The organism is Pseudarthrobacter sp. J1738 (assembly GCF_050490315.1).
In the GTDB taxonomy this organism is placed as follows: domain Bacteria; phylum Actinomycetota; class Actinomycetes; order Actinomycetales; family Micrococcaceae; genus JBNPEO01.
On the sequence record NZ_JBNPEO010000015.1, the window covers coordinates 1 to 55058 of the forward strand.

The following is a 55058-nucleotide window of genomic DNA, read 5'->3' on the forward strand; positions in this document are numbered from 1 at the left end:
ACCGGGTGTGCGGCGTGGGACCTGATCCTAGGAGGTAAGCGTATTAACAGGTGTGACGCAGGAAGGTAGCTGAGCCGGGCGATGGTTGTCCCGGTCTAAGGATGTAGGGCGAATGGTAGGCAAATCCGCCATTCATGGTGCCTGAGATCTGATGGGACTCCCGTATGGGGGGATTCAGTGATCCTATGCTGCCGAGAAAAGCATCGACGCGAGGTTTTAGCCGCCCGTACCCCAAACCGACACAGGTGATCAGGTAGAGAATACTAAGGCGATCGAGAGAATTATGGTTAAGGAACTCGGCAAAATGCCCCCGTAACTTCGGGAGAAGGGGGGCCCCAACCTTGAACACCACTTGCTGGTGGGAGGGGATCGGGGCCGCAGAGACCAGGGGGAAGCGACTGTTTACTAAAAACACAGGTCCGTGCGAAGTCGCAAGACGATGTATACGGACTGACTCCTGCCCGGTGCTGGAAGGTTAAGAGGACCGGTTAGCCTGTAAGGGCGAAGCTGAGAATTTAAGCCCCAGTAAACGGCGGTGGTAACTATAACCATCCTAAGGTAGCGAAATTCCTTGTCGGGTAAGTTCCGACCTGCACGAATGGAGTAACGACTTCCCCGCTGTCTCAACCATAAACTCGGCGAAATTGCAGTACGAGTAAAGATGCTCGTTACGCGCAGCAGGACGGAAAGACCCCGAGACCTTTACTATAGTTTGGTATTGGTGTTCGGAGTGGCTTGTGTAGGATAGGTGGGAGACTGTGAAGCAGCGACGCTAGTTGTTGTGGAGTCATCGTTGAAATACCACTCTGGTCACTTTGGACATCTAACTTCGGCCCGTAATCCGGGTCAGGGACAGTGCCTGATGGGTAGTTTAACTGGGGCGGTTGCCTCCTAAAAAGTAACGGAGGCGCCCAAAGGTTCCCTCAGCCTGGTTGGCAATCAGGTGTCGAGTGTAAGTGCACAAGGGAGCTTGACTGTGAGAGAGACATCTCAAGCAGGGACGAAAGTCGGGACTAGTGATCCGGCGGTACATTGTGGAATGGCCGTCGCTCAACGGATAAAAGGTACCTCGGGGATAACAGGCTGATCTTGCCCAAGAGTCCATATCGACGGCATGGTTTGGCACCTCGATGTCGGCTCGTCGCATCCTGGGGCTGGAGTAGGTCCCAAGGGTTGGGCTGTTCGCCCATTAAAGCGGTACGCGAGCTGGGTTTAGAACGTCGTGAGACAGTTCGGTCCCTATCCGCTGCGCGCGCAGGAAATTTGAGAAGGGCTGTCCTTAGTACGAGAGGACCGGGACGGACGAACCTCTGGTGTGTCAGTTGTACTGCCAAGTGCACCGCTGATTAGCTACGTTCGGATGGGATAACCGCTGAAAGCATCTAAGCGGGAAGCCTGCTTCAAGATGAGATTTCCATACACCTTGTGTGTGAGAGGCCCCCAGCCAGACCACTGGGTTGATAGGCCGGATGTGGAAGCGGGGACTAAAGACTCGTGAAGCTGACCGGTACTAATAGGCCGATAACTTACACCACACCAACACCCCCCACTTGTGGGTTGTGTTGGGTAAAGAGAACAAGACTGCTTGCGTCCACTATGTGGTTCCCAAACAACAACACCAAACCTGGTCACACCCAGGGGAGGCTGTTATTGAACAGGGAACAAAAAAACACAACAAAATACACAACAAAATACAGGAACCAGTAACAAACACACCACGTGTTTGCCCATGGTTTATCCACTATTGTTGTAACCAAAGACTACCCGCCCCACCACATGGTTGGGGGACAGGGTCAAAGGGTTACGGCGGTCATAGCGTGGGGGAAACGCCCGGTCCCATTCCGAACCCGGAAGCTAAGGCCCACAGCGCCGATGGTACTGCACCTGGGAGGGTGTGGGAGAGTAGGACACCGCCGGACAACCATTCATAGTAAAGCCCCGCACCCACACAGGTACGGGGCTTTACTACTTTAACAACCACACACCGGCCCACACGACGCCGGCCCTGGAACCCCAACGCTCCGCCCGGCCAGGACAAAAGCTCTGTTAGTTCATATCCCGAACGGGCAGAAAACGGCCCTTAGAGGTGATTCTAAACAGCATCACCCACCCACTCGACGGTGTGTCTGATGTGGTTAAGGACGCGTAACAAGTGGGATGGCGCGTGCCGCGATGGCCGCGAAGCGTGCGGCGGAGTGGGGCTGGGAGGCGCGTAGCGGGGTCGAACGTTGTTTAGTTTGTGCGGATTATGGGCTAATCTCACTGTTCGCTGATTGTGAAATTTGGCCTAAATGGGGGCTAAAAACCCCGAAATCGGGCAAAAACACTGAAAACACGCGGATTTCTGCTGGCCTCAGCCGTTCAAACTGGTAAGTTTTCGAACAGTGGTTTCCTCGTACACTGCGGGGAGACTCCAAGAATGATGAACGTCCAGGAGGACACAAATGGCTAAGAACCGTAGTGAACTGGTAGCTGAGGTAGCAGGCAAGGCTGGCACCAGCCAGGCAGCAGTAAACTCCGTGCTCGACGCACTGTTCGAAGTTTTCGAGACTTCCGTTGCAGCTGGCGAAAAGATCACCATCCCGGGTTGGATGGCCATTGAGCGCACCGACCGTGCAGCACGCACCGGTCGCAACCCGCAGACGGGCGAGACCATCCAGATTGCAGCCGGCCACAGCGTTAAGCTGACCGCTGGTTCCAAGCTGAAGGCAGCTGTTTCTAACAAGAAGTAGCCTTCGACTCCTCAAAGGACGGTGACCGTGTGGTCACCGTCCTTTGTCGTTTAAGTCGAGTCTCGTTAGGACCTACAGGACATCAGTGTGTCTGTGGTGGGCTGAGCTTCTCAGCGCTGGCGTTACCTTGCTTGCAGTGGCAGCGGTGCCAGCAGTGTACGGAAAAGTTGTGGGCGTGGATCGCGTTGATGGAACGAATTCCCCAGCCCAGCGTCGTGATCATCGACGGAGGTTCCGGACGAGCTTCTGCCGTGTCAGTTTCAGAAGCCGTCTGAACGGCTTCTGGTTGGGGCTCTGCGCGGGGATCTGAGTTTGCGCGCATGAGGGGACGTTACGTCCGAAGCTGCTGGCCAAGCATACCCCCTAGGGGTATGCTTGGGGTGTTGAAAGTGAAGCGGGTTATCCAGGCTCCTCGAAATTCGGCGGGCCGTCACAGCCGTTCAACCCCAGCCCCAAATACTCCGTCTCCGTTCCGCTCGCCGCCGGTGTGCTGGCCTTCGCCGGAGTTGTGCTCTCCCCTGCCTCGGGAGCGGTCCTGATGTCCATTTCCACCATTGCAGTCGCCCTGAACGCCCAGCTCCTGCGCCGGCTGAAACTCGATCCTTCTCTGGTCCGCTAAACTCGTCAGCCACTCGGGCCGGTAATCTTGAAGCCAACTAGATCGCACGGAAGGAGGAACACCATGACCGCTATCTCAGCCCGGCGTGCAACGGCATTTCTCCGAGGCGCGCTCCTTCTCACGGGATTGCTGGCGCTCGTCGCCAGCATTTTGGGCATGCACATTATGACCGGCACGCACGCCATGCCGGCGGTCACCGGTCATAACACGGGGGCACTGACCCACATGCAGGCCCTGGAGCACCGCGGCCACCTCGCGGACATCACCGCGGTCCCGGTGACCACCGCAGCGCCGGGTGTCACGCACGCAACAGCATCGTTATGCGACGATACGGGCGGGTGCACGATGATGTCCACCATGGGCGGGAATTGCGTCCCCTATCCCGGGACCACGACACTGGCAGCGCCGCCTCCGGGCACGACGCCCCTGCCTTCCAGCAGCGGGCCCATTACCGGCATTCCCAACATCGGGGACGAGTTCATTCCGCGAAGTCCTTCTCCGGGGCAACTTTCCATCAGCCGGACGTAAACGGTCAAGCTGCGCTGTGTCCTGCCCGGCGCGCCCCGCTCACCCGATACGCGCCTGCCTGCCGTTCAGCTCGGTTACGGGCGTATTCTCCGGCGTCATGCAACAACGACAATTCGATGATTGAAGGACTTGAACTCCATGAAGAAAACTCTGACAATTTCTGCCCTTACCCTTGCCTCGGTGATAGCCCTTGCGGGCTGTGCGGGGACCTCCGGGAGTGCACCTGCCAGCCACATGCCGGGCATGGGCCAACACGAAATGGGGATGGCCTCGAGCTCGGCCTCGTCCTCCTCGGACCACAATGGGGCGGACACCATGTTCACCCAAGGGATGATCCCGCACCACGCCCAGGCCGTGGAAATGAGCGACATGATGCTCAAGAAGCAGGGCATGGATGCCCGGATCACTGCTCTCGCCACCAAGATCAAGGCCGCGCAGGCGCCCGAAATTGAGCAGATGACGGGCTGGCTCACGAGCTGGAACGAACCGACGCAGATGGCGTCCGGCCATGGAATGGGCAACGGGATGATGGGCGATGATGACTTGAAGGCGCTCGATTCCGCCCAGGGTACTGACGCGGCCAAGCTCTTCCTGACCCGGATGATCGCCCATCACGAGGGGGCTGTTGCAATGGCCACGACTGAAATCAGCCAAGGCAGGAACCCTGACGCGATCCAACTGAGCAAGGCAATCGTGACCTCCCAGACAGCCGAGATCAAGGAAATGCAGGATCTGCTGGCCACCGTCTGACCGGTGTCCGCCGGTGCCGGCCCGTCACGGGCCGGCATCGGCCGGTGTCAACGAGCGCAACGTGCGCAGGCTCATCGCTGGATTGAAAGAGATTGGCATCGGTATCGAATCCGTGCCTGGCCCGCACGGCGGGTATCAGTTGAGACCGGGCCACTTTTACCAAGCGTCTTCGGGGAATGATGAAACACGTCGCCTTCTTCCGGGATGTCAACTTTGGCAAGCCAGGCAGCCCAACAAGCACCAATGGCCTTGGCGAAACACGGCACCTCGCCGATGGCTACGCCCTGAGTGCGTGCTGGGACCGGAAAACTTCTGCCGGAGACGCAATCAGCCGAGCATTGCCGTCCCATATAGATTTCCCCTGCAAAACAGTGTGAACCAAGAGCCACTGCGTTGGGCCTTGCGACATTTAGCGCTGCAAAGAATGCGACATTTACCGTTGAAAATCACTCCTCAGCACAGGGCGGTTCAAGTCTGGGCTGGATAAGCACCTACTCTTCGGTCTTCATCCACCGAAAGCGTTCTCGCACCAGGCCGCAGCTGTTACGTGGCAGCTGGGTTAGTGCCCACGGATTAGCCCCACCCCCTGCCTGTGCAAGACAATAGAAGGGTGTCATCTGTCAGGAACCAACCCCATGCCCCGCAAGAGCCCACCCATCAGCAAAAAGCGAAGTCTATGCTGGCGAACAATGGCTTGAACCGGGGCACAGCTCCGGACAATGGCGTAAGCCTTGTCTGGCAGCTCCTAGGCATCGCAGCCTTGGTTATTGGGCTGGGAGCTGGTTTGATCCTCACTGGCGGCTTGTTGGCCCGGGAGGTTTCGGATCCCGGCGCATTGGTTCGTTGGGGTTTACCGATTGCAAAGACGGTTCTCAACGTCTCTATGGCCACAGTGATTGGCGGCTTGATCTTTGCCACCACCATCCTTCCTCACAAACTAACCGGTACCCGCGCCAGCAAAGTCAGGGATGTCTCTCCAGAGCATCCGGCGTTTGCACGTGCGCTCTCGGTGGCGGGCATAGCCTCTGTTCTATGGACGTTGTCTTCCATCGCCGTGCTGGTATTCACCTACGCAGACATGTCTGGTCAGCCGCTGGCCGGTGACCGGGAGTACACCAACGCACTGGTGTACTTTATGACCGACTTCCCTAACGGCCGCGGAGCAGTGGCCGTAGTGATTGTTTCCGCTCTAGTCACCACAGCACTTTTTGGTATCCGCTCACTCACGGGCCTAGCCCTGACGCTCGCCTTGGCGATCGGCGGTCTCATTCCACCAGCCCTCAACGGCCACGCAGCCAGCTCCAGCGACCACGAAGGGGCAGTGAACTCCATTGGCCTGCACCTTTTGGGTGTCTGCGCTTGGGTAGGCGGCATTGTGATCCTCGCAGCGGTCTCCGACGTACTGGCAAAGTCCGGCGCCAAATCCGGCGCCAAGGCAGCCACCAAGTCGAGCGCGAAGGCCACCGGTAAAAACAGCAACAACACCCAAAGAGCCAACCTCAAGCTGGACCTGACCACTCAAACTTTGAAGCGGTTCTCATCACTGGCAGGGTTCGCCTTCGTTTTGGTGTTCGCCTCGGGTGTGATTAGCGCGAGCATCAGGGTGACCTCATGGCATGACCTATTCACCTCGAGCTACGGTCAGCTGATCATCATCAAAACCATTGCCGCCCTGATCCTCGGCGCTGTGGGCCTGATGCACCGCCAATGGGTGATCCCGCAGCTGGGCCGCCCGGGCTTCGCTGTCCGCCGTGTGCTGTGGCAATTGATCATCGTTGAACTTTTGGTGATGGGTGCGACGTCGGGAATTGCAGTTGCGTTGGCCAGTTCCGCGCCGCCGACTGTCACTAGTTACGCGCCGGACGCGACTCCCGCTTTTATCCTCAGTGGCTATGAACTGCCACCCGAACCCACGATGGAGCGTTGGGTTAGCGAGTGGCGCATGGATTGGCTGTGGATCACAGTGGTCTTGGCTTTGGCCGTGGCGTACATTCTGGGCATCCGCAAATTGCGTGCTCGTGGCGACTCATGGCCCGTGTTCCGCACCGTCGCATGGTTTATTGGTTTGCTCGCACTGACTTACATCACCTCCGGCCCGCCGGCTGTGTATGGCCGCGTGCTGTTTTCCGCGCACATGGTGGACCACATGGCGTTGACCATGGTTGCCCCGCTGTTCCTGGTGGTGGGCTCGCCCGTGACACTTGCGCTGCGGTCTCTGACTCCGCGTGGGGATGGCAGCCGTGGACTGCGTGAATGGCTCCTCTTGTTTGTTCATTCCAAGTTCTCGCAACTCATCACGCACCCGCTGTTCGCGGCGGCCAACTTTGCCGGCTCCATTGTGCTGTTCTACTTCTCCGATGCTTTTGGCTTTGCGATGAAGGATCACGTGGGCCACGAGTTGATGAACTTCCACTTCTTGATGACTGGCTACATTTTTGTCCAGACCATGATTGGCAGTGACCCGCTTCCACGCCGCGCTGCATACCCGCTGCGCCTCTTGCTGCTGTTGGCAACTATGGCCTTCCACGCGTTCTTCGGCGTCTCGATTATGGGCGGTACCGGTTTGCTGGCGGCTGATTACTTTGGCAACTTGGGCCGGCCGTGGGGCCTCTCGGCGTTGGCCGATCAGCAATTGGGCGGCGGCGTTGCGTGGGGGATCGGCGAAGTGCCAACCCTTTTGGTGGCGATTGGTGTGGCCGTGATGTGGTCCCGCTCGGATGAGCGCGAAACAAAACGCAAAGACCGCGCAGCCGACAGGAATAACGACGCCGATCTGACCGCTTACAACGATATGTTTGCCAAACTCGCGGCTAGGGAAAGACCAACCGGCACCAGCGCAAACGTCAACACCGAATCGAAGGAGTCCTTATGACCAGCACAGCCCCCACAGCGTCGCTCCGTACGCAGGGCCGTGTTCGCGCCTCCGAATTGGTGGGACGCGGTTGGCTGAATACCGGTGGAACGCAACTGGACCTCGAGGCATTGCGCGGCAAAATTGTGCTGCTCGATTTCTGGACTTTCTGCTGCATCAACTGCCTGCACGTATTGGACGAGCTGCGCCCACTCGAGGAGCAGTACTCGGACGTGTTGGTCACCGTTGGTGTGCACTCGCCGAAGTTTGAGCATGAAGCTGACCCGGTTGCCCTAGCGGCCGCCGTTGAGCGCTACGAGATCCACCACCCGGTGCTGGATGATCCTGAGCTGGACACGTGGAAAGCTTATGCAGCACGCGCTTGGCCCACCCTGGTGGTCATTGACCCCGAGGGTTACATTGTGGCCAACCTCTCCGGCGAAGGACACGCAGGCGGTCTTGCCGTTCTGATTCCTGAGTTGATTGCCGAGCACGAAGCCAAGGGCACGCTCCACCGCGGCGACGGCCCGTACATTGCACCTGAAGCTACTGCTGGTACGCTCCGTTTCCCCGGTAAGGCACTTTTCCTGCCGGCAGACGGGGACCAGAGTGCTGCAGGCAGTTGGCTGGTCACGGACACCGGCCACCACCGTTTGGTGCGCTTGGCAACCGATTTTGAAACGGTCCTGGACACCTACGGTTCCGGAACCAAGGGATACAACGACGGCGACAGCACCGCCGCCCAGTTCAACGAACCTCAAGGCTTGACCCTTCTACCGGCAGTCGTGGCAGAAAAGGCCGGTTACGACGTCGTTATTGCCGACTCTGTTAACCACCGTCTGCGGGGGCTGAACCTCAGCACTGGCGCGGTAACCACTTTGGCTGGCAATGGTGTGCAGCGGCTGTTGGAGGCCGGTCCGGCACGTGTTGATAACGACGGCGCCGCAACAGACGGTGCCTTGGCATCTGATCCGCTTCAGGTCGCGCTGAGCTCCCCGTGGGACGTTGTCTGGTCTCAAAAGTTGAGCGCCGTGGTAGTGGCGATGGCCGGTGTGCACCAGATTTTCAGTTTTGACCCGGCCACCGGTGCTGTGAAGATCCTTGCGGGCAACGGGCTTGAAGGCTTGTTGGACGGCCCCGCCGATCAATCGTGGTTTGCGCAGTCTTCCGGCTTGGCGGAGGACGCCGAAGGCAACATTTGGGTGGCCGATTCTGAGACCTCGGCGCTGCGCAAGCTGGTGATTGCTGATGATCAGTCCGTCACTGTGGAAACTGCTGTGGGTAAGGGCTTGTTTGATTTTGGCTTCCGTGACGGCGCTGCCGCCGAAGCCCGCTTGCAGCACCCCTTGGGTGTTACTGTCCTGCCGGACGGTTCCGTGGCCATCGCTGACACCTACAACGGTGCAGTGCGCCGCTTCGACCCCAGCACTGGCACTGTTTCAACCTTGGCTCGTGGTCTTTCTGAACCATCTGACGTGATTGTGGACCACACGCACGTCGCCGGGGAGGAGCCGCTCCTGGTGGTGGTTGAAGCGAACAAGCACCAGCTGGTGTACGTGCCAATCCCCAAGGAAGCGCAGCAGGTTGACGAAGGCGCCTCCCAGACGCAACGGCCCAAGAGCCCTGTTGCGGCTGGTCCTTTTGATCTGACAGTTCGGTTTAAGGCACCTACTGGTCAGAAGCTGGATGACCGTTGGGGGGATCCCACTCAGTTGAAGATTTCTTCCACACCGCCTGAGCTTTTGGTCTCCGGCGGCGGAACGTCGGTAGGTCTCAAGCGCACCCTAGAACTGTCCGGTGATGTTCCTGAGGGTATCTTGCACATCACCGCGCGTGCCGCGGCCTGTGACGGCCCGGAAAACGAGGACGGGGAAATTCCGGACCACGCTGCGTGCCACCTATACCAGCAGGACTGGGGCATTCCGGTTCTTTTGCAGTCCGACGGCGACACTGAACTGGTGTTGGACCTGCGCGGAATGGACTAACTCGCCGCTAAAGCATCCGGTGGGAGCGGGCTAGCGAATGAGTGCCGCAGACTCGCTAGTACGTGACCACCGGGGTGACGGTGATCTTGTCGGCGCCAACGTTCAGTTCAGTGGTGAAGCTGAAGTCGTGGACCACCTTCAGGGTGGAGATTTCACCGGTGAACAGGTCCTGTTCGCGCGCTGTGAGCTGCGCTGTGCCCTTCAACGGCGCAACTACCCAATGTCCCTCAAACGGTTCGATGCTGACCTTGGGGTAGTCCTTGATGGCCCACTTGATGGTGCCGTCCTCTACCCGGTTGGTGCTCACGTGATAGAACGGGCAATTCGGTTGTAGCTGTTGTTGCTTGGTGGCCTCGGCTGCACAATCATCCAGGTACTTTTTGAGCTGGCCGCCAACAGCATTCCTCAGGGCTGTGTTGGCTTGGGTGGCAAGGTTGAGGCCGGGCAGTTCTTCACGAGCCGAAGTGACGGTGGCTCGTTGGGGTGCTGCTGTGAAGTATTCGGACGTGAAGCTGGCCTCATATTCGCCCGGGTAAAAAACTGCGAAGCTTGCTTTCCCATTGGGCGCGTTGACGGGTTTTCCGTTGAGCTCAACTTCAACGGAGTTCACCACGGAAACGTTCACGGTGGGCAGGGTAGAGGGCACTAGGCTCCACTTGTTAAAGAACAGCCACTGTGTGCCAGTCTTTTCCAGCAAGAATTCGGTTTTCAGGTGGCTGCCGTCAATGGTGTACTCCACCGGGACCATCATCTGGCCGCCGTCGCGCGGTTCAGGGGAACCGAGTTTGACGTCATCCACCCGTGAGCTGGCCGTCTTGAGTGCAGCACCATCCAGCATCGCCGCATTAGCTGCTGGCACGTTGGCGCGCAGCAGGCCTAGAGCTTTGGCACCGTCCCCATTGTGCAGGGCAGCCAAATATTCACGCACCGGCTCTTGCGGGCCGGCGGCACCGTTGTTCACCAGGGTGATTGTCACAATGGCCGCAGCGATCGCCAACAGTAGACCAGTCAGCCAACCGGCTGCGATCTTTATGAGGGCCTGACTCATCTGCATTGTCCCTACGTTACCGGCAGAGGGCCCCTGAGGGCCGTATAGCCCTAACGACGGCGACGCGAAGACGTCCCAAATACGCCTCGCAACAACTCACGGCCCAGCTGGGTGCCGAAGGAACGAACCATCGACTTCAGCCCACCACCGAGGGCGCCGCCCAAGGCGCCGACAACCTCGCCAACTGCTCCGCCGCCGTCGTTCCTTTGCTGGCGAGGCTCCGAAGGCAACGAAGGAGACGGCAGTGGTGGTGCTGGCAGCGGCGGGGCAGCGTCACCGGTGGGCGCAGCTGCCTGACCGGCGAGCTTTTCGAAAGCTGAAACGTTGTCAACAGCCGTGCCGTACTTGCTCAGCAGCGACGAACCAGCCACAGTGCTCTTGACCAGTTCATCCGTGCTGGGGCCCATCACAGATTCCGGCGCGCGCAAACGTGTCAAAGCCACCGGGGTAGGTGCGCCCTTCTCATTCATCACGGTAATTACTGCCTCACCAATGCCGGCCGAGGTCAGTACCTCCTCAAGGTCGTAGTCACTGACCGGGAAGGTGGAAACTGTGGCTTTGAGTGCCTTGGCGTCCTCCGGGGTGAAAGCGCGCAGCGCGTGCTGAATGCGGTTAGCCAATTGACCCAAAACCTCGGACGGAACGTCCTTGGGGGTCTGGGTGACAAAGAAAATACCTACACCCTTAGAACGGATCAGGCGCACCGTGGTGGTGATGGCATCCAAGAACGCTTTGGAGGCGCCGTTGAACAGCAAGTGGGCCTCGTCAAGGAAGAACACCAATTTGGGTTTGTCCAGGTCGCCAGCCTCGGGAAGATCCTCAAAGAGGTCCGCGAGCAGCCACATCAAAAAGGTGGAGAACAACATGGGCTTGGTCTGCAGGGTGGGCAGTTCCAAACAGGTGACCACCCCGCGGCCGTCAGGTGCTGTACGCAGCAGCTCGGCGGTGTCGAACTCGGGCTCACCGAAGAACGGCCCCATCCCCTGGGCTTCAAGGTTGACCAGTTCACGCAGGATCACACCGGCCGTGGCCTTGGAAAGTCCGCCGAGCTGGGCGAGTTCGTCCTTGCCCTCATCCGAGGTCAGGTACTGAATGACGGCGCGCAGATCCTTGAGGTCAATAAGCTCAAGGTTCTTCTGGTCAGCGAAGTGGAAGATGAGCTGCAGGCTGGATTCTTGAGTGGCGTTCAGTTCCATCACACGCGACAGCAAGATGGGGCCAAATGAAGTAATGGTGGCGCGGACCGGGATGCCATTACCGTCCCCGCCGAGGGCCAAAAATTCCACCGGGAAGGTTTTGCCGGACCAGTCCTGGCCTAGGCTGTCCGTGCGGGCTTTGAGCTTCTCGCTACCGGTGGCGGCAGTGGCCAAGCCGGAGAGGTCACCCTTGATGTCCGCGAGGAATACCGGAACGCCAGCTGTGGAAAGCTGCTCTGCCATCATGTGCAACGTGACTGTCTTGCCGGTACCCGTGGCTCCGGCGACGAGCCCGTGCCGGTTCATCATGGAAAGCGGCAAACGGACTGGGGCATCCTTGTGAAGTTCACCGTCAATGAGCGCAACACCGAGCTCAATGGTGGGTCCTTCAAGGGTGTAACCCTGCTGGATGGTGGCAAGCTTTTCTGCGGTGGTTTTCTCAGCCATGAGGTTAGCTTAGCGGTTAGCGCCAAGCACTTTAGTGAACGCCAAGTGTCCGACTGTTTCCGGGTCCGCATCCAGATCAAACTGAGCTGTGTAGCCGGTGGCAAGATAGAGGTTTTTGGCTTCAGGCTGCCGCGGTCCGGTGGTCAAATAAATATTGCTGTAACCGCTCTCTACAGCCAGTCTTTCCAGTTCGGCCAACACCAAGCGCCCCAAACCACGACGCCGGTGAGCTGAGGATGTCCAGATCCGTTTCAGTTCCGCCGTGGTTTCGTCATAACGGCGGAATGCGCCTCCGGCGATTGACTCGCCGGCCTCTTGGATGATCACCAGCGCCCCGTGCGGGGCGGCAAATTCTTCTGCCGGGTAGCGGTTGAGTTCCTCGAGCGCACCTTGGGGGCCGAACTTGTCTCCATAGCGGTTGGTGTATTCCACGGCGAGCTCTTCAAGCAGCGGCGCCACCCGAGGATCATGCATGGGAAGCGTCAAGATTTCTAGAGTTGATTCGCTGGTCTCGGTTGTCATGGTTCAGTTCTTTCCCGCTGCGGCTGGTTCTGAAGGTGCAGTTTGTGACGTTGTGGGGGTAACGCGAATCGCTTCGAGGATGTTCCGCGCAAGGGCATCGTTCTCCCTGAACGGTGCGGCGTTGGTGTTGGGACGGGCAAAGGCGCCGGCGCCCCACCCGGACGTTCCGGGACCTATGCCAAAAAGCGCGGCTTGGGTGTTTCCACCGGCACCTACCAGCTGGTGTTGGGCAGTCACTAACAACTTGCGGGTTGAGCGGATGCCGTCCGAGGTCAGCAGCTGTTGCTCAGTGCCTAAGCCGCTGCTGTGCAAGGAGGCTAGGACGGGGTTAAGGGAGCGGGCTAAGGATGTTGCCGGTAACCGTGCCTCAATCAGAGCGGTGGTGCTGATACGCACTCCGGATTGCCGTGAGCTTGCAATGAACGTCCCGTTGGTCTGGTCAACTGAAACTTCTAGGCTTGGGCCCAGAAATTCCAGCAGCCCGGCACGGTGTAGAGCCAACATTTGGCGTAGCCGGTGTGGGGGAGGCCCAGAGTCCACAAAGCTGAAGAAGCCGTGCCACCACCCATGGATGTGCTGTTGCGATGGTGCGTTCAGCCGTTCCACCGGAACCACCCGGCCCACTTCCATGTACACGTGTAAAAACGCCAAGAAGAGGGCTAGGGTCTCCGGATGATCAGGGCTATCCCGCTGTTGCAGATCCCGTTTAATGTACTGGGCTAGGGCTGTTTGAACATCCTGATGGTCAGCAAAGTACACACCCCTAAAGGGGTCATCCAGACGCTCCAAGTCCAGATGAAGTGCAGTTTCCGGCACGGCTGCTGCGATCAGTTCGGCGCGCTCGCGGGAATACCAATCCAGCCCGTTAAATTGCGCCTCAAAGGACTCCCATGCCATGGCCGCACGTTCGGGGCTGCCGGTCAACACCTCGCGATAGTAGAAGTAGCCGGCCTCTTTGGCGATCAGCGGCCAGAGGTGTTCACGGAAGTCCAACTCTTCGTGTTTTTCTAGCAGTTGGCCCACTGCGGCGGCGGAGAAAAATCGTAAGGGCCCGGGTGCTGCACCTTTAAGCTGGGCCGAAATTTTGGAGTGATACGGCACCCCACGCCGGGAACCGGCCCACAACTTTGGTTCCTTTCCCGACGGAAGGTAGCGCAGCTCGCCGTCGGACATTGTTTCAAAACGGCCGCCACGCCCTTCCATGAGCAGGACCAGAAGGTCCACAAACGCAAGCCCCATACCGGCGACGATCACGTCCTGGCCGGGGGCGATCGCTGAATAGTCGACGTCCGTGGTGTAGCTGGGTGCCGCGTGGAACCCGCCGTGCTGGGCAGCAAAAACGGAGAACCGTGCGGAGGCGGAATCTGGGCGGGAGTCAGTGTGCCCCAAAGCGGTGACCACAACATCGGCGTGCAGGGTTTCTCCGTTGGCCAGCAGAACGCTGTAACCGCCAGCTTCTGCAGGAATGTCGGCGGTGCCCCCTGCTTCAATGAGCTCTGCGCCAGTGACATCTCCACTAGTGATGGGGTATGAGTAGTAATGGAACAGAATTGCGCGTTTAAGGCAAAACCATCGGTATAGCGGTTGGCGCTAAGCGCGTGATCGTGGTCCTTGGCTGCGGGTGAAGTTGAAGTTGCTCGCGGAGGTCGATCTCTTCGGGCATGTGTCGTTCAGAAGTCGTCTGTACTCCGCTGGGGCATCAGTGATCGCTGGCTTTTGACGGATCAGGCGTTTGGGCCGAGGTGGCGGTAGAGCGTCGCGCGACTCCACCCGACCAGGCGTGCCGCATCTTCGGCGGTGCGTCCCTTCGCGCGGGCGTCCTTCGCGATCGCGAGCTTATCCGCGATCACCAAAGGGTCCGAGAGCGGACGGCCGAACCGGGTGCCCGATTGCCGGGCCGCGGCGATCCCGGCATTGACGCGTTCAACGATCAGCTCGCGCTCGTACTCGGCCAGGGAGGCCAGCAGGTTCAACATCATCCGACCGGTGGATGTCGCCGGGTCGATCCCGTCCGAGATGGAGCGCACGTTCACACCGCGTTCGCGCAACAGGTTCACGGTGTTCAGCACATCGATGAGCGACCGGCCGAGCCGGTCGACCCGCCAGACCACCACGTTGTCCCCGGCCTCGGCGTACTCGAGCAGCTTCTTCATCCCGGGCCGCTCGATCGCGGTCCTGCTGCCGGAGGTGACGTCGGCGAACACGTCGCGTTTCTGCACCCCGGCCTTGACCAGCGCGTCGAGCTGAAGCTGCGCATCCTGGCTCGAAGTACTCACACGCGTGTATCCCAAATGTCTCACGCCACCATTTTGACTCAGAAACCTCTTCGCGGCAATCGGATGAGACGCTTTACGGCGGGATGACTTTTCGAGACACTTGGCGCCCCGCCACCCGGGGCCGGCCGATTTTCGAAGGGGGACCCGCACCAATGTCTCAAAAAGCTTTAGTTTTTCAAGACGCCGCCAAGGGCTCGCTTGGCGGCGCCCTGTCATTGGTGGGTCCATCAGAAGCCGACAGCAGGGTCGGCGCTGGCCTTTTCGGGCCGACTCCCGGATCCCATGTTGATGGGTGGTTCTGCACAGCAAATGCGGCCATTTCTGGTGCCACAAGCAATCGATGGGGAAGGTGGCGTGGCGGACGCCGGTTCCCTGCAGTATGGGAAGGTGCCCTTGGCCTCGAAATGCCACATGCAGCAGAAGAACGACACCGCCCCAGATGAACAGTTCACCAACAAACAGCGCAGCCGCTCCATACGAGCGGAATCGCCACTAATATCGATTCTAGATATCGGTTCCCGATATGACTGGTATTGAACGAGGTGCAAATGCGTGAACTCACCCGTGCCGCCGTCCGGCTGCACATCCTGCACCATGCCGCCGAGGAAGAAATTCACGGCGCATGGATGTCAGAGGAACTCTCCAACCACGGATACTCGATTTCCCCGGGGACGTTGTATCCAACCCTGCACCGGATGGAAGAGCAGGGACTGCTCACCTCCCGCCAGGATGTCGTTGGCGGGCGTCCCCGTCGAATCTACCGAGCCACACCACAGGGCCTTGAAGCGCTGGCCGAAGGCCGCAAGGCCGTTGCCGAGCTAGCCGCCGAAGTGCTCCCTAACGCCGCAAAAGGACAGTGACAATGAGTAATCATCCAACCTTGGCGCGCCGGCTGGGGACTGCCGACGCGGTGGTCATCGGGCTGGGGTCGATGATCGGCGCGGGCGTCTTTGCGGCCTTCACCCCCGCCGCCGCGGCGGCGGGGTCGGGCCTTTTGGTGGGTCTCGTGGTGGCGGCGTTTGTCGCGTTCTGCAATGCCACATCCTCCGCCCAACTCGCAGCGGCCTATCCAACCTCGGGTGGAACCTACGTCTACGGGCGTGAACGCCTTGGCCCGTGGCCGGGGTACCTGGCCGGATGGGGCTTCATCATCGGCAAGACCGCCAGCGCCGCGGCGATGGCCATGACGTTTGCCGCCTACGCGGCCCCGGTCGGATGGGAACGACCGGTCGCCATCGCCGCCGTGATCGGCCTCGCGGCCGTGAATTACCACGGAGTCACCCGCACCGCACGGCTGACGCGAATCCTGGTGGTTGCCGTACTCGTTGCCCTGGCCGTTGGCGTGGCCGCCGCCTGGGGAGGCAGCGAACCCGCTCCGCCGAACATTCTTGGCGAAGGCCTCCTGGCCCACGGGTGGTACGGGATCATGCAATCGGCGGGACTGCTGTTCTTCGCGTTCGCCGGGTACGCGAGGATCGCGACGATGGGCGAAGAAGTCCGCAACCCCCAGCGAACCATCCCGCGTGCCATCGGAATCTCCCTGCTCATCACGATCATCGTTTACGCGATCATCGCCGTGACGCTGCTGGCAGCCCTCGGGCCCGAGGGAATCGCGGCCTCCACAACCCCCTTGGCCGATGTCGTGAGCTCGGGTGCTTGGGCGTGGGCGGCGCCGATCGTACGCGTGGGCGCCGCCGTGGCAGCGCTGGGCGCACTGCTCGCCTTGGTGGCCGGGTTGGGCCGCACCAGCCTGGCCATGGCCAGGGAACACGACCTGCCGCATTGGCTTGCCGCCGTCCACCCTCGCTACCAGGTCCCGCATCGGGCCGAGGTGATCCTGGCGGTCGTGATTTGCGCCGTGATCGCCGTGGCGGATCTGCGTGGAGCCATCGGATTCTCATCCTTCGGCGTCCTGGTCTACTACCTGGTGGCAAACATCGCGGCGTTCACCCAACCTGCCGCTGATCGCCGCTACCCCAAGGCGCTGCAAGCCATCGGCGCCCTGGCCTGCGTTGCCCTGGTCGCGACGCTGCCACCGGCCTCGGTCCTGACCGGAGTGGCCGTCTTTGCTGTCGGGATCCTGCTGCGTGTGCTCCGGTTACGCCAGCACGGGTAGCTTCCGGATACAGGAGAGGAATCCCTAGCTGAAGCAGCAAGTTGGCCGCCAGTCCGCGATAACAGTCCTCGACAAAGAGCGAGGAAATCCACACGCGTCGCCGGGACCCGAGAGCGTCTCCGATCCGGTCGCTACCGGACACCTGAACCGGGGGTGATTTCGTTTGGCGGTTTAGATGCGGTTAGTGTCCGGCTCCGAGTTTGCCCGCCATGCGTTCGCGCATGTTCAGGCTGGCCGCGTTCAGGCCCTCGATTTCGACGGTCTTGCCGTACTTCTCATATTTTGCGGTGATGGCATCCAAGGAGGCGATCGTGGAGGCGTCCCACAGGTGCGAGTTGTACATGTCGATGACGACGTGGTCGGGATCCTCAACGTAGTCGAACTGGGTGTAGAGGTCGTTGGACGAAGCGAAGAAGAGCTCCCCGTTGACCTCGTACTTGGCGATCTGTTCTCCGAAGTGTTCCTCGATGCGCCGTTCCACGGTGACCAGGTGGGCGACCCGGTTGGCGAAGAGGACCATGGCGGTGAGCACACCGACGCCGACGCCGATGGCCAGATTGTGGGTGGCGACGGTGAAGATGACCGTGACGAGCATGACGGTGGTTTCGCTCTTGGGCATCATGCGCAAGGTGGAGGGCTTGATGCTGTGCCAGTCGAAGGTGGCCACGGACACGAAGATCATCACGGCCACCAGTGCGGCCATCGGGATCAGGGCCACGATGTCGCCCAGGGCGACCACCAGGATCAGCAGGAACACCCCGGCCAGGAAGGTGGAGATGCGGGTGCGGGCGCCGGAGGCCTTGACGTTGATCATGGTCTGGCCGATCATCGCGCAGCCGCCCATGCCGCCGAAGAAACCGGTGATGATGTTCGCCGCGCCCTGGCCCCATGACTCACGGGTCTTGTTGGAACGGGTGTCGGTGACGTCATCGACCAGCTTGGCGGTCATCAGGGATTCCAGCAATCCGACGAAGGCCATGGCCAGCGCGTAGGGAAAGAGGATCTGCAAGGTCTCAAAGTTCAGCGGCACGTTCGGCAGGAACAGGGCCGGAAGGCTCTCGGGCATCTCCCCCTTGTCTCCCACGGTGGGGACGGCCAGGGATGCGATGACGGCGATCAACGTGAGGACGACGATGGCCACCAGCGGGGCAGGCACGGCGGTGGTGATCTTGGGCAGGCCGAAGACGATCAGCAGGCCCAGAATGGTGAGCGGGTAGACCAGCCAGGGGACGCCGAGCAATTCGGGGACCTGGGACATGAAGATCAGGATCGCCAGGGCGTTGACGAATCCGACCATGACCTGGCGGGGAATGAACCGCATCAGCTTGGCCACACCCAGCACCGCGAGGATGACCTGGAATACGCCCGCCATGATCACGGCGGCAACGAAGTAGTCCACGCCGTGGCTTTTCACCAGGGGTGCGATGACCAGGGCGATGGCTCCGGTGGCCGCGGAAATCATGGCCGGGCGTCCGCCGAGGAAAGCGATGGACACGGCCATGGTGAAGGACGCAAAAAGTCCGATGCGCGGATCGACCCCGGCGATGATGGAGAAGGCGATGGCCTCGGGGATCAGGGCCAGGGCCACGACCAATCCGGCGAGGACCTCAACCTTGAGCAGGCGTGGGGATTTGAGGGTGCGCAGAACGGATTGCCGTTCCTCCGGAGACAGGACCGGGTGGCCCGTTGTGGTCTGAATGGCCATTGAATGGCTCCGTTCGAAAGAAGGTGTGAGCGCCAAGGCGCTCGGTTACATAGAATCAATGGGTCTGTGCGCCATCGCGTTGTGCAAAGCATGGCCGCGACTAGGAATGGCCGCGGCAGCGCACCAAGTGATTCCAACTCTAACTTAACGTAAGGGTAGAGTTGGTATTTGAGGGAGAAGGAGAACCCCCATGAACGAGACCCAGCCCCCCACCAAAACTGAACAGACCATGCATATCGGGGACCTGGCCGAGGCCACGGGCCTGTCCCAGCGCACCATCCGCCACTACGACGAGGTGGGCCTGCTGCCGGCGACCACGCGCAGCGAAGGGGGCTTTCGGATCTACACCGAATCCGACCTGCAGCGCATGCTGGTGATCCGCTCCATGAAACCGTTGGGATTCACCCTGGAGGAAATGGGCGAACTCCTGGACACCGTGGACACCCTCGCCGTTGAACCGGAGAATCAGGCCGCACGGGACCTGCTCGGGCAGTACCTGCAACGGGCGAATGAGAAGCGTGACAAGCTCGCCCTGAACCTTGAACGCGCTGACGCGTTCATTCACGACCTCCGAAGCAAATAGTCCAAGATCGCATTCGAGAGAGGGCTGCTGAGGTCATATCGGCGCCTCGCTGACATCACTGGCAGACTACCGAAAATGATGGCTTGCAAGGCGGATCGGGAGATTTGCCGCACAGATGAGTCAGCTTCCGGAGGCGGCCGGGCTTCGCAAGGGTCGTAGCCCTTGGAGCGTGGGCGCGGTGAACGCGTAGCGGCCCAGCATGTTGATGTGGGCATCGGCCAGCGGGGACAACCTCGTGATGTCCTCTTCCGGGATTTCTTGCCCGTTTTCGCGCAGTGCCGTGATGGCGGCATCGGTGTACTTGGTGTTCCAGAGCACGACGGCGTTAAGCACCAGCCCCAGCGCGCCGAGCTGGTCTTCCTGGCCCTCGCGGTAACGCTGGTAGATTTGCCCGCGCCTACCGTGGAAAATTGCCCGGGCCAGACGATGACGCGACTCCTGCACCGTGAGCTGGGAGTTGATGGCCCGCCGGTAGGTCTCATCGGTCGGGTCGATCAGGGACAACAAATGAAGGGTCTTGGCGATGCGCCCATACTCGATGAGCGCTGCCCCCAGCGGCGCCGGGGACCCGTTCTCACGGGTCAGCATGCGCAGCAGATCGTACGCGCGCACCGATCCGGTAGCCAGGGAAGCGGCCACACGGGTCATGTCCTCCCAGTGCGTGGTGATTTTTTCCAGGTTGATCCTGTGCCGCGCAACCTCATTGAGTGCCCCATAGTCGGCGGCCGCCTCGCCACGGAACGTTGCGCGCCACAGGCGCTGGTCGGTGAGGTCCGCGATGCGTGGGGAGAACCTGTAGCCGAGCAGGGTGAAGATCCCAAAGACCATGTCCGAGTAGGATGCCGTATCGGAGGCGACGATTTCGGGCTTGGGCCCGCCGTCGAGGTTGAGCATCGTGTCCAGCACATACAGCGAGTCGCGGGCCGTTCCCGGGACCACGACGGCGCCGATGCCGGCGACCTGGTCGTTGACGGCGTTGAACCATGTCAGGCCCCGTCCGTGTCCGAAGTATTTCGGGTTCGGGGCCGCGTTGATCGTGCGCACCGGGACCACGAACCGTAGCCCGTCCACAGAGGCCAGCAGTCCGCCGCCCCATGAACGGGCTACCGGAATGTTCGACTGGGCGTCGATCAGGAGCGCGTTGGCGGCGGTGTGGGTCTCGGCGCGGATGTAGTTTGCGTCCACATGCCCCAAGCGTTCACGTGTCAGCGCGGGTTGTCCGTCGGCCACGACAGGGGTCAGTCCGACATTGCAGGCCTGGGAGATGAGCACGGCAGCCACCGACAGCGGTAGGTCACGCATTCGGGGACCCGACCCGGAAAGGTGAGTGTAGGGGTCAAGGAATCCGGTCCAGGAATGCACTTCAAGCAGGATCTCGGGAAGATCCACCTTCGGAAGCATCTCTGCAATTTGTGCCCGTAGCCTGGTCAGCGATTCGGGGATTTCCAGGGCATCGAGCCGCGCTACAGATAGTTTGGCTCTCCCCTCGCCGTCATCGACCAAACGGACGCTCGAGTCCGGGCCAGCCTTTTCTACGGCTTCGACTAAGCCGCGCCACGCGGCGTCCAACACGTCGATCTTCGCCCGCAGGTGCTCGTCCACCGGGGTGTCCAGGCTCAATGACCGCAAGGCCGGTTCCCGTGCCGCATCCCACGCGGGGCCCGCGAGCAGTTGTGCGCGCGGATCACACCATCGGGTTGAAGTTGTTGCAAACACGTCGCGTCGGCGCAGGTTCGCTCGCAATTGTTCCAGGACGCACACCACCCACGCGTCGCGGTCAACTTCGGTTCCATCGCTTCGCCCGAACACGGCTGCATGCCAGGATGGCGGCACCAGCGCCGCGTCAATTTCTTCGCGGCGTACCTTGCGTCGCCCGTGCAGCCCATCGATCCCAGCCAAGGCAGTCACGACACGTTCCCCGGACGGTGTGGCGCCCCAGGGAATCGTGGTTCCCAGCAGCTTCAGGAATGGGGCAACGGTGCGGAAGCGTCGAGACATTTGCTCGCGCATCGCGCCCTCAGCGCCAGTTCCGTCAGGGACGAGCTCGCCGATTTTCGCAACGGCATCAACAATCCGGTCACGGGTAGTGATCTTCTCCAACGCAGCCCATGCGGCAGTGACGTCGAGGCTCTCACCCGCATCTTCAAGCACGCGCAGCAGCTCGGCTCCGACCCGGGCCAAGACGCTGGAAGCCTTCTCGAGCTCGGGCATCTTCGCCAATCGGTCCGCGGTCGCAGCACGACGGGAGGGGCCCATCACCTTTGTCGCCATGAGCAGGTCAAAAAGATCCAGCGCGTCATCGACTGCGGACGCTTCCAACGCCGCAAGCGTTGCCACCAATGTCGCCGTGCGGCGTGGCTCGGCAAGCCTGCTTAGCGTCTGGGCCTTGGACCCCAGACCGTAGCGGGCCAAGGAACGCACCCGTGCCGGGGGCACCATCGACAAGTCAGCCGCCCCGGTCCCGAACGAACGGACCATAGCCGTCCGCTGCAAAGACTTTTCCAGTTCGGGACCCGACACCCGCGTCGGCCCGGTACGCAACAATTCTAGGCGGCTTGCCCGATCGCCCCGATCAGCTCCCAGCAAGCTCCGTAGCACCACCGGCAACCGTGGATCGGCGCTCTGAGCCGCAGCAGCAAGCTGCGCGTGCAAACGGCCCGTCGCTTGGTCGCGGGTCGCGGCCACGATCCGTGCCAATACACTCACGCCGGGCAATAGAATCTTCTCCCGGCGCAACCAGGCAACCGCGTGTCCGAACAACATGGTGAGCCCCTCACCATGGGTCCAGGACCGAGAAAAGACGAAAGCCGTCAACGCTTCGGTTAAGGGAGCATCAAGGTCCCGGTACCCGTAGACGGCACGGATCTCGCGTGCATGCGTGTTGGCTGTCTCCACGCGTTCGGTGTATCGCTTGACCACCGAGGGATCCGCGATCCCGAGCTGCGCCGCAACGTAATCGACCACAGACCATGGCACATCGAGCGGGTCAGCAAGCAGCGCCCCCAAGAACCGGGCCGTTCCGATCTGTAAAGCAAAACCTAGCCGGCTGTGCTGACCTCTGCGTCTGCGGATCAACTCCTGATCGGTGTCGTCAAGATAAAAGAACCGCTCCAGATCGTCCTGCGAGGGCTCTCCCACGAACCGCCCGAACGCGGCAACCTGCGCATCACTCAAGAATTCAACCGGCACACCCTACAGACTACCGACAGCCACGAAGCCAAGGGCTAAACGCGCAATCCTGTTCCATTACTACTCAAACCCCATAATTCGGTCAGGCCTTCGGGGGCGTAGTCCAGCGCGGTCATGGTAATCCCTGCCCGCAGGAACGCGAGGGTGTCCCGGCCCTGGCCCGCGCCGAGTTCGAGAACATCCCTGACGCCTTCGCGTTCAAAGAGTTCCAGTGCTGCCAGTGCCGGCCCGCTGGGGGCCGGGCCGTACATGGTGGGGTTTGATTCGAAGGTGGTGCGCCAATGCCGGCGCTGGTCATCCAGCACGCGGGGGTCGGTATTTGTCATCGGGGCTCTCCTGGTTCGGTATTCGTCCGGGCGGATTTCAACATGGGCAGTTGCTCGGGGAGGATGTGCGGGTCGCTGCCTGCCGCGGCCCGCCCGTCCGGGGTGAGGAGCACCGGCAAGCTGGTGAAGCCGAGCTCGGCCAGCCGCGCGGCGGCGCCGGCGTCACGTGTTACATCGTGCATCAGCACAGAGTGGCCCAAGGTGCTCAGCCAGCGCCGGACGGCGCCGCACTTGCCGCATCCTGTCCGGCAAAAAACCTCCACAGCCGCGTTCACCGAGCGCCTCCGACGGATGCCGACAGGCGGCGAAGGGCTTCGATGGCCGGCGCGACCGAATCGGTGGCCAGACAGTAATAGATGTAGGTGCCCCGCCGCTCCCCACGGACGAGACCGCGGTCACGGAGGACACGCAGGTGGTGCGAGACAGCCGGCTGCCGAAGGCCGGTGGCGTCGACGATGGTGCCCACGGGCACGCACACCGACTCCAGTGCGGCGAGGATCCGCAGTCGGACGGGATCCCCGAGCGCCTGTGTCAGCGCCGCGAGCTGCCGGGCCTCGTCGACACCGGGCATAGGAGACAGGTCAGGCTGGTCCTGGAGTGTGTCCGCCTCCGAAACGGCGGGGTAAGTGATCATGACCTTATCAACACATCTAGATTCATAGATATTCCGGCAAGGAGCAGGTGTCCCGCGCGCATGTCTACTTACCCTCGGGTGAGGAGTTCGGATAGTGGCGTCGAGTTTCCTCGACGCTCTTGCCGGGGCCGGAGAAGAGCCATATGGCAGCCGGACTCAGCCAACCGGGTGGTGATCGGTGCCGCGCATACGTATTGCGACCAGGATCCCTGATGCTCCGGTGAGTACGGCGACGACTGCGACGGCTGTCGGGATGCCGTAGGCGTCCGCGAGGATGCCGGCGAGCAGTGCTCCGACGGCGAATCCGCCGTCGCGCCAGAGCCGGTAGATCCCCACCGAGCGTGCCCGCCAGACAGGGTGGGCGACGTCGCCGATGGCGGCCAACAGGGTGGGGTAGACCATGGCGGTGCCGGCGCCGAGCAGGACCGCGGCGGCCAGCCAGATCCCGAAGTCCTGGCCGAGGGCGACCATTCCCAATGCCACTGCCTGGATGAGCATGCCGCCGACGATCAGACGCTTACGGCCATACCTGTCAGAGAGTGCACCGGTGACGAGTTGCCCTGCACCCCAGACGGCGGGGTACACGGCCGCCAGAATGCCGATCTTCTCGATGTTCAGTCCTGCGGCGGCGAACAGCACGGGAAACAGGCCCCAAGCCAGACCGTCGTTGAGGTTGTTCACCATGCCGGCCTGGCTGACCGAGGAGAGCGACTTGTCCCGGAAGCTGGTCAGGGTGAAGATCTCCCGGTTGCTCAGTTCCCCGTGGGCGCCGGAGTGGGCGGAGACATGGTTGGCCGCCTCCAGACGGGCGTGGCCCCGGGTTTCGTTCACAGCGAAGACCGAGAGTCCGAGGCCTAGGGCGATGTAGGCGGCGCCGAGCAGGAACGGTCCGGGCCGCAGACCGTAGGTGGCGGCGATGTAGCCGGTGGCCAGGGCTGTGGCGGCCACGCCGAGGTAGCCGGCGGCCTCGTTCAGGCCCATGGCCAGGCCGCGACGCGACGGGCCGATGAGGTCCATTTTCATCACGACGGTGGTGGACCACGTCAGGCCCTGGCTGATGCCCAGGATCACGTTGGCGGCGACGATCCAGCCCCAGGAAGGTCCGAAGATCAGCAGAAGCGGCACGGGCAAGGCGATGAGCCAGCCGGTGATCAGGACGGGTTTGCGGCCGTAGCGGTCAGAGAGGGTCCCTGCGAAGTAGTTGGTGGCGGCCTTGGCCACGCCGAAGGCCAGGATGTAGGTCAGGGCGGATGTGTAGAGGTCGAGGTGGAAGACCTGCCCGGCCAGCAGGGGCAGGACGGTCCGCTCCTGGCCGAGGGTGCCCCCGACCAGGGCGTTGACGGCGACCAGGAGCATGAACTGGGCCAGGTTCTGCCGCAGGCCCAAGGTGATTGCGTCGCGGGTGGCGGGTTTGTGGGTGGCGGGGGTGTGGTTGTTCATTTGGCGGCGATGCTCAATCCGCGCCTGGAGGCTTCGCTGCGTACGTGTCGCAGATCGCGTTCCGGGTCCATGACGGGGGCTCGGCCCTCACCAAGGTCCAGGAGGTGGGTGGACTTGCCTAGTCCCTCGTCTACGGCGGGGATCAGATTCAAGGGGCCCATGACTCTCAGTCCTTCCACGCCGGAGGTGAATTCCGGCGGCAGAGTGGTATTCCAGATAAACATGGAATAGTATTTGTTCCAGTATTACATGGATCTTTGGAGGAGCAAGTGGGCGACAAGGTCAGGAAATCGGAACTCTTCGAAGAGTTCGCCAGGGTGGGCAAGGCCATGGGCAACGGCAAGCGCTTGGAGCTGCTGGACCTGCTCACCCAGGGAGAGCGCAGCGTGGAAACCCTCGCCGCGGCCGCCGGACTGGGGCTTAGCACGGCCTCGGCCCACCTGCAGGCCCTGCGCCAGGCGGGACTGGTCACCACCCGGCGGGACGGCAACCGGATCCACTACGACCTCGCCGGCCCGGACATCCTCCGGCTCTACAGCCTGCTCCGTTCCGTCGCGCAGGAGCACGTGGCGGACGTCGAAGCCAAACGCGTCGCCTACCTGGGGCTGGATGGCGCGCGGGTCGAAGAGGAGGAAGTCGCCCGTGAAGACCTGCTCGTGCGTGCGGGCGCGGGAACCGTGACCGTCCTGGACGTGCGCCCCGACGAGGAGTATCACGCCGCCCACATCCCCGGAGCCCTCTCCATCCCGCTCGAGGAGCTCCGCGACAGGCTCTCCGAGTTGCCCGGGGACCGGGAGATCGTCGCCTACTGCCGCGGCGCCTATTGCGTCCTGGCCTACGAGGCGGTAGACCTGCTGCGCTCCACCGGCCGGAGGGCCAGACGGCTGAACGAGGGAATGCTCGAATGGCGCCTCGGCGGCCTGCCCGTGGAAGCGGCCGCTTAGACACATCACTGCCCTGCCGCCACGATGAAGGCACAATCGTCGTTCACAGGGACCCGGTACCAAGAAGACTCATCACAATGATGGAGGTCTTCACATGATGTATGGATGGAACGGCGGCTGGGGAGTCTGGGGTGGGCGCTGATGGCACTGATGATGCTGATCTTCTGGGGCGGCGTTGTTACCGTTGTGATCCTGCTGCTCCGGCGCAGCCGGGGTTCGGAACCACCGTGGCCCTCGGGCCCCTACGCCCCGGCCCACGACGAGGCTGAACGAATCCTCAACGAACGATTCGCCCGGGGGAAAATCGACGAAACTGAATTCACCGCGCGCCGGACAGCCCTCAGGCGCAATGATGACACCGCGTTCCCGAAGCCAGCTGCTGATCGGGATCCTCGCCACACTGGCCCTCACGGCCCTTTCTCTCGCCGCCGTCGCGGTCCTGGCCGTCCCGCGTGCGGGCGTCGGCTCTACCAACAATGACGGCTGCGCGGTTCCCGGCCTGGCCGGAAGCGTCGTCAACGTTGCCGCGACCGACATGGGCGGTCCCATGATGGGCCGCCCCGAAACTGCCGTCTGCTTGCGGGCGTCAATGTCGCGGGGCGGAGACTTCGCGAAGGGACTAGGTGACGGTGAGTTGGGTGTACATGCCGGCTGCGTAGTGGCCGGGGAGGTTGCAAACGAGCTCATAGCGCCCTGGCGGCAACGTGACGGTGACCCAGCCTGACGCGCCGGGAAGGATTCCTTGCCCGGCGCCGTCGGCGCAGGTGTTGGAAGCTTCCCCGAGACTGCCCGCCTCATCGATTTTGGCGTCCGCGCCGATCGGGCGGGTGCCGGGTATCTGGCTCTCGGGAAGGGGAAGGATGACGAGTTCGTGGCTGATGGTGCCGGCGTTGGTGACCAGGAAGGACACCGGGCCGTGCGCCACAGTGTTTCGGTCTGCCGTCATTCGCATGGCGCCGCCCATCATGCCGTTGCGCGGGCGCAACATGGGTCCGCCCATGTTGGTCAGTGAAACGGAGACGACCGGTCCAGGAAGATTCGGTGCCACGCACCGGGTCCGGGACAGAAAACCGGCGCCCCCGGGGTTCACAACACCTCCCACGACGCCGACCGCCACGAGGGACAGTGCGGTCAGAAGAATCACGGATGTGATTGCGAGGATGATCTGCGCGCGGCGGCTCAACGAGTTCAATCCTGGCGCCTGAGCGCCGTGCGCCGGGCAGTGAACTCCTGCTCGTCGATTTCCCCGCGGGCGAAGCGCTCAGTAAGGATTCGCTCGGCGTCGTGGTGCGGCGGCCGCTGTGCGCCCGGTCCCTCACCGGGATGGGGACGCCGGAGCAGGAGCACAACGACAGTGACTACTCCGCCCCAGAAAATCAGCATCAACACGGCCATGGCTACCCACGCGCCGATACCCCAGCCATTCCCGTCCCACCCATACATCATGATCAGACCTCCTCTGACGAAACTACGTCGGTCCCGCTTCCCGGAACAGTGCCCAAAGGCCCGGCGGGTGTATACAGTCTGCTTCAGGGGGCCGGCGGCAGCCGGCCATGCTCCGAGCGCACGCGGACACAAAAGTCAGGCAGCGGGCCTGTTTCGCGTCCCGTGGGCCTCCGGCCCGGAGGGCGGCCGGGTCTCAGGCAGTTTGGAGCTCTTTCAGCGCGGCCCGGAGCCGGTCGTCGGCTTCGCCGGCGACCAGGGCGACGGCAGGGGCGTCACTGAGCTTGACCATTGTCTGCGGGTCGATCGTTTGGATGATGGTCGCGTCGGCGTCGCGGCCGCGCCGGATGACGACGTTGCAGGGAAGGAGCAGTCCCATGTCCGGTTCCGCGGTGAGAGCGCGCTGGGCCAGGGCGGGGTTGCAGACGCCCAGGATGAGGTAGTCGCCCAGGGCCTGTCCGCTTTCCTCCCCGAGCTTGGCCTCAAAGGTTGAGCGGACATCGATTTCGGAGAGGACCCCGAAGCCCTGGCCCAGGAGCGCCTCCCTGGTCCGGCGCACCGCTTCCTCGTACGGCAGGGCGACGGTGATGGTGTGTGCGTAGCTCATAGCTAGTCTCCTTCGTTGGGTTTTACTGTGAGTTAATGACGCCGTCTCGCGGTGTCAGCGGGATTCGATGAGGCCCATCATGCCGCTGTCCTCGTGGTCGAGGATATGGCAGTGGTAGACGGTCTTGCCGGTGAAATCATCGAACGCGATCCGGACGCGTACGCTGCTGCGGGCCGGGACGTTGACCACATCCTGCCACTCGGGGTCGGCCACGGGACCCCCGGCCGTTTCGATGATCTGCATGGGCCATACGTGCAGATGGAAGGGGTGGTCCATTGGGCTCGTGTTAGTCAGCAACCACTCCTCGACGGACCCGGCCGGGACGGTGGTGTCAATCCGGGCAGGGTCGAACGGTTTGCCGTTAAAGGTGAAGCTCATTCCCGACCCCATGCCCATTCCCATCGCGAAGGTCAGTTCCCGCCGTGCCGTGACCGTTGCTGACCGCAGGTCCCGGGGTGCAGGCTGGGCCGGGAGCGGCTCCGCGGACGGGGCCGGTTCGCCGCTGACGGCATAGGTGGCCAGGACGGTCCCGTTACTGTCTGCCTGGGCCCGCTGGCCTCCGGTACCGGAGCCCATCATGGATCCTGCGGTTCCCCTGTCCACCGGCAGGGTGCGCAGCACCGCCGAGCCGGGGGCTGCGGTGACGAGGAGGTCGGCCCGGTTGCCTGGAGCCAGCAACACCTCCTCAACGTCCCGGGGGTTCTGATAGCGGCCGGAGTCGAGTCCAAGCAGCTGAAGGCGCTGGCCGTCCATGCGCAGTTTCAGGTACCGGGCGGTGCAGGCGTTGATGATCCTCCACCGCTCGCGTTCTGCCGGTTTGGCTGATAGTTGCGGGTTTAGCTGGCCGTTGACCAGAACCAGGCTGCCTTCCCGGCCCATCATTTTCTCCATCGCCGACACGGCAGCGACGCTTCCGTCGCTGTTCAGCGATATGTCCGAGATGACCATGACCCGGTCCCGTGAGACCGGGACAGGGTGCGGGTCCTCGACGATGATGGCACCGTACAGTCCGCCAAAGACCTGGTCAGCGACCATGCCATGGTGGTGGGGGTGGTACCAGTACACGCCCGGAGGATGGTCCGCGGGAAGCCGGTATTCATACTCGAAGGACGTCCCGGGATCAACGGATAGGAGCACGTTATCGCTGTTGCCCTGCGGGGAGACGTGCAGGCCGTGGACGTGCACGTTGGTCGGATCCCGCAGGCCGTTCTCCAAGGTCACGTTCACCCGATCACCGGGCCGCAGGAACATCGTCGGGCCGGGCACCGACCCGTTGTAGGTCAACACGGTGGCATTCGTACCGGCGATCCTTGCTTGACCCTGTGACGCTCTCAGGCGCACCTGCAGCGTCCCGTTGCTGCTGCGGAGGACCTCGGGTTCACTGAGGTCCTGGCCGCCGGACGGCTGGTACCCGGCTCCGGGGCCCCACAACAGGCCTGCCGCGCCCGTCAGCGCGGCTGCGGTTCCGGCGCCCCCGAGCATGAGGGCAGTGCGGCGGCGGACAGACCGCATCAGCTATCGCCCTTGAGGATCCTGAGCCGCTCGTGGTATTCCTCCGCTGTCAGCTCGCCCCTGGCAAAGCGTTCATCCAGGATCTCCCGGGGCGTGTCTCCACGGTCCGCAGGCCCGGTGCCTCTGGCGTCCGGGGAGCCTGTGGGGGAGCCGCGGCGCCTGCCGGCCGAGAAGAACCATATTCCCGCGCCGGCGAGCAGCAGGAACCCGACGATCAGCAGCAGCCAGAACATCCAGGCCCAACCCATGCCCGATCCGTATCCACCCATCATTACCCGTCTCCTTTTCCCGCGAAACCGGTGCTGCCCGGCCTGCAGTGATATCTATGAGGCTACACCCAAATACCCGTGGGGGTATATGGCGGGTCGCGGCCGCGCGTTTGACGCTCGGGGCTTCAGCCGAGAATTCAGCTCTCGGCGCCCGTGACGGGGAGGACACAGCATGGTCCGGACGGCGAATCGGGCGTGTAGCGCGGCCGCCACCGCGGCACCGGGGTGGCATGTCACCGCGGCCGCGCGTCCGGCGGCGTTATGGTGGGACCATGGGAGTCGAACCGGCGGTAATGAAGCGAATGTCGAGAATGCGTCCTCAGGCTCCGGTCAGCGTGCCCCGGGAGGTGGAGGGCGAACCGGATCTGGTAGCGGTGGACACCACTTGGGGTGAGCTGCAGCCACTGCAGTGCGCACCCGGGGTGGTCACCCTCGGCGAGCTCGAACTCCTCGAGCAGATCAGCGTCGGCGCCGTCTTGATCGACTGCCGCGTACCTGACTCCAGGGCTGGGGTTACGATTCCAGGCGCGGTGAACATCCCGCACGACCGGATCATTGGATTCAGCGATCAACTCGAGCCTTCGAGGCTGAGCATTTTCTTCTGTAACGGCCCGCAATGCCCGCAGTCACCGACGGCCATCCGGGCGCTGCTGGAAACCGGGTATCCGGCATCCGGACTGGCCTACTACCGGGGAGGACTGCACGACTGGGTCACCCTGGCCATGCCCACGGAACAGATCGCCTGACCCCCGCGCTCTTCCATGCCCCGGGGTCTGGGGCGAAGCCCCCCCGGATCAGAAGCTGCCGCTTCCGCTGCCGCTTCCGCTGCCGCCGGAGTCGCCGTCCCGGACTGCGTCGCCGCCGTGCAGGATCGAATCGATCAGAATCCCGCCCAGCACGGCCCCGCCGAGGCCCCCGCCGCACCCTCGGCTCCCGAACATGCCCCCGCCGTAGCCGCGGTTGTCCAGACCGCCGAAACCTTGCACATCAGAGTGGGCGAGCTCTGCCGCCCGGGATGCCAGAGCTCCGGCCTGCTGCGCGTGGGTCAGGGAAGATCCAGGATTCATCTGCTGGAGGGAGAGCGCGGTATCCAGGGTGCGTTGCGCTTCGGCCAGGCGCATCCTGGCTCCGGTTCCCACGCCGCCGCGCCGTGCGGCAATGTAGTCCGAGGCGACCGAGATCCGGGCCTGTGCGTGCATGATGGCCTGCTGGAGAGCCTCCCCGGCCCGCCGCGCCTGATCCTGCTGGTTCCGCACCCCGGAGAGGGCCTGATCCAGTCCCTGGCGCGCCGCTTCCATGCGCTGCAACGCGGCGATCGGGTCGATCCTGCCTGACTGCAGCTGCTGTTGCACCTGGTTCAGGACCGCCTCGACGCCCGCGACGGGGCCCGCGAGGTCGGTGTGCTGCCCGGCCGCCATGGTGGCCTTGGCCTGGGCGAGGTCCTGGGCGGCGTCCTCTACCGCGCGGTCGAGATTAGTCCGGGCGGAGTCAAGGTCCTGCCGGACCTTGCCGATGGCGTCAACCAGCACGTTGGTCTGATGCAGGCTTTCTTCGCCCGCACGGACAGCGACGGCGGCGGCGCCCGGATCGGCCTCGGAGAGCTTCTGCTGTGCAGTCTGCGTTGCGGTGTCCAGAAATTTCAGCCGCTCCCGGGCCTGGGCGATGTTGTCCGAGACCGGACCCACCGCCGCATCGGAGTACCGTAGGCACAGCTCGGCCATGTGGCGCTCCGCATCCGCTATCTTGGCCGCCGCCTTGGCTTGTCCGGACCGGAGCAGCTCGAGTGCCTGCGGTGCGTTCTTTTCGAGTTCGCGCAGGGAGTCGAAGGAGACTTTCTGTTCGGCCAGAACCTGGCGGGCCGCCTCGCAACGATTGATGATCTCAATATACGATGCCCGCTGTTGCTCCTCGGTGCCCGGGATCGGATCTTCCAGCTTCTGCTGTAGTTTGAAGGACTCACTCAGATCCGATCTGGCATCGGCGAGGGCCCTCACAAAGGGCGCAACGGAATCGTCCCCGAACTGGGCTTGTACGAATCCTGCTTCCTGCTCGTTGGAGCGCACTGCGTCATCGGCTGCTATCAGCAGCGATGCAGCCCGTTTCTTCAGCTCCGGAAGGCTCAATGCCACTGGCTGATTGTTCCGGCGGTCGTCGCGTGTATTTACCCCCGGTTCTTCCGGCTGGGTCGCCTGGCCGGTAAGCACCGACAACCGGTCCCGGTATTCCTGCGTGCCCAGCTCGCCGCCGGCGTATCGCTGATCAAGGATGCGGCGTGCGTTGCTCCTGCCCGCGGCGGCGTTACGGTGCTGCCCCGGGTGTAGTCCCCTTCCTCGTCGGCGGGCGCTACCGGACAATGCCCGGGCCGCGAGAGCCGACAGTAGAACGACGACCGCGACCGGAAGTAACCAGAACAACCAGGACACGTCTATACCGGACCCGTACCCACCACCCATCATGGGGTGACTCCTTCCACCGGCCCTGCTCCGCAACCGTCTGCATCAAGACTACGCCAACATACCCCCGGGGGTGTATCGCCGGACCCTCGCCCCGGGCGGCGCCCTCATCGGGTCCGCGCGCATACATGACTGCTGCGCCCGGCCATGCCGCCGCTCCCAGAGCGGGTTCCCCCCGGCGCTCTATCCAGGCCCGGGGCGAGAGCAATACTCTGGGTATCCCCGCATCCAGAGCGCGCCCAAGACATTAGTGGTCCCGCAGCAGCCGCGGGCCGGGACGCGGAGCCGCCTGACCTGGCCCGGCCCGTCCCGTCAGACGCACCAGCAACGGCTTGGGCCATCCTGGCACGGTCCGGGACATCCCTCGGGTTCCCGAGGTGAGGGTCAGTGGCTCGGAGGCTGATCCGGAGGTAGAACGTCACAGTTCGCCGCCACGGCCGGGGGTTAGCGGCCACGGCCGGTGGATCCCGCGGCGTTTGGCGGTGCTCTCGGCCGGGAAGGGACGACTGCGGCGGTGGTTTCGGTCTGCGTCAGCGGTCGGTTTCGCGTGTTCCATGACTGTCCATCGAGCGGGTCAGATGCGCCTAGCCGTCGGTTCCCCCGGTGCAGGGCGCGCCGGGTTCCGGGGCTTTCGGTGATTGGGCGTAGGCGCCGATGAAGGCGGGGATGCGCGGGTCTCCGGCATCCTGGACTGCCAGCTGGGCGCCCCAGGCGGTGGCGGTGATGGGGCTGGTTTGGTTCTTGTCCGGGCTGAGCAGGAGGTAGGGCTTGTCTTTGGCCAGAGTGGTGAGTCTGGTGATCTCGGATGCCGGCAGGCCGGGGTTGTAGGTGATCCATACGGCGCCGTGTTCCAGGGAATGGACGGCGCGTTCTTCGTTGACCGGTTCGGTGTAGATGCCGCAGTTCGTCCAGACGGGGGAGTGGTCTCCTCCGACGCCGGGTTCCTGGGGGTAGGCGACGGCGTTCTGGACGTGGTTGCGGGACAGGCCGGCGAAGGTCTGGATCCCGTCGATGGGTTTTTTGGCCGCTTCGGCGGCGGCGTTTCGTTGCTGGATGGAACCGGCAACAACGAAGGCGACGGCGGTGATGATGGCGGCCAGGACCAGGCCGAAGCCGCCGTAGACGAGGATGTTGAACCGGCGCCTTTTGGCCTGTTGCCGGCCGCGGAGTGCAGCGACGATGGCTTGATGTTCGGAGGGGCGTTTGCTGGTGTTGTTCATGCGGGGATTCCTTTGCCGGGCACTTCAGTGTCCTGCTTCTGGACGGGTGCGGGTGGGACGGCGGAGCGGGGACGGGTCCTGAGCCGCTGGAAGAGGGCCATTCCGGCGAGGAAGAGCAGGCCGGAGACCCAGGTGTTGACCCGCAGGCCCAGGATCAGGTTGGCGGGGTCCGAGCGCATCAGTTCGAAGACGAAGCGCCCGGCGGTGTAGAGCACGATGTAGAGGGCGAACACTGACCCAGCGCCGAGTGTGTACTTGCGGTCCAGGAACATCAGCAGCGATGCTGCGGCCAGGCACCAGAGCGATTCGTAGAGGAAGGTGGGCTGGAAGTAGCCGAGGACCACCGGGGTTCCGTCGGGGCCGGTCAGGGCCTGGCCGGTGGCCTGGTTCATGGCGTGGATCTGGAGTTTCCAGGGCAGGTCCGTGGGTTCGCCGTAGAGTTCGTTGTTGAACCAGTTGCCCCAGCGGCCCAGGGCCTGGGCCAGGAGCAGCCCGGGGGCGGCCGCGTCGGCGAACGCGGCGAAGGGGACCCCGGCGCGGTGGGCGCCGATGCCGGCGCCGATAAGTCCGAGGGCGACGGCTCCCCAGATCCCGAGGCCGCCCTCCCAGATCCGCAGCGCCCCCCAAGGGTCTTTGCCGGGTGAGAAATAGAGCTGGTTGTCGGTGATGACGTGGTAGAGCCTGCCGCCGACGATGCCGAAGGGCACCGCCCAGGCCACGATGTCCAGGGTCTGGGCGGTTGTGCCGCCCCGGGACCGGAGGCGGCGGGCGGTGAGCCAGACGCCGAGGACGATGCCGGCCAGGATGGCGAGGGCGTAGAAGCGTATGGTGAGCGGCCCGAGCTGGAAGGCGCTGACGGCCGGGGAGGGGAAGAACAGTTCTGCCGCGACAGGGGTGTTCATGGTCGGTGTCCCTTATTTGATGTAGGAGAAGACGCCCATCATGCCGCGTTCGGCATGGTAGGCGTTGTGGCAGTGGGTGAGCCACTGGCCCGGGTTGTCGGCGTCGAAGATCACTGTGACGGTTTGTTTGGCGCGGACGATGACGGTGTCTTTGCGGGCGCCCCCGGCGCCTATCTGGAATGTGTGTCCGTGCAGGTGCATGGGGTGCCACATGTCGGTGTCGTTGATGAATTTCACTTCGACGCGTTCGCCGGCCTTGATGTCGAAGGTGTTCTCGAACGGCTTGGTCATGTCGAAGCGGTGGCCGTTGATGCCCCAGTCGTATTTGGCCATCCCGCCGGTGAGGTGCACTTCGTGGGTACGGTCCGGGGTCTTGTCCTTGAGGTTGACGGCGGGGTCGGCTTTGAGCTGGCCGCCGTCCACGACGATCCCGTCCAGGGTGTCGGGCAGGGTCGCGGGGAGGGGTTGTTTGCCGGTGCCGGTGCTGATGAAGCCCAGTGCCTGCCCGGTTTTACCTTCGGGCAGCGCCATGACGGGGGTGAAGCCGTCTTTGACGGTGAGGAGGGCGTCGATGCGTTCGCCCATTCCGAGTACGACGGCGTCCACGTCCTGGTGTTGGACGGGGAATCCGTCGGTGTGGGTGATGGTGAGTTTCTGGCCGGGGATGCCGACGCGGTAGGCGGTGTCTCCGGCGGCGTTGATGATCCGCAGCCGGATGACCTGACCCGTCTTGGCGGCCAGGATCTCGGCCTGGTCCGGGGCTTTTGAGTTGAACAGGTGGTACGGGTAACTGACGTCGCCGGCGTCGCCGCCGAGGAAGTCGCTGCGGGAACCCATCAGCATATGCTTCATTCCCGTGCCCATCGAGCCGCCTGAGGGGGAGGGGGAGGAACCCATGTCCATGCCGGACATGGACATCCCGGCAGAGAGTTCTTTCAGGACGTCGTCCGGGGTCCCGGTGATGCCGTCCATCCAGTCATCCAGGACGATGACCCAGTCCCGGTCGTAGATGAGTTTCTCCGCCGGGTCCTCAATGATCAGCGCCCCGTAGAGGGCGCGTTCGCGCTGCATTTCAACGTGGGAGTGGTACCAATAGGTGCCGGGATGGGCGAGGCGGAAATCATACGTGAATTTGGCACCGGCGGCGATTGGGTCCTGGGTGACGTCCGGAACGCCGTCCTGATCGTTCCGCAGGGCCAGGCCGTGCCAGTGGATGCTAGTTACGTCCTTCAGATTATTGGCCAGTGATACCTGGAGCCGGTCCCCGGCCTTGGCCCGGAGCGTCGGCGCGGTCAGAGCGCCGTTGTAGCCCCATGTGGTGACTGGCTTCCCTGCGACAGTTGCCTGGACGGATGCGGCGGTCAGGTTCTGGGCAACGGTTTTTCCGCTGAATACCCGGCGGGCTTCGTAGTCGGCGACGAGCGCGTCGGTTGGCAGGATCCTCTCCGGGAGGCCTGTGGCGCCCTGCGTGTTGGTGCACGCGGCGAGGGCCGCCGCTGCGGCCGTTGCTACTGACAGGCCCAGAAAGCGGCGCCGGCCGAGGTGGTGATCGGTGTGGTTGTTCATGTGAAGTCCTTCGCGGTGGGGCCTGTGACGGGCCGAGGTGTTAGATGGGTGTGAGAAAGGTCCCGGAGAGGTTCTGGAGCTGATAGATCCACTGCACCCAGAGTCCGCTGACCATGAGCACGCCCAGGATGATCAGCATGGAGGCTCCGGCGATGTTGATGACCCGGATGTGCCGGCGGACGAAGGCCAGCGCGGTGCTGACCCAGTTCAGACCCAAGGCGGTCAGGGCGAACGGGATGCCCAGGCCCAGGCAGTAGGCGAAGGCCAGCAGCGCTCCGCGGCCGGCGCTGGCGGTGGTGACGCTCAGGGACAGGACAGCGCTCAGCGTCGGACCCATACAGGGGGTCCAGCCGAGTCCGAAGACGATGCCCAGCAGGGGCGCCCCCGCCAGGCCTGTCCTGCGGCCGAGGGTGAGCTTGCGGGTCTGCTGAAGCCAGGGGATGAGGCCGAGCAGGGACGCGCCCATCAGGATCACGACAACGCCCAGGCCGCGCATCAGGACATCCTGGAAGCGCAGCAGCCAGGACCCGATCGCGCCGAAGGCGGCCCCGTAGAGGGTGAACACGGCGGCGAAGCCGAGCACGAAGAGTCCGACCCCGGCCAGAACGCGGCGGCGGTTATGCGGCTGGGTCGGGTCGGTCAGCCCGGACACGTACCCGAGGTAGCCCGGTACCAGGGGCAGGATGCAGGGTGAAAGGAACGACACCAGGCCTGCCGCCATGGCCAGGGGGATGGCGATGATCAGGGCCCCGGAGGTCACCGTGGATGCGAAGAAGCCGCCGATGTCCATCGGTTCAGTCCGCGTCTGAGGGCCGGAACGTGGCCCCGCCGTCGGTGGACACCACCAGCCCGGTGGAGGTGGCGGCCCAGAGCCAGGGGTTCCGGTCCGTGCCTTCCGTGGCGGCGACGGCCTGGACCTCGCCGGGGATTTTACCGGTCTGTTTCCAGGTGGAGCCGGCGTCCGAGGAGTAGTACACGGTCCCGTCGGGTGCGGCGCCGACGGCTTCCCTGGCGCTGGCAAAGGCGGCGTACTGGATCACCGGGGCGGCCTTGTCCAGCGCCCAGGTCGCGCCGCCGTCGGTCGAACGCTGCACACCGTCCCGGGTGGTGGCAAGGACGGTGTCGCTGTAGGGATTCCCCGCAAGGGCTGCCGGGGTAAAGCCTGCGGCGACGGATTTCCAAGTGGCGCCGTCGGTGCTGGTGCGCAGGGTCCCGTCGAAAGCCACAATCCCGGACTTGGTGGCGGCGAGGGCATGGAAGTCGGATTCGTTCTGCCGGGAGAGCTGTTCCCAGGTTTTGCCGCCGTCGCTGGTCCTGATCAAACCCAGCGGGCTTGGCAACGACGAGTCCTTGCCCGGGTGTCCCGAGGCGTAGAACACGCCTTGGTCCCTGGCGGCGGTGAAGCCCATCAGGTCGTTGGCGGGGCCAATTTTGACGGCCGGTTTCTTGGACACGTCAAAGAGGCCCTCGTGGGTGGCCAGAAGCACCTGACCGGTTGCGCCGTTAACGCTGAGGCCATGGATGTGGGCGCCCGGCAGGCCGGCCGCCGCGTCGTTTGTCGACGGGGAGGCCGGGGCAGAGGCCGGGGTAGAGGAGGCCGGTGTGCAGGCCGAGAGGGCCAGGAGCAGACCGGCCGCGGCGGTGGCCGTGGTCGTGGTGGGGAAGGGCATGGGTGACTCCAGGTTGAGGGAGGGGAATGGTTCCGCGGCACCGGTCCCCGCCCGGGGGCCGGTGCCGCGGGAATGCCGGCTAGAGGGCAGCCAGCAGGTTCTTCATTTCCTGGATTTCCGCTGCCTGGGATGTGGCGATGCTTTTACTCAGGGCGACCGCATCGGCGCTTTTACCGGTCGCTTCCTCGGTCTTGGCCATCGTCACTGCCCCCTGATGGTGGGCGATCATCTGGCTCAGGTAGAGCTTGGCCGCTTCGGTGCCCTGCGCAGCATCCAGTTTCGCCATGTCGTCGCTGCTCATCGTTCCGGATGTCATCCCGGACATGTCGCCGCCGGCCATCTGGGCCGGTTCGTTCCAGGTCTTGAGCCAGCCCGTCATCTGCTCGATTTCGGGTGCCTGCGCGGCTTTGATCCTGGTCGCGAGAGCGGTGATCCGGGCGTCCATGCCCTGTTTCTTGAGCATCATGTCGCTCATCTCCACGGCCTGGGCGTGGTGCGGGATCATCCCTTGGGTGAACATGGTGTCCGCCGCGTTGTGGTCCGAGGCGGCCGGGGCTGAGCTCGAGGACATCCCCATCCCGTTCTGGCCCGTCCCCGGCATGGAGCTGGCAGGTGTATTCCCGGAGGTCCCCGCGCAGCCCGCGAGGGCTATGACGGAGGCAAGGCCAAGGGCAGAAATGGTCAGAGGTTTCTTCATGGAGTTCAAGTCCTTTAAATCATCAAATCGGCGTTGTTGCACGACTGCGGATATAGCGCCATAACCGGGCTGGATAGCCGGCAGATGCGTATCTGGTAAGCGGGGCGCGCCGGGCAGGACACGGCGCATCGTGGCCGTTTACGTCCGGCTGATGGAAAGTTGGCCCGGAGAAGGACTTTGCGGAATGAACCCGTACCCGATGGCGGGGACGCCGGTGATGGGCCCGCCGCCGGAAGTCAGGGGCGTGATGCCCGGCGGCGGAGCTGCCAGTGTCGTGGTCCCGGGAGAAGGGACGCAGTCCCCGCCCATGGAGGACATCATCGTGCACCCGCCGCTATCGCCGCACGAAGGTCCTGGTGCGTGCGTGCTACCCGCAGCTGCGGAGGTCCCCTGGATCGCGGTGTTGTCCGCGACGTGGCCGGGGTGCTCAGACGCCTGCATGGCATGAAGCGCCCCGGTGTCATGACCGGTGGCCGCCGCCGTCATGGCGTGCGAGCCGGTCATGATGTGCATGCCCAAAATGCCGGCCACGATCGCCAGCAATCCCGCGAGAAGCGCACCCCGGAGGAGAAACGCCGTGGCGCGCCGGGCTGAGATGGCGGTCATGGTGTTCCTCCTTCCATGCGGTCTGGTTGCCTTCAAGATTACCGGCCCGGGACAGGCCCGGGCCGCCGCCGGGTTCAGCGGACCTGGGCGGGATTGAGTTGCAGCCGTCGCAGCAGCTGCGCGTTCAGGGCGACGACAATGGTGGAGACGGACATCAGGACCGCTCCCGCGGCAGGGGAGAGTACGACTCCCGCGAAGGCCAGCACGCCGGCGGCCAGCGGGACGGAGATGATGTTGTAGCCGGTGGCCCAGATGAGGTTCTGCCACATTTTCCGGTAGCTGGCCCGGGAAAGGTCCAGCATCGACAGGACGGCCCGGGGGTCGTTGCTGGCAAGGACGGCGCCGGCGGATTCCATCGCGACGTCGGTGCCGGCGCCGATCGCGATGCCGACTTCGGCCCGGGCCAGCGCAGGGGAGTCGTTGACGCCGTCCCCGACCATGGCGACCTTGAGCCCGCGGGCCTGGAGTTCGGCGACTTTCTTGTCCTTATCGGCCGGGAGGACTTCGGCGAACACCTCATCGATGTTGAGTTCTTCGGCGACAGCGCGGGCGACCTGTTGGGCGTCGCCGGTGATCATGGCAACCTTGATGCCGCGGCCCTGCAGGGCCTTGACGGCTTGCCGGGATTCGGCGCGGACGGCGTCCTCGAGGATCACGGCCCCGAGAATCCTTTGCCCGTCAATGATGTGCAGCACGGCCGCGCCGCGGTCGATCCACGCCTTGGTGGTGGCGGCCAGTGCGGGCGGTTCTTCCGTTTCGAGGTCCCGGAGCAGGGCCGGGCCGCCGACCTGGATGGTTCTGCCGTCGACCGTGGCGCGGACGCCGCGGCCGGTCATGGACGAAAATCCGGAAGCCGCTGGAATCTTCAGGTCCTGTTCTTGTGCGGCCCGGACGATGGCCCGTGCCACCGGGTGCTCGCTGTCTGCTTCAACGGCTGCGGCCAGCGCCAGGAGAGTGTTCCGCTCCACGCCCTCGGCGGTCGCGACGTCCCTGAGGGCGGGTTCGCCCTTGGTGAGCGTCCCGGTCTTGTCGAAGAGGACGACGTCAACGGTCCGCATCCGTTCCAGTGCCATCCGGTTCTTGATCAGGACCCCGGCCCGGGCGGCCTGCTCGGTGGAAATCGCAATGACCAGCGGGATGGCCAGGCCCAGGGCATGCGGGCAGGCGATCACGAGCACGGTGACGGTGCGCGTGACGGCGTCGGGAACGCTGCCCAGCAGGGACCAGACGATGAACGTGATGACGCCGGCGCCGGCGGCGAAATAAAACAGGAACGCTGCCGCGCGGTCGGCCAAGGCCTGGGCCTTGGACGACGAGGCTTGCGCCTCGGCCACCAGCCGCTGGATCCCGGCCAGGGCGGTGTCATCCCCGACGGCGGTGACCCGGACGCGGACCGTGTTGTCCGTGGCCACGGTCCCGGCGACGACCTTGTGCCCGGGTGAGCGGAGGACGGTCCTGGATTCGCCGGTGATCATCGACTCGTCGAACTCGGCCTGGCCGTCGACCACCACGCCGTCGGCGGGCATCCTGGCTCCGGAGCGGACCAGGACGGTGTCACCTGCCACGAGTTCGCTGACTTTGACGGTTTCCGTGCCCGCGGCGGTGATCCGGTCCGCTTCGTCCGGCAGCAGGGCGGCGAGGGCGTCGAGAGCGCCCCGCGCTGAGCCGAGGGCACGCATCTCGATCCAGTGCCCCAGCAGCATGATCGCCACCAACAGGGCCAGCTCCCACCAGAAGTCGAGGTCAAAACCGCCGATCCCAAGGCTCGTGACCCAGGAGGCGATGAAGGCGACGCTGATGGCCATGGCGATCAGCAGCATCATCGCCGGTTTCCTGCTCTTCAGTTCATCCAGGCCGCCCTTGAGGAAAGGCTGCCCGCCATAGAAGAAGATCACGGTTCCCAGCACCGGCGGGATCCAGACCGAGCCGGGGAAAACCGGGGGCATGTAGCCGAGCAGATCCGCGAACATCGGGCTGAAGTAAACCACCGGCACAGACAGGGCCAGCGTGACCCAGAACCTCTTCTTGAACATTGCAACGCTATGTCCGGCATGCTGGCCATGGTTATGCACCATGTGCTCGTCGTCCATGCCATGGCCATGGCCGGCGTGGGCGTCAGGTGCATGCGCGACCGCGGACCCGCCGTGCGGAGCGCCTGGCGCGTCCTGCCGGGCGGAAGGTCCGTTGTGGTGGTCTTGGTCCATTGCTGTGCTCCTTAGGAATTTTGCCGGTTCCGGCGGCCCCGGGGCCTGCCCGCGACGGGTGCGCCGCCGGGGTTACGGGCTGGGCGTGAAGCTGTATCCGGCGCCGGTCACGGCGTCCCTAACCGCGTCTGCGCTGGCGGTCCCGGCTACCGCCAGGCGGGATGTTCCCCCGGCGACGGACTCGACGGCCGCCGGTTCCACCCCATCCACGGAGGCGACCGCCCTTTCGACGGTCTGGACGCAGTGCCCGCAGGTGAGTCCCTCAAGCGAGTAAACGGAGACGTCTGCCGCTGGCGGCGTCGTTGTCCGGGCCCCGGTCGAGCAGCAGCCGCAGCCGGACTCCTCCGGCGCTTCGAGAGGAAGTCCGGTCCTGGTGTCTGTTCCGCACATGTCAGCCTGGTCCTTTTTCGAGAAGGAGTAATGGGGTGCTGGGGTTGGAGGGCCGTGACGGCCCGGCGAATGCCGCGAAGCCTGGACAAAACGACTTTACTGACAACACGCCAAACATACCCCTAGGGGGTATGTTTGACAAGCAGGGTCGGGTGTGATGTTCCCCTTATGCGATGCGCCGACACAGGGCGGCGGGTGAAATCACAGCGACGGTTTCGGTACCGGTCCGCGTTCCGCATGGCGTCTCACCGATGAATGCCCGCTAGTTTCCGCCGCCCATGCCCGGCATTGAGTGGTCCATGGTCTGCGCGTCGAACCACGCATGCAGGGCGGTGACGAGGGCGGCATCGCTGGAAGCGAAGGTGATCTTTGCACCGGTGGGTAGCTGCTCGTAGTGGCTCTGCATCCGGGACGCGCCGGCTTGCAGTTCCCGCAGGCCGGGCATGGCGGTGCCGTGGATGTTCGCTGGATCGCTGTAGTTTCCCTGCGCGAACTGGTCGGCTTCCTTGCTTAGATGCTGCTGGATCAGGGTGATGTTGTGCTGGTCGCCGGAGCTGTTGGCGACGATCTGTTCGACCCCTCCGGTCGTGGTTTTCGTGAAGGTGTGCGTGGTGGCGTTCAAGTCGAACGGCATGACCTGGGCGGCGTGGGCAACCATCGTCTGCGCCTCTCCGTTGGCGGCCTGATGCCCGGTGGCCATGGCGTAGCCGATGCCACCGGCCGCCAGGATCAACGCGGCGGCGCCCGCGAGCCACCAGCGGCGCCGCTGCTTGCGAGGTGGGCGACTGGCGTCAGTGCTGGTCAAGTTGTTCATCTGCGGCTTTCACGAGGAGGGTCAGGGCGTCTACTACGGTTTGGCGGCGGCCGGCCGGGATGGCCTCCAGCAGGCTGGAGAAGCGTGCAGCGCGGGCGGTGGACAGCTCACCAGCGGCGTGGCGTCCAGCGTCGGTCAATTCCAGCCACACCAGGCGTCCGTCACCATCGCGCTTGCGGCGCTGCACCCAGCCGCGGGCTGTTAACTGGTCGACCAGGCGGCTGACCGTACTCTTGGTCAGCCGTAGCCGCCCCGCGAGCTCGACCTGAGTGAGTGGACCGTCACGGTCCAACTCGGTCACCGCATGGGCCTCGGAAACAGATAGGGGTTGGCCGCAGGGGGTTTGGTCCGGTTGATACAACCCGAACGCGCGCACGAAAGCAATGATCCGCGCCTGCAGCACGACCGCGTCCGACTCGCTATCTTCTTGCATGGTTGCACCATACAACCAACTCGTTCGATGATACAACCATCTACCCGGCGTAGCTATCGAATCAATCAGCCACCATCAATTGACGGGCCGGGTGGCGACGGACGGTGTATCTGATCCGGTGGCCTTTCTCGGCCGCAGCGGTGCCGAAGCCAATGAGCAGGTGGGATTTTGCCGGTTCCGGAGTCGCCGATGGGAGCGCAGCGCTGCATCAACCTGGACGGGCCGGGTGTGAGGGGGCGGCGATGGAGTAACGTCGTATGGCCGGGAGTTGTCCGGCAGTTCAGGACTAACCCCGGACGGAGGCGGCGTGATCGATCATCAGGACCCCGAGGCGGCGTCCCGTCGGGAGGCCTTAGCGCGTGCCAAGGGCGGCCCTCTGTGGAAAAGCGTTAGTTCCGAGCTCCTTGAAGACGTCCTCGCCGGGAAGTTCGCGACGCAATTTCCCGGGGAACTGGAACTGGCGCGACGGTATGGCGTCAGCCGGGGCACGATCCGGGCGGCCCTGAAGCCGCTGCGCGATGCCGGGCACATCACTGCCCATCCTGGGAAGAAGCCGACGGTGGTCGCCGGCAGGAGCACGGCCTTCGGCCCGATTTACAGCGTGTTGGCGTCGATCCGGGAGTCGGGGATGGAGCACAGCAGCGTGGTGTTGGAACAGCACTTGGTCACCGCCCCGGCTGTGGCGGCCAAACTCTCCCTGCCGCCGGACGCGGAGCTTTTCCACCTCTCCCGCGTCCGCCTCGCCGACGGCGAACCGATCGGCCTGGACGAGGTCTGGCTACCGGGGTCGACGGCGGAGAAGCTCCTCGACGCCGACTTCCAAAATGCCTCGTTGTACGGCGAGCTCGACCGGCGCTGCGGCGTCGTGCTGGACGGAGGCACCGAGCAATTAACCGCGGTGCCGGCCAGCCCGGCGCAGGCTGTCCTGCTCGGTTGTGCGGTGGGCGCCCCGCTGCTGCTGATCGAGCGTATCGGCTGCCATCGGGCCCGCGACGTCGAAATCCGGCACAGCTACGTTCTTGGCGACCGGGTGTCGATCGCGACCGCGTTTGGCTGTAAGGCCGCCCCGCCAAGGTAGGGCGGGACGGTCAGTGTCCGCTGCGGGATGTTGAACCTGCGGCCGCGGACCGCATCCGGGGGACCGGGCAGCGGTCCTCGGAGGTGGCACGCTTGAGGAAGGCCCACAGCAGCAGTGCGATGGACAGGGTCGCGAGCAGGGGCTGAACGGGTTCGAAGTACTGCATGGCGCCGGAGGTGCCCAGGGCCAGCAGGACCAGTTTGTTGCACACGGGGCAGCCCACGGCGAAGAAGGAGACGATGGTTCCGGCCGCGCCGAAGCGGCCCTTGGTGTCCGGTTCCTCACTGTCGGCCTGCGCTGCGGGTTCGCGGGAGATGTAGGTGGCCAGCAGGAGCCCGGTGAGGACGGCTGTGAGCCCGAGGGCGGGGTAGGACCACCAGGTGGGCGGGACTTCCCGGCTGAAGAAGGGCGTGTTGATCAGGTCTGTGGGTATGGCCACTACGAGGTAGGTGAGGACGGCGGCGGCGGATGCCGCCGCCCAGCGCCGCCCGGGCCACTGGGCCAGTGCGGATATCAGGGTGTTACTGCGCGTCATCGGGCGTCCTGTCTTTTGCGGGCTCGGCGTGCCGGTTTTTGAAATAGAATCCCACACCGACGGCGAGGGCAACGGTCGCGGCTCCGGCGACCATGAGGTTCGGAATGCCGGCGGCAGCACCAGCCATGAGGGATTCCGTTGTGAATTGTTCCTGGACGGTGAGTACACCGCCCAGTCCCGCGGTGCCGTCACTGACCAGCAGGAGCACCCCGATGGCGATGGAAATGGTGCCGGCGATGATCATCAGCCAGGAGTTGGACCAGGTTCCGAGCCTGAGGGGACGCGGCCGCAGCCAGCGCCGGCCGGAGATGCCCAGTTTGTCCCACACGAGAGCCAGAATAAACAGGGGCGCGGCCATGCCGAGGGCGTAGACCGAGAGCAGCATGCCGCCATAGACGGCGTTGCTGCCTACGGCGGCGACCGTCAGGATGGAACCCAGAATGGGCCCGGTGCATACTCCCGCGACACCGTAGACCGTCCCCAGGGCAAAGACGGACACCCTCGTGGTCCCGGCCCGGACCGTGGGGGCGAGGGCGGACGGGAGCCCGATGCCGCTGATCTGGACCACGCCCAGGATGATCACTATGGCCGCGGAGACGCCGACCAGCACGGTCCTGTGCTCGGTGACCAGGGATCCAAGGACCCCGGCAAAGACGCCCAGCGGCACGAGCGTGGACAGGAGGCCGAGGTAGAACAGGCCTGTGCGTGCGACAAGCCGTGTCGTTGTTGCGAAGGCGTAGGCGAAGAATGCCGGCAGCAGCAGGGCAGAGCATGGGCTGAGCAGGGTGAGGACGCCGCCGAGGAAGGCACCGGCATATCCGATGTCCATCAGCGGTTCCGGGCCGATTTCAGGGCGTCGTCGATGGCCTTCTCAAAGGTGGCCAGCGGCTGCGCCCCCATGATCGGGGTGTCATTGACGAGGAAGGTCGGTGTGCCGGTTGCGCCCAGGCCGGCTGCTTCCTGCGCATCCTTGGCCACCGCGTTTTTCAGCTCGGCCGAATCAAGGTCCGCTTCGAACTTTTTCAGGTCAGGGACGCCGGCGGTACCGGCGAGCTGGATCAGGCGCTCCCGCGGCAGCGCGGCGTGACCGCGTTCCGGAGCAATGGCATAGACGGCCTCGTTGAACTGCCAGAACCTGCCCTGTTCCGCGGCAGCACGCCCGGCGACCGCGGCGGCGGACGATTCAGCACCGAATACCGGCAGGTCACGCCATTCCACCCTCAGCTGCCCGCTGTCTACATACTTTTTGACGAGCGAAGGAAGGGTGTCGCGGGAAAAGAGACCGCAGAACGGACAGCGGTAGTCGGCGTACTCCACCAGGACAACCGGCGCTGTTGGACTTCCCTTGGCCGTCGGATCCCCGGCCTTCCGGCGGGACATATCCAGTTTCCCGCCGCCCGGGCCCTGAGTGTCCGGGGACCGTTGTGCGGCGGGTGCGGTCTTTTCAGCCGCCTTCTGTGCCGTTGCGCCCTGGTAGGAGAACAACCCCACGAACAACAGCGCCACGGCAATGCCCACCGCGGAGACAATAACCAAGGCGGTGCGGCGGCGCGGTTTGGGGCGGACTGGTTGGGGTTTGGTCACGGTAGGCATGCAGGATCCTCACGGAAGCCGAAACGCTCGATACGAAGCCGGAACGGCGAAATGTTTATACATTTAATGTCCTGACCGAGGCTACAAGAGATCCGGCGCCGGGCAAACCCCGCGCGGCCGCTTTCGTTCCCTGGTCTATTCGGAATGTTTGTACATTTCCTCCGCGGGTTGGCTAGCATGCACGGTAGGTCCGGACCTGCGGGCGGACCTACCGAGCTGAAGGAGAAGTGCATGTCCGAGACAGCAGCCTATTCGCCCCGGAGCCCCGACCAGGGGAGCGTCGGGCACGCCGGCCCGGCTTCTGAGCTGCCGGCGGGGGAGCGCCGGTACGGACTCGTGGTTCACGGGGCCGGGCCGATGCAGAGCGGGTCGCTGGAAGGCGTGCTGCGGAGCAGCCGGAATGCCGTCGAAGCCCTTGGTGCGGAAGTCCCGGTTGAGGCCGTTATTCAGGGACCGGGAGTTGCCCTGCTTGGGGCCGGCTCAGAGTCGGGCGGGGCGGTCACCGAGGCCATAGCAGCCGGGATCCGGGTCCTGGCTTGCGGCAACAGCCTGAGGTCCGCGGGCATCGAAGCGGAAGAGCTTCTTCCCGGCGTCAGTGTCGTCCCTGCCGCCATCGCCCACCTTGCACGTCGCCAATGGCAGGGGTGGGCCTACGTCCGGCTCTGAGCGGCGTCGGCCCCGGCGGTTGCAGTTCAGCGGCGGCTAGGGTTTGGCCGGAAACAGCGGGCGGCAATCTGTGCAGACCTCGAGTTCGGCATTCTCTGCGCCCTGGGCCAGCGTGGCCCGGTGCTCGAGTTGAAGGCGTGCATGCAGGGCCCAGGCCATCACGGCCAGGGCCAGGATGCCGACGGCGATCTGGACCGGGGGCTGGGCTTCCCGGGGTGAATTCGCCCAGATCGTGCCGAAGAGGCCCGCGACGGGCCACCGCAGATCGCAGAATGTGGCGGCCGCGCCGATGGGTGCGTCCACGTAGCTGCCGGCCAGCAGGCCGGCGAGGATCGCCGCGGCGGCCACCGATACGTAGCCTGTCCAGCCCGCTGCCGGGTCGGCCGCGATGCCGGTTGCGGCCAGGAGGAAGGCGGCGGAGGCTGCCGCAACGACGACGGCTGTGACCACCCGTTTCCGGGACCATTTGAGGAGTATGGCGGGCAACGGGAGCCAGCCTGCCCTGGCCGCCGGCGCCCCGGGGCTGTCTGCGCGTAATCCTTCGGCGTTCCGGTTGTTGACTGTCATGGCTGCTCCGATTCCCGGGTGGTGTGGCGTGGTTGCAAAGCGGTCCAGATAATGACGACGGCGACGAGGGCCAGGGAGGCGAACCCCAGCCCCGAATACCCGGTGGCGGCCAGTACCGGGCCGGCCAATGCGCCGCCGATGGCGCCGGAGGCATTCATGCTCAGGTCCGACACGCCCTGAAGGGCAGGCCGGTCCTGGGGCTGTGCGGACTCAGCGACCAGGGCGGAGCCTGCGACCACCGAGGCCGACCAGCCAAGGCCCAGGAGGATCAGGCTTGCCGTCACGGCCGCACGGGTATCCGCGGCTACTCCCGCCAGTACCAGTGAGGCCACCAGCATGGCCTGGCCGGTAAGGATGGTGGGCAGCCGTCCCGCCTTGTCCGACATCCACCCGAAGACGGGGGAGAGGGCGTACATGCCGGCAATGTGCAGGCTTATCGTCAGCCCAACGACAGTCAGGCTGGCTCCGTGGTCACGCAGGTGGACGGGGGTCATGGACATCAGCGCCACCATCGTGGCGTGGCTGAGGGCGACCGCCGCCACGGCATACCGGGCGCGGGGGTTGCTGCGCAGGATTCTCAGACCACCCTGCGGGCGGGGCGCGGCAGCGTCATGCACCCGGGAGGCTGTTGCGGTCAGGAGCGGGTCCGGTTGCAGTCCGGCAGCGTAGACGGCGGCTGCCGCGAGCTGGGCGGCGACGGAAAAGGCGAAAGCACCTGTCAGCGGCGGCAGACCGAGGGCGGCGCCGACGGATTCCCCGGGACCGAACAGGTTCGGGCCCAGGACGGCGCCGATCGTCGTGGACCACACCACGATCGAGAGGTCGCGGCCGCGGGACCCGGGCCGGGAAAGGTCGGTCGCGGCGAAGCGGGCCTGCAGGTTCACGGCCGAACCCGCTCCCAGCAGCATCAGGCCCGACAAAAGCAGCGGAAAAATGCCAAGGGCAGCGGAGGCGATGGCTGTTACGGCGCCGGCTCCGGCTATCAGCGCACCGGTGGACAGCGAGATGCGGCGGCCGCGGCGTTGTGCCAGCCTGGCCAGGGGGACCGCGGCCAGGGCCGCACCGAGGGTGCTCATTGTCGCGGCCATACCGGACCAGGCATTGGATCCCGAGAGCTGGGCGGCCAAAAGCGAGCCCAGGGACAGGGTTGCCCCCATCCCGATTCCGCCGAGAATCTGGCCGCCGACAAGGATCCGGACGACGCGGCGCTGCAGGCGCGCGTGCGGATTCCCCCTGCGGCCAAGGGCGTCCGGTGCTGCGGCGCCCCCGGGCGCTGCGCCGGACAGCGTGTCTTCTTTCTGCATGAATGATCCTTCGTGGTGCGCGTCCGCAACCCGGTCCCGGGCGCTTCCTTCAAGGTACGTCCGAAATCCGGGTACCACTCCGACAGCACCGGGGCTTGGCAAACAATACCCCCATGGGTATCGTCTGAGATTCAGTCAACTACTCTAAGGAGCCAAAATGTGCAGTCCCGTGAAGTGCGCTAAGTGCGGAAAAACGACCTGGTCCGGTTGCGGCGAGCATGTGGACGCCGTTATGGCCAACGTTCCCGCCGAGCAGCGCTGCACCTGTAAGTAGAAGCAGGGCAGGCACCAACGTCCTGCCCGTTTCGGCGGGGAGGACGTTGATGCCCCTGCCGCCGGGCGTTGAACAGCGTGGCGGCAGGCCGACGAAGAGGCCGGCGGGGACTCCGGCGGCGGACGGTTAGGAGACCGGCGCTTCAGCCATCTTGGCCCGGATTTCGCCCATGTCGAGTTCCTTGATGCCGGTGATGAGTTGGTCCAGGCCGCTGGCGTTCATGGCGCCGGGCTGGGAGAAGACCAGGATTCCCTCGCGGAAAGCCATCAGGGTGGGGATGGAGGTAATGCGGGCGGCAGCGGAAAGTGCCGGCTCGGCCTCGGTGTCCACTTTTGCGAAAACGATTTCCGGGTGGGATTCCGAGGCCTTGCTGAACGTCGGGGCGAACATGCGGCAGGGGCCGCACCAGGCTGCCCAGAAATCAACCAGCACGATGTCGTTGCCGGTGATGGTGTCATTGAAGGTTTTTTCAGAGATGTCGATGGTTGCCATAGCAGCAATTTATACCCCCGGGGGTATTTCTGCAAGTGGTCTGTGAACTTGCGTAAATACCCCTGGGGGTATCATTATTGAAGGAGCGATGACCCGCCGGGCGTCCGGACCTGATGAGAGGAACACGAGCATGAAGAGCATTTCAGTGGACGATCTGGCTGCACTCGGACCCGGGGTTTCCATCATTGATGTCCGGGAAGAGGACGAATACGCGGAGGCATCGGTCCCGGGGACCAGAAACGTCCCGCTGTCCCGGTTCCAGCAGTCCATGGGCGATGTCCCCGCGGGTAAGACCGTCTACGTCATGTGCGCGTCCGGGGGACGCAGTTCCCGGACCACGGCACACCTGGTCGCCGAAGGATACGATGCGGTCAACGTCATGGGCGGCATCACCGAGTGGTACCGCAACGGCCACCCGGTCACCTATCGGGCGAACGGCAACTGAGCATGTCCTCCACACTCACCCCGCGCCCGCCCGAGTCCCCGGCGGGGGCCGGGAACCGGCGGACGGTCAATCGGCTCAAGCGGGCCAGGGGACAGCTGAATGCGTTGATCGACGCCGTAGAGTCCGGCGCTGACTGCCGGAACGCCGTAACGCAGCTCGCGGCGGTCCGCGGAGCCCTGGACAAAGCCGGCTTCGAACTGATCTCCGCTGCCATGCGGGACTGCCTGACGGTCCCGGCCGCCATCCCCGCCGAGGGTGAAGGCCGAGGCAACGCACCGGGCCGACAGCCAAGTCTTCAGGAAATCCGGGCCCTCTTCCTACGCCTGACCTGAACCGCCCCGGTACTACTTCCGGACGTTCCCCTGCCACACCGTCGACCCCACGTTCCCCGAAAGGCTCACCCCATGGACATCACCCCCACCGAACTCAACGCACACCTCCAGAACGGCACCGACGCGCAGGTCGTGGACGTCCGCGAAGCCGACGAGGTCGCCGCCGGGATGATTGCCGGCGCCCGGCACATCCCGCTCGGCGACCTGCCTGCCCGGATGGGCGAACTGGACAAGGCCCGTCCCGTCATCGCCGTCTGCCGCAGCGGCCGCCGCAGCGCCGCCGCTGCTGACCAGCTGGCCGCGGCCGGGTTCACCGCCTACACGATGACCGGCGGCATGCTCGACTGGTCCGCCAAAGGGCTGCCCGCCGGCTAGAACCCCTAAGACTGCCCGGGCGGCGCCTCCCCCCAGTGCGCCGCCCGGGCTTCCACCTGCCCTGACCGCGCGCGCGCGGGCCCAGGAAGGTGGACGGCGGCCCCCGCATCCGCAGGGGTGCCCCCAGAACTGCCCAAGCTATACCGAAAGAGATTATGACTTCCTCAAACAAGACCACTTCGGTCCAGTCCGCGCCCCAGTCCATTGACGCCGCCACTTTGAAATCCTGGGAGGACAACCACGATGACCTGATGGTGATTGACGTCCGCGGCGGTGCCGAGTTTGATTCGATGCACATCAAGGGCTCGTACCACGTGCCGTTGCCCCTGCTGAGTGAGCATGCCGAGGAATTCGCCGCCAAGATGGGCACCCGCGTGGTGCTGGTCTGCCAGTCCGGGAACCGCGCCGAACAGGCCCGCAAGCACCTCGACGCCGTCGGCCTGGGCAGCGCCAGCGTGCTGGCCGGCGGGGTTCCCGCCTACGCCGCGGCCGGCGGCAACGTCGTCAAGGGTAAGAACACCTGGGCCCTGGAACGCCAGGTCCGGATGACGGCCGGTTCACTGGTGCTCGCCGGTGTCGTGGGCAGCAAGCTGCTCTCGCCCAAGCTTGGCCTGCTGGCCGGCGGGATCGGCGCGGGCCTGACCTTCTCCGCAGCGACCAACAGCTGCGCAATGGGCCAGATGCTCTCCAAGATGCCGTGGAACCGGTCCGCGAACGAGCCCACCGCCCACCAGGCGCTGCAGAACCTGGGCTCGAAGGCATGATCATCACCGCGGCGGCGTTCGGGCTGATCGTCGGCGGCCTGCTGGGCCTGGTCGGCGGCGGCGGGTCCATTCTCGCCGTCCCCGCTCTGGTCTACGGCGTCGGGCTCCCGCTGGCTGCGGCGATCCCGACCTCGCTCGTCGTCGTTGGAGCCTCGTCCGCCGTCGCGGTCCTGCCGCGGCTGCGCGGCGGGGTGAACTGGCGCCTGGCTATCATCATCGGCGCTGCCGGCACCGCGACCGCCTACCTCGGCGCGTATGTGAACCGGCTGCTCGACCCGAAGGCGCTGCTGCTGGCCTTCGCCGCCATCATGGTCATAGCCGGGATCCGCATGATGCTCCCCACCAAAACTGCCGGCGGGTCCTGCGCCCTTCCCGGCGGGGGAGTCCACTGGCGCAGCTGCCTGCCCAAGGCGATCGCCACCGGTGCCGTCGTGGGCTTCCTGACCGGCCTGCTCGGCGTCGGCGGCGGCTTCCTCATCGTCCCGGCCCTGACTCTTGTCCTGGGCCTGCCGATGGCGGTGACCGTCGGTACCTCACTGGTGATCATCGTGATCAACTCGATCGCCGGTTTCGCCGCCCACCTTGGTGACCTGCAGATCGACTGGGCCGTCACCGCAGCCTTCGCGGGGGCAGCGATGGTTGCCTCCCTGATCGCGGGCCGGCTCGGCACCAGAATCCCGGACAAGATCCTCAAGCGCAGCTTCGGTGTCCTGGTCCTGGCCGTCGCCGCCTACGTGGGCGGGCAGGCATTGCTCTCCTGAGGGAGCGCATCACCGGGATGCGAAAAGCGCCGGAGGCAGATGCCTCCGGCGCTTTTCGTTGTCGGCGTCTTCTCAACGCAGTTCTTCCGGGTCTTCGGAGAGCCTCAGGCCCAAAGGTGCTTAGCGTCCAAAGAGCTTCGCGAAAAAGCCCTTACCGGCTGAACTCTCCTGCTCGTGGCCCTGGCAGCGCTGGGAACTGGGAACCCCGCGCATGACCTGGTCAACATGCTGGCCACACCCGGCCCATGTCGTCTTCTGGCATTTCTTGCACGTCACCGCACGGCACATCTGCTGGCTCCTTCAGATAGGTAGTCTTATTCCACCAGTATACCCCCGGGGGTATAGCCATTTCACCATGGTGACCGTCCCGGGTGCCTGCGCCCGTCGAGAGACCGCAGTTGTGCAGGGGCGCCGCGCCGGCCCCGTCGTCGCCACTGAGGTGGGCGTTCAGGCAGCGCTCCCCACAAAGGGGACCGCCGGCGTCAAAACAACGTACGAAAACGGTTCCGTTCGCGTTGGCAGCGGGACTACCTTTGGAGCCTGGGGGATGTATGAAAGAGATCGTGATTGCAGGCGGAAAAGGGCGGCTCCGATTTTACGGATCCCGCTTTCATCTGGCTTGGACGCCAGGGTCGCATATCGACGCCGGGGACGCGGCCGCGTCCATTGAAGCGATGCAGGCCCTCGGCGGTGGCAGGGCGTTGCCGCTGCTGGTCACCATCGCCGGTGTGACCATGGGCGCCGGGGCGAGGGGCGCCTACGAACGTGCGGAGGCCGTGTCCGCGGTGGCCCTGCTGGGGTCCAGTGTGGTGGACACCGTTGTGGCGGCGGCATTGGGCCGCCACGGCTTTTGCCCGCATGCGTATTTCACCTCACGCAAGGAGGCCCTAGCCTGGCTGGAGGGCTTCCCGCTCCCGGCGGTTTCCGCGGAGCAGGAGCCGGGATTGCGCAACGCGTAGCCGCCCTGTGCACTGCCCTGTGAGTGCTCTTCACGGTACAAGGACCCTTGATTACCCCGGGGGCCTCAAGGATTGTGGAACCCCGGGCACGAGGCCGCGCCCGGAAACCGCAGGTACGGAGGCGCGATGGCAGCCGCAGAAACGTTTCGAATTGTGGTCGGGGTGGACGGGTCGGATTCTTCGATGAAAGCGCTCGACTGGGCCCTGGATGAGGCCCGGCTCAGGGCCGGCCAGGTTCACATCCTCACGGCGTGGCACTACCCCGTGATCGGCGATGCCGCAGGACGTGAAGAAGACCGCGAGGCTTTCGGCGAGACCGCCCGGACGATCCACGACGCCGCGGTAAAGGAAGCTTCCGCGGCCGGGGTCCACGTCACCGGCGAAGTGACCGAAGGGCATCCTGCAGATGTGCTGCTCCGGGCCGCCGCCGGCGCCGGTCTCCTTGTGGTCGGATCGCGTGGACACGGAGGTTTCGCCGGCATGTTGCTGGGCTCTGTTTCAAGCCACGCCGTACATAAGGCAAGCTGTCCGGTCCTGGTCGTGCGTTCGGGCGCCGGTCCGGTTCAAGGGCAAGAAGGGCGCGGCCGGCCCCGAGGGGCTCTCTACCGCGGAGGCGACCCGGCTGCTGGAGACCGTTGGCCCCAACGCCGTTCCACTGAAGCACACGGGACTCCCGGCACGGCTGCTGCGGAAACTTTGGGCGCCGGTACCTTGGATGCTGGAGGCGACCATTGTTCTTGAGTCTGTGCTGGGCAAATGGCTGGACGCGCTCATCATCCTGGCGGTCCTGAGCCTGAACACGGCGCTGGGCATTATCCAGGAGCGCCGCGCGGAGGCTGCCGTCGATCTGCTGCGCACCCGGCTGGAGATCAATGCCCGGGCGTTACGGGACGGGGCATGGACCATGATCCCGGCGTCGCGCCTGGTTCCCGGGGATGCTATCCACCTCCGGGTCGGCGATTTCGTGCCCGCCGACGTCGTCGTCCACGACGGCACCGTGATGGTGGACCAGTCCACACTCACCGGGGAGTCGATGCCGGTTGCCCGGGGGCCGGAGTCCACCGTCTACTCCGGTGCCACCGTGATGCGTGGGGAGGCCAGCGGCACCGTGACCGCGACCGGCGCCGCCACCTACTTCGGCAAAACCGCCGAGCTGGTGGGCAGTTCCGCGCCCGCCGCCCACCTCGAACACGTGGTGCTGCGGATCGTGCGGGTGTTCATCGCCGTGGACCTGGTCCTGGCCGTGGCGGGCACCGCCGGGCTGGCTGCCGCCGGGTCCACCACCGCGGATGTGATCTCCTACGCGGTGATACTGCTGCTGGCCTCGGTGCCGGTAGCCATGCCCGCAGCCTTCGCCCTGGCCGGCGCCCTGGGCGCCAGGCACCTGGCCTCGCTCGGAATCCTGACGACCCGGCTCACGGCCCTGCAGGACGCCGCGTCGATGAGCGTGCTGTGCATCGACAAGACGGGCACGCTGACCGAAAACAGGCTCGCGGTCGCCGCCGTCGCCCCCATCGGGGATGTGAGTCGGGACGAGCTCCTGCGTTGGGCGGCGGCCGCTTCCGACGCCGCCACGCAGGATCCCCTTGACCTGGCGATCCTCGCGGCCGCCGGTGAATCTGCCGGGGCGGGGGACAGGCTGAGCTTCACCCCGTTCGACCCCGCAACCAAACGTTCCGAAGCAACGGTGTCCAGGGACGGCAGGACCGTCCGGGTCGCCAAGGGTGCCCCCCACGTCATCGCGGCCATGGCCGAAGCGGCGCCCCCAGCGGACCTGGCGGCCCTGGCCGCCGGCGGCGCACGCGTGCTCGCCGTCGCTGTCAACGACGGGACCTGGCGCCTGCTCGGGCTCATCGCCCTCGCCGACCGGGTACGGCCCGAAGCCGCAGGCCTCCTGGCCCGCCTCACCGGACTCGGAATCCGGGTCATCATGGTCACCGGGGACAGCGCGGGCACAGCCGCCGCCGTTGCCGCGGACGTAGGGCTCACCGGCGATGTCGTCCAGGCGGACGACCTCGCAGCGTTGACCGGCGGGGAAGGAGGACCGTCCGTTATTGCCCAGGTCCTTCCCCAGGACAAGCACCGGATCGTTCAGCTGCTCCAGCAAGCGGGCCATGTCGTGGGCATGACAGGGGACGGCGTCAACGACGCTCCGGCGCTGCGCCAGGCCGAGGTGGGCATCGCCATGGAGACCGCAACCGATGTGGCAAAGTCCGCGGCCGGGGTGGTCCTGGTC

General features: G+C 64.5%; 56 protein-coding genes, 2 rRNA genes and 1 pseudogene (1 of these 59 running past the window's edge). 23 read left to right on the plus strand and 36 right to left on the minus strand.

The features are described from left to right. From ACQR35_RS13805 to ACQR35_RS13835, 7 genes are all read left to right on the plus strand, one after another. A 23S ribosomal RNA gene (locus ACQR35_RS13805) occupies window positions 1-1535 on the plus strand; the annotation flags it as partial. A 267-nt stretch (window positions 1536-1802) separates the two neighbouring features. Further along, window positions 1803-1919: ribosomal RNA gene (gene rrf / locus ACQR35_RS13810) — 5S ribosomal RNA — on the plus strand. Window positions 1920-2444: 525 nt separating this feature from the next. Next, entirely contained in the window at window positions 2445-2732 is a 288-nt protein-coding gene (locus ACQR35_RS13815) for an HU family DNA-binding protein (protein WP_430268571.1), read from the plus strand. 682 nt (window positions 2733-3414) lie between these two features. Beyond that, complete coding sequence (locus tag ACQR35_RS13820; RefSeq protein WP_430270368.1) at window positions 3415-3879, plus strand: hypothetical protein; 465 nt, start codon at window positions 3415-3417, stop codon at window positions 3877-3879. A gap of 138 nt (window positions 3880-4017) precedes the next feature. Beyond that, window positions 4018-4629 carry a DUF305 domain-containing protein gene (locus ACQR35_RS13825; protein ID WP_430270369.1) on the plus strand — a complete coding sequence of 204 codons (612 nt, stop codon included), beginning with the start codon at window positions 4018-4020 and terminating at the stop codon, window positions 4627-4629. Window positions 4630-5305: 676 nt separating this feature from the next. Continuing rightward, on the plus strand, window positions 5306-7501 hold the full coding sequence (locus ACQR35_RS13830; protein WP_430270370.1) for a cytochrome c oxidase assembly protein: 2196 nt from the start codon (window positions 5306-5308) through the stop codon (window positions 7499-7501). Further along, the gene (locus tag ACQR35_RS13835; protein ID WP_430270371.1) at window positions 7498-9465 is read left to right on the plus strand and encodes an NHL domain-containing thioredoxin family protein; all 1968 of its coding nucleotides are present in this window, start codon (window positions 7498-7500) and stop codon (window positions 9463-9465) included. The genes ACQR35_RS13830 and ACQR35_RS13835 overlap by 4 nt, the downstream gene beginning before the upstream one ends. Window positions 9466-9520: 55 nt before the next feature. Here the strand turns inward: ACQR35_RS13835 and ACQR35_RS13840 are convergent, their stop codons facing one another. The 5 genes from ACQR35_RS13840 to ACQR35_RS13860 all read right to left on the minus strand — a co-directional run bounded on the left by ACQR35_RS13840 (window position 9521) and on the right by ACQR35_RS13860 (window position 14978). Then, window positions 9521-10513, minus strand: coding sequence for a hypothetical protein (locus ACQR35_RS13840; RefSeq protein ID WP_430270372.1), 993 nt, complete (start codon window positions 10511-10513; stop codon window positions 9521-9523). Between the two features lie 50 nt (window positions 10514-10563). Continuing rightward, window positions 10564-12156: a helicase HerA-like domain-containing protein gene (locus ACQR35_RS13845; RefSeq protein WP_430270373.1), complete on the minus strand. Its 1593-nt coding sequence runs from the start codon at window positions 12154-12156 to the stop codon at window positions 10564-10566. Window positions 12157-12165: 9 nt separating this feature from the next. Next, window positions 12166-12678: a GNAT family N-acetyltransferase gene (locus tag ACQR35_RS13850; protein ID WP_430268578.1), complete on the minus strand. Its 513-nt coding sequence runs from the start codon at window positions 12676-12678 to the stop codon at window positions 12166-12168. A gap of 3 nt (window positions 12679-12681) precedes the next feature. Continuing rightward, a complete protein-coding gene (locus tag ACQR35_RS13855) occupies window positions 12682-14079 on the minus strand; it encodes a hypothetical protein (protein ID WP_430270374.1) in 1398 nt (465 codons plus the stop codon). 323 nt (window positions 14080-14402) lie between these two features. Further along, window positions 14403-14978: a recombinase family protein gene (locus ACQR35_RS13860; RefSeq protein WP_430270375.1), complete on the minus strand. Its 576-nt coding sequence runs from the start codon at window positions 14976-14978 to the stop codon at window positions 14403-14405. Between the two features lie 524 nt (window positions 14979-15502). Between ACQR35_RS13860 and ACQR35_RS13865 the strand changes: the two genes are divergently transcribed. Together ACQR35_RS13865 and ACQR35_RS13870 are read left to right on the plus strand one after the other, a co-directional pair. After that, on the plus strand, window positions 15503-15814 hold the full coding sequence (locus tag ACQR35_RS13865) for a PadR family transcriptional regulator (protein WP_430268581.1): 312 nt from the start codon (window positions 15503-15505) through the stop codon (window positions 15812-15814). Window positions 15815-15816: 2 nt separating this feature from the next. Further along, window positions 15817-17070 carry an APC family permease gene (locus tag ACQR35_RS13870; RefSeq protein WP_430268582.1) on the plus strand — a complete coding sequence of 418 codons (1254 nt, stop codon included), beginning with the start codon at window positions 15817-15819 and terminating at the stop codon, window positions 17068-17070. Window positions 17071-17251: 181 nt separating this feature from the next. On the opposite strand, the gene ACQR35_RS13875 is transcribed toward ACQR35_RS13870, so the two are convergent. Beyond that, window positions 17252-18775, minus strand: coding sequence for a SulP family inorganic anion transporter (locus ACQR35_RS13875; protein WP_430268583.1), 1524 nt, complete (start codon window positions 18773-18775; stop codon window positions 17252-17254). A 190-nt stretch (window positions 18776-18965) separates the two neighbouring features. Between ACQR35_RS13875 and ACQR35_RS13880 the strand changes: the two genes are divergently transcribed. Further along, the gene (locus ACQR35_RS13880; RefSeq protein WP_430268584.1) at window positions 18966-19358 is read left to right on the plus strand and encodes a MerR family transcriptional regulator; all 393 of its coding nucleotides are present in this window, start codon (window positions 18966-18968) and stop codon (window positions 19356-19358) included. 120 nt (window positions 19359-19478) lie between these two features. Here the strand turns inward: ACQR35_RS13880 and ACQR35_RS13885 are convergent, their stop codons facing one another. The 6 genes from ACQR35_RS13885 to ACQR35_RS13910 all read right to left on the minus strand — a co-directional run bounded on the left by ACQR35_RS13885 (window position 19479) and on the right by ACQR35_RS13910 (window position 25171). Beyond that, a complete protein-coding gene (locus ACQR35_RS13885) occupies window positions 19479-22547 on the minus strand; it encodes a Tn3 family transposase (RefSeq protein WP_430270376.1) in 3069 nt (1022 codons plus the stop codon). A gap of 35 nt (window positions 22548-22582) precedes the next feature. Beyond that, entirely contained in the window at window positions 22583-22873 is a 291-nt protein-coding gene (locus tag ACQR35_RS13890) for a hypothetical protein (RefSeq protein WP_430270377.1), read from the minus strand. Further along, on the minus strand, window positions 22870-23148 hold the full coding sequence (locus ACQR35_RS13895; protein WP_430268591.1) for a glutaredoxin family protein: 279 nt from the start codon (window positions 23146-23148) through the stop codon (window positions 22870-22872). Before ACQR35_RS13895 ends, ACQR35_RS13890 begins: the two co-directional genes overlap by 4 nt. Further along, window positions 23145-23507, minus strand: a complete 363-nt coding sequence (locus ACQR35_RS13900) for an ArsR/SmtB family transcription factor (protein WP_430270378.1) — start codon at window positions 23505-23507, stop codon at window positions 23145-23147. Before ACQR35_RS13900 ends, ACQR35_RS13895 begins: the two co-directional genes overlap by 4 nt. 156 nt (window positions 23508-23663) lie before the next feature. Then, window positions 23664-24947 (minus strand): MFS transporter, encoded by a 1284-nt coding sequence (locus ACQR35_RS13905; RefSeq protein WP_430270379.1) that lies wholly within the window; start codon window positions 24945-24947, stop codon window positions 23664-23666. Continuing rightward, on the minus strand, window positions 24944-25171 hold the full coding sequence (locus ACQR35_RS13910; protein WP_430268594.1) for a hypothetical protein: 228 nt from the start codon (window positions 25169-25171) through the stop codon (window positions 24944-24946). The genes ACQR35_RS13905 and ACQR35_RS13910 overlap by 4 nt, the downstream gene beginning before the upstream one ends. A gap of 45 nt (window positions 25172-25216) precedes the next feature. On the opposite strand from ACQR35_RS13910, the gene ACQR35_RS13915 reads away from it, so the two are divergent. Both ACQR35_RS13915 and ACQR35_RS13920 read left to right on the plus strand, forming a co-directional pair. Then, on the plus strand, window positions 25217-25891 hold the full coding sequence (locus tag ACQR35_RS13915) for an ArsR/SmtB family transcription factor (protein WP_430268595.1): 675 nt from the start codon (window positions 25217-25219) through the stop codon (window positions 25889-25891). Window positions 25892-25996: 105 nt separating this feature from the next. Then, window positions 25997-26371, plus strand: a complete 375-nt coding sequence (locus tag ACQR35_RS13920; protein ID WP_430268596.1) for an SHOCT domain-containing protein — start codon at window positions 25997-25999, stop codon at window positions 26369-26371. A gap of 139 nt (window positions 26372-26510) precedes the next feature. Here the strand turns inward: ACQR35_RS13920 and ACQR35_RS13925 are convergent, their stop codons facing one another. The 5 genes from ACQR35_RS13925 to ACQR35_RS13945 all read right to left on the minus strand — a co-directional run bounded on the left by ACQR35_RS13925 (window position 26511) and on the right by ACQR35_RS13945 (window position 29725). Beyond that, window positions 26511-27083, minus strand: coding sequence for a sulfocyanin-like copper-binding protein (locus ACQR35_RS13925; RefSeq protein ID WP_430268597.1), 573 nt, complete (start codon window positions 27081-27083; stop codon window positions 26511-26513). Next, window positions 27080-27337, minus strand: a complete 258-nt coding sequence (locus ACQR35_RS13930) for an SHOCT domain-containing protein (RefSeq protein WP_430268598.1) — start codon at window positions 27335-27337, stop codon at window positions 27080-27082. The genes ACQR35_RS13925 and ACQR35_RS13930 overlap by 4 nt, the downstream gene beginning before the upstream one ends. Window positions 27338-27530: 193 nt before the next feature. Further along, window positions 27531-27941 carry a DUF302 domain-containing protein gene (locus ACQR35_RS13935; protein ID WP_430268599.1) on the minus strand — a complete coding sequence of 137 codons (411 nt, stop codon included), beginning with the start codon at window positions 27939-27941 and terminating at the stop codon, window positions 27531-27533. 54 nt (window positions 27942-27995) lie between these two features. Beyond that, window positions 27996-29453, minus strand: coding sequence for a multicopper oxidase family protein (locus ACQR35_RS13940; RefSeq protein ID WP_430268600.1), 1458 nt, complete (start codon window positions 29451-29453; stop codon window positions 27996-27998). Next, window positions 29453-29725 (minus strand): SHOCT domain-containing protein, encoded by a 273-nt coding sequence (locus tag ACQR35_RS13945; RefSeq protein ID WP_430268601.1) that lies wholly within the window; start codon window positions 29723-29725, stop codon window positions 29453-29455. Before ACQR35_RS13945 ends, ACQR35_RS13940 begins: the two co-directional genes overlap by 1 nt. A gap of 299 nt (window positions 29726-30024) precedes the next feature. Between ACQR35_RS13945 and ACQR35_RS13950 the strand changes: the two genes are divergently transcribed. Next, on the plus strand, window positions 30025-30468 hold the full coding sequence (locus ACQR35_RS13950) for a rhodanese-like domain-containing protein (protein ID WP_430270380.1): 444 nt from the start codon (window positions 30025-30027) through the stop codon (window positions 30466-30468). Between the two features lie 48 nt (window positions 30469-30516). Here the strand turns inward: ACQR35_RS13950 and ACQR35_RS13955 are convergent, their stop codons facing one another. From ACQR35_RS13955 to ACQR35_RS14015, 13 genes and pseudogenes are all read right to left on the minus strand, one after another. Further along, window positions 30517-31851: a hypothetical protein gene (locus tag ACQR35_RS13955; protein WP_430270381.1), complete on the minus strand. Its 1335-nt coding sequence runs from the start codon at window positions 31849-31851 to the stop codon at window positions 30517-30519. Between the two features lie 908 nt (window positions 31852-32759). Then, the gene (locus ACQR35_RS13960) at window positions 32760-33395 is read right to left on the minus strand and encodes a DUF3105 domain-containing protein (RefSeq protein WP_430268604.1); all 636 of its coding nucleotides are present in this window, start codon (window positions 33393-33395) and stop codon (window positions 32760-32762) included. After that, entirely contained in the window at window positions 33392-34297 is a 906-nt protein-coding gene (gene lgt, locus ACQR35_RS13965; protein WP_430268605.1) for a prolipoprotein diacylglyceryl transferase, read from the minus strand. Before lgt ends, ACQR35_RS13960 begins: the two co-directional genes overlap by 4 nt. Window positions 34298-34309: 12 nt before the next feature. After that, window positions 34310-35863: a multicopper oxidase family protein gene (locus ACQR35_RS13970; RefSeq protein WP_430270382.1), complete on the minus strand. Its 1554-nt coding sequence runs from the start codon at window positions 35861-35863 to the stop codon at window positions 34310-34312. 40 nt (window positions 35864-35903) lie between these two features. Beyond that, window positions 35904-36653: a cytochrome c biogenesis CcdA family protein gene (locus tag ACQR35_RS13975; RefSeq protein ID WP_430268607.1), complete on the minus strand. Its 750-nt coding sequence runs from the start codon at window positions 36651-36653 to the stop codon at window positions 35904-35906. A 4-nt stretch (window positions 36654-36657) separates the two neighbouring features. Next, the gene (locus ACQR35_RS13980; protein ID WP_430268608.1) at window positions 36658-37533 is read right to left on the minus strand and encodes a F510_1955 family glycosylhydrolase; all 876 of its coding nucleotides are present in this window, start codon (window positions 37531-37533) and stop codon (window positions 36658-36660) included. A gap of 79 nt (window positions 37534-37612) precedes the next feature. Beyond that, window positions 37613-38230 carry a DUF305 domain-containing protein gene (locus ACQR35_RS13985; RefSeq protein ID WP_430270383.1) on the minus strand — a complete coding sequence of 206 codons (618 nt, stop codon included), beginning with the start codon at window positions 38228-38230 and terminating at the stop codon, window positions 37613-37615. Between the two features lie 138 nt (window positions 38231-38368). Then, window positions 38369-38872 carry a hypothetical protein gene (locus ACQR35_RS13990; protein WP_430270384.1) on the minus strand — a complete coding sequence of 168 codons (504 nt, stop codon included), beginning with the start codon at window positions 38870-38872 and terminating at the stop codon, window positions 38369-38371. A gap of 38 nt (window positions 38873-38910) precedes the next feature. Further along, window positions 38911-41040 (minus strand): heavy metal translocating P-type ATPase, encoded by a 2130-nt coding sequence (locus ACQR35_RS13995; protein WP_430270385.1) that lies wholly within the window; start codon window positions 41038-41040, stop codon window positions 38911-38913. 72 nt (window positions 41041-41112) lie between these two features. After that, on the minus strand, window positions 41113-41430 hold the full coding sequence (locus tag ACQR35_RS14000) for a heavy-metal-associated domain-containing protein (RefSeq protein WP_430268612.1): 318 nt from the start codon (window positions 41428-41430) through the stop codon (window positions 41113-41115). A gap of 262 nt (window positions 41431-41692) precedes the next feature. Beyond that, the gene (locus ACQR35_RS14005; RefSeq protein ID WP_430268613.1) at window positions 41693-42244 is read right to left on the minus strand and encodes a hypothetical protein; all 552 of its coding nucleotides are present in this window, start codon (window positions 42242-42244) and stop codon (window positions 41693-41695) included. Beyond that, the gene (locus ACQR35_RS14010) at window positions 42222-42677 is read right to left on the minus strand and encodes a MarR family winged helix-turn-helix transcriptional regulator (protein ID WP_430268614.1); all 456 of its coding nucleotides are present in this window, start codon (window positions 42675-42677) and stop codon (window positions 42222-42224) included. The genes ACQR35_RS14005 and ACQR35_RS14010 overlap by 23 nt, the downstream gene beginning before the upstream one ends. A 67-nt stretch (window positions 42678-42744) precedes the next feature. After that, window positions 42745-42868: pseudogene (locus ACQR35_RS14015) on the minus strand (IS21-like element helper ATPase IstB); the annotation flags it as partial. Window positions 42869-42984: 116 nt separating this feature from the next. On the opposite strand from ACQR35_RS14015, the gene ACQR35_RS14020 reads away from it, so the two are divergent. Continuing rightward, complete coding sequence (locus ACQR35_RS14020) at window positions 42985-43755, plus strand: GntR family transcriptional regulator (RefSeq protein ID WP_430270386.1); 771 nt, start codon at window positions 42985-42987, stop codon at window positions 43753-43755. 10 nt (window positions 43756-43765) lie between these two features. Here ACQR35_RS14020 and ACQR35_RS14025 read toward each other — a convergent pair whose 3' ends face one another. From ACQR35_RS14025 to ACQR35_RS14035, 3 genes are read right to left on the minus strand one after another with little or no spacing between them, the layout of a single operon-like run. Continuing rightward, entirely contained in the window at window positions 43766-44290 is a 525-nt protein-coding gene (locus tag ACQR35_RS14025) for a hypothetical protein (RefSeq protein WP_430268616.1), read from the minus strand. Continuing rightward, a complete protein-coding gene (locus tag ACQR35_RS14030; protein WP_430268617.1) occupies window positions 44277-45119 on the minus strand; it encodes a cytochrome c biogenesis CcdA family protein in 843 nt (280 codons plus the stop codon). The genes ACQR35_RS14025 and ACQR35_RS14030 overlap by 14 nt, the downstream gene beginning before the upstream one ends. After that, on the minus strand, window positions 45119-45883 hold the full coding sequence (locus tag ACQR35_RS14035; protein WP_430268618.1) for a DsbA family protein: 765 nt from the start codon (window positions 45881-45883) through the stop codon (window positions 45119-45121). Before ACQR35_RS14035 ends, ACQR35_RS14030 begins: the two co-directional genes overlap by 1 nt. 357 nt (window positions 45884-46240) lie before the next feature. Here ACQR35_RS14035 and ACQR35_RS14040 point away from each other — a divergent pair, with 357 nt between their 5' ends. Further along, window positions 46241-46549: a DsrE family protein gene (locus ACQR35_RS14040; RefSeq protein ID WP_430270387.1), complete on the plus strand. Its 309-nt coding sequence runs from the start codon at window positions 46241-46243 to the stop codon at window positions 46547-46549. Between the two features lie 36 nt (window positions 46550-46585). Here ACQR35_RS14040 and ACQR35_RS14045 read toward each other — a convergent pair whose 3' ends face one another. The 3 genes from ACQR35_RS14045 to trxA all read right to left on the minus strand — a co-directional run bounded on the left by ACQR35_RS14045 (window position 46586) and on the right by trxA (window position 49186). Beyond that, window positions 46586-47116 (minus strand): hypothetical protein, encoded by a 531-nt coding sequence (locus tag ACQR35_RS14045; protein WP_430268620.1) that lies wholly within the window; start codon window positions 47114-47116, stop codon window positions 46586-46588. Then, window positions 47113-48420: an MFS transporter gene (locus ACQR35_RS14050; RefSeq protein ID WP_430268621.1), complete on the minus strand. Its 1308-nt coding sequence runs from the start codon at window positions 48418-48420 to the stop codon at window positions 47113-47115. Before ACQR35_RS14050 ends, ACQR35_RS14045 begins: the two co-directional genes overlap by 4 nt. 400 nt (window positions 48421-48820) lie before the next feature. Further along, the gene (gene trxA / locus ACQR35_RS14055; protein ID WP_430268622.1) at window positions 48821-49186 is read right to left on the minus strand and encodes a thioredoxin; all 366 of its coding nucleotides are present in this window, start codon (window positions 49184-49186) and stop codon (window positions 48821-48823) included. A gap of 130 nt (window positions 49187-49316) precedes the next feature. Here trxA and ACQR35_RS14060 point away from each other — a divergent pair, with 130 nt between their 5' ends. The 8 genes from ACQR35_RS14060 to ACQR35_RS14095 all read left to right on the plus strand — a co-directional run. Then, the gene (locus ACQR35_RS14060; RefSeq protein WP_430270388.1) at window positions 49317-49631 is read left to right on the plus strand and encodes a rhodanese-like domain-containing protein; all 315 of its coding nucleotides are present in this window, start codon (window positions 49317-49319) and stop codon (window positions 49629-49631) included. A 2-nt stretch (window positions 49632-49633) separates the two neighbouring features. Further along, on the plus strand, window positions 49634-49963 hold the full coding sequence (locus ACQR35_RS14065; RefSeq protein WP_430268624.1) for a metal-sensitive transcriptional regulator: 330 nt from the start codon (window positions 49634-49636) through the stop codon (window positions 49961-49963). A 72-nt stretch (window positions 49964-50035) separates the two neighbouring features. Further along, on the plus strand, window positions 50036-50338 hold the full coding sequence (locus ACQR35_RS14070; protein ID WP_430270389.1) for a rhodanese-like domain-containing protein: 303 nt from the start codon (window positions 50036-50038) through the stop codon (window positions 50336-50338). A gap of 155 nt (window positions 50339-50493) precedes the next feature. Next, window positions 50494-51102 (plus strand): rhodanese-like domain-containing protein, encoded by a 609-nt coding sequence (locus ACQR35_RS14075; RefSeq protein WP_430268626.1) that lies wholly within the window; start codon window positions 50494-50496, stop codon window positions 51100-51102. After that, the gene (locus ACQR35_RS14080) at window positions 51099-51863 is read left to right on the plus strand and encodes a sulfite exporter TauE/SafE family protein (protein ID WP_430270390.1); all 765 of its coding nucleotides are present in this window, start codon (window positions 51099-51101) and stop codon (window positions 51861-51863) included. Before ACQR35_RS14075 ends, ACQR35_RS14080 begins: the two co-directional genes overlap by 4 nt. A 551-nt stretch (window positions 51864-52414) precedes the next feature. Next, window positions 52415-52822 (plus strand): STAS/SEC14 domain-containing protein, encoded by a 408-nt coding sequence (locus tag ACQR35_RS14085; protein WP_430268628.1) that lies wholly within the window; start codon window positions 52415-52417, stop codon window positions 52820-52822. 126 nt (window positions 52823-52948) lie between these two features. Next, window positions 52949-53563, plus strand: coding sequence for a universal stress protein (locus ACQR35_RS14090; protein WP_430268629.1), 615 nt, complete (start codon window positions 52949-52951; stop codon window positions 53561-53563). Further along, on the plus strand, window positions 53448-55058 hold the 5' portion of the coding sequence (locus ACQR35_RS14095) for an HAD-IC family P-type ATPase (protein ID WP_430270395.1). 387 nt of this gene lie beyond the right edge of the window; only the first 1611 of its 1998 coding nucleotides appear in the window; its start codon is at window positions 53448-53450; its stop codon lies beyond the right edge, outside the window. The genes ACQR35_RS14090 and ACQR35_RS14095 overlap by 116 nt, the downstream gene beginning before the upstream one ends.

Bases quoted from the DNA above. Each gene is read 5' to 3' on its own strand.
- ACQR35_RS13815 (WP_430268571.1), top strand. From the start codon at position 2,445: ATGGCTAAGAACCGTAGTGAACTGGTAGCTGAGGTAGCAGGCAAGGCT.
- ACQR35_RS13820 (WP_430270368.1), top strand. From the start codon at position 3,415: ATGACCGCTATCTCAGCCCGGCGTGCAACGGCATTTCTCCGAGGCGCG.
- ACQR35_RS13825 (WP_430270369.1), top strand. From the start codon at position 4,018: ATGAAGAAAACTCTGACAATTTCTGCCCTTACCCTTGCCTCGGTGATA.
- ACQR35_RS13830 (WP_430270370.1), top strand. From the start codon at position 5,306: ATGCTGGCGAACAATGGCTTGAACCGGGGCACAGCTCCGGACAATGGC.
- ACQR35_RS13835 (WP_430270371.1), top strand. From the start codon at position 7,498: ATGACCAGCACAGCCCCCACAGCGTCGCTCCGTACGCAGGGCCGTGTT.
- ACQR35_RS13840 (WP_430270372.1), bottom strand. From the start codon at position 10,513: ATGAGTCAGGCCCTCATAAAGATCGCAGCCGGTTGGCTGACTGGTCTA.
- ACQR35_RS13845 (WP_430270373.1), bottom strand. From the start codon at position 12,156: ATGGCTGAGAAAACCACCGCAGAAAAGCTTGCCACCATCCAGCAGGGT.
- ACQR35_RS13850 (WP_430268578.1), bottom strand. From the start codon at position 12,678: ATGACAACCGAGACCAGCGAATCAACTCTAGAAATCTTGACGCTTCCC.
- ACQR35_RS13865 (WP_430268581.1), top strand. From the start codon at position 15,503: ATGCGTGAACTCACCCGTGCCGCCGTCCGGCTGCACATCCTGCACCAT.
- ACQR35_RS13870 (WP_430268582.1), top strand. From the start codon at position 15,817: ATGAGTAATCATCCAACCTTGGCGCGCCGGCTGGGGACTGCCGACGCG.
- ACQR35_RS13875 (WP_430268583.1), bottom strand. From the start codon at position 18,775: ATGGCCATTCAGACCACAACGGGCCACCCGGTCCTGTCTCCGGAGGAA.
- ACQR35_RS13880 (WP_430268584.1), top strand. From the start codon at position 18,966: ATGAACGAGACCCAGCCCCCCACCAAAACTGAACAGACCATGCATATC.
- ACQR35_RS13890 (WP_430270377.1), bottom strand. From the start codon at position 22,873: ATGACAAATACCGACCCCCGCGTGCTGGATGACCAGCGCCGGCATTGG.
- ACQR35_RS13900 (WP_430270378.1), bottom strand. From the start codon at position 23,507: ATGATCACTTACCCCGCCGTTTCGGAGGCGGACACACTCCAGGACCAG.
- ACQR35_RS13905 (WP_430270379.1), bottom strand. From the start codon at position 24,947: ATGAACAACCACACCCCCGCCACCCACAAACCCGCCACCCGCGACGCA.
- ACQR35_RS13910 (WP_430268594.1), bottom strand. From the start codon at position 25,171: ATGTTTATCTGGAATACCACTCTGCCGCCGGAATTCACCTCCGGCGTG.
- ACQR35_RS13920 (WP_430268596.1), top strand. From the start codon at position 25,997: ATGGAACGGCGGCTGGGGAGTCTGGGGTGGGCGCTGATGGCACTGATG.
- ACQR35_RS13930 (WP_430268598.1), bottom strand. From the start codon at position 27,337: ATGATGTATGGGTGGGACGGGAATGGCTGGGGTATCGGCGCGTGGGTA.
- ACQR35_RS13935 (WP_430268599.1), bottom strand. From the start codon at position 27,941: ATGAGCTACGCACACACCATCACCGTCGCCCTGCCGTACGAGGAAGCG.
- ACQR35_RS13940 (WP_430268600.1), bottom strand. From the start codon at position 29,453: ATGCGGTCTGTCCGCCGCCGCACTGCCCTCATGCTCGGGGGCGCCGGA.
- ACQR35_RS13945 (WP_430268601.1), bottom strand. From the start codon at position 29,725: ATGATGGGTGGATACGGATCGGGCATGGGTTGGGCCTGGATGTTCTGG.
- ACQR35_RS13950 (WP_430270380.1), top strand. From the start codon at position 30,025: ATGTCGAGAATGCGTCCTCAGGCTCCGGTCAGCGTGCCCCGGGAGGTG.
- ACQR35_RS13960 (WP_430268604.1), bottom strand. From the start codon at position 33,395: ATGAACAACACCAGCAAACGCCCCTCCGAACATCAAGCCATCGTCGCT.
- lgt (WP_430268605.1), bottom strand. From the start codon at position 34,297: ATGAACACCCCTGTCGCGGCAGAACTGTTCTTCCCCTCCCCGGCCGTC.
- ACQR35_RS13970 (WP_430270382.1), bottom strand. From the start codon at position 35,863: ATGAACAACCACACCGATCACCACCTCGGCCGGCGCCGCTTTCTGGGC.
- ACQR35_RS13975 (WP_430268607.1), bottom strand. From the start codon at position 36,653: ATGGACATCGGCGGCTTCTTCGCATCCACGGTGACCTCCGGGGCCCTG.
- ACQR35_RS13980 (WP_430268608.1), bottom strand. From the start codon at position 37,533: ATGCCCTTCCCCACCACGACCACGGCCACCGCCGCGGCCGGTCTGCTC.
- ACQR35_RS13985 (WP_430270383.1), bottom strand. From the start codon at position 38,230: ATGAAGAAACCTCTGACCATTTCTGCCCTTGGCCTTGCCTCCGTCATA.
- ACQR35_RS13995 (WP_430270385.1), bottom strand. From the start codon at position 41,040: ATGGACCAAGACCACCACAACGGACCTTCCGCCCGGCAGGACGCGCCA.
- ACQR35_RS14000 (WP_430268612.1), bottom strand. From the start codon at position 41,430: ATGTGCGGAACAGACACCAGGACCGGACTTCCTCTCGAAGCGCCGGAG.
- ACQR35_RS14005 (WP_430268613.1), bottom strand. From the start codon at position 42,244: ATGAACAACTTGACCAGCACTGACGCCAGTCGCCCACCTCGCAAGCAG.
- ACQR35_RS14010 (WP_430268614.1), bottom strand. From the start codon at position 42,677: ATGCAAGAAGATAGCGAGTCGGACGCGGTCGTGCTGCAGGCGCGGATC.
- ACQR35_RS14025 (WP_430268616.1), bottom strand. From the start codon at position 44,290: ATGACGCGCAGTAACACCCTGATATCCGCACTGGCCCAGTGGCCCGGG.
- ACQR35_RS14030 (WP_430268617.1), bottom strand. From the start codon at position 45,119: ATGGACATCGGATATGCCGGTGCCTTCCTCGGCGGCGTCCTCACCCTG.
- ACQR35_RS14035 (WP_430268618.1), bottom strand. From the start codon at position 45,883: ATGCCTACCGTGACCAAACCCCAACCAGTCCGCCCCAAACCGCGCCGC.
- ACQR35_RS14040 (WP_430270387.1), top strand. From the start codon at position 46,241: ATGCAGAGCGGGTCGCTGGAAGGCGTGCTGCGGAGCAGCCGGAATGCC.
- ACQR35_RS14045 (WP_430268620.1), bottom strand. From the start codon at position 47,116: ATGACAGTCAACAACCGGAACGCCGAAGGATTACGCGCAGACAGCCCC.
- ACQR35_RS14050 (WP_430268621.1), bottom strand. From the start codon at position 48,420: ATGCAGAAAGAAGACACGCTGTCCGGCGCAGCGCCCGGGGGCGCCGCA.
- trxA (WP_430268622.1), bottom strand. From the start codon at position 49,186: ATGGCAACCATCGACATCTCTGAAAAAACCTTCAATGACACCATCACC.
- ACQR35_RS14060 (WP_430270388.1), top strand. From the start codon at position 49,317: ATGAAGAGCATTTCAGTGGACGATCTGGCTGCACTCGGACCCGGGGTT.
- ACQR35_RS14065 (WP_430268624.1), top strand. From the start codon at position 49,634: ATGTCCTCCACACTCACCCCGCGCCCGCCCGAGTCCCCGGCGGGGGCC.
- ACQR35_RS14070 (WP_430270389.1), top strand. From the start codon at position 50,036: ATGGACATCACCCCCACCGAACTCAACGCACACCTCCAGAACGGCACC.
- ACQR35_RS14075 (WP_430268626.1), top strand. From the start codon at position 50,494: ATGACTTCCTCAAACAAGACCACTTCGGTCCAGTCCGCGCCCCAGTCC.
- ACQR35_RS14080 (WP_430270390.1), top strand. From the start codon at position 51,099: ATGATCATCACCGCGGCGGCGTTCGGGCTGATCGTCGGCGGCCTGCTG.
- ACQR35_RS14085 (WP_430268628.1), top strand. From the start codon at position 52,415: ATGAAAGAGATCGTGATTGCAGGCGGAAAAGGGCGGCTCCGATTTTAC.
- ACQR35_RS14090 (WP_430268629.1), top strand. From the start codon at position 52,949: ATGGCAGCCGCAGAAACGTTTCGAATTGTGGTCGGGGTGGACGGGTCG.